General features: G+C 40.4%; 59 protein-coding genes, 1 other RNA gene, 2 pseudogenes and 1 riboswitch (2 of these 63 only partly in view). Of the genes and pseudogenes, 35 read left to right on the forward strand and 27 right to left on the reverse strand.

What is annotated here, in order from left to right; all coding sequences use genetic code 11:
- Positions 1–491 carry the 5' portion of a PA2778 family cysteine peptidase gene (locus SMUL_RS16580; protein WP_025344437.1) on the reverse strand. Its footprint begins 433 nt before the window's first position, so the window shows 491 of its 924 coding nt (coding positions 1–491); its start codon is at positions 489–491; the stop codon falls past the left edge of the window.
- Positions 488–868: a PA2779 family protein gene (locus tag SMUL_RS06455; RefSeq protein ID WP_025344438.1), complete on the reverse strand. Its 381-nt coding sequence runs from the start codon at positions 866–868 to the stop codon at positions 488–490. Before SMUL_RS06455 ends, SMUL_RS16580 begins: the two co-directional genes overlap by 4 nt.
- Before the next feature lie 247 nt (positions 869–1,115).
- Between SMUL_RS06455 and SMUL_RS06460 the strand changes: the two genes are divergently transcribed.
- A complete protein-coding gene (locus SMUL_RS06460) occupies positions 1,116–1,829 on the forward strand; it encodes a response regulator transcription factor (RefSeq protein ID WP_025344439.1) in 714 nt (237 codons plus the stop codon).
- A complete protein-coding gene (locus SMUL_RS06465) occupies positions 1,826–3,859 on the forward strand; it encodes an FIST N-terminal domain-containing protein (RefSeq protein ID WP_025344440.1) in 2,034 nt (677 codons plus the stop codon). Before SMUL_RS06460 ends, SMUL_RS06465 begins: the two co-directional genes overlap by 4 nt.
- 61 nt (positions 3,860–3,920) lie before the next feature.
- Here the strand turns inward: SMUL_RS06465 and SMUL_RS06470 are convergent, their stop codons facing one another.
- From SMUL_RS06470 to SMUL_RS06510, 9 genes are all read right to left on the reverse strand, one after another.
- Positions 3,921–4,217, reverse strand: a complete 297-nt coding sequence (locus tag SMUL_RS06470; RefSeq protein ID WP_025344441.1) for a sll1863 family stress response protein — start codon at positions 4,215–4,217, stop codon at positions 3,921–3,923.
- Between the two features lie 311 nt (positions 4,218–4,528).
- A complete protein-coding gene (locus SMUL_RS06475; protein WP_025344442.1) occupies positions 4,529–5,506 on the reverse strand; it encodes a calcium/sodium antiporter in 978 nt (325 codons plus the stop codon).
- A gap of 57 nt (positions 5,507–5,563) precedes the next feature.
- Positions 5,564–6,988 carry a glutamate synthase subunit beta gene (locus SMUL_RS06480; protein WP_025344443.1) on the reverse strand — a complete coding sequence of 475 codons (1,425 nt, stop codon included), beginning with the start codon at positions 6,986–6,988 and terminating at the stop codon, positions 5,564–5,566.
- Positions 6,985–7,338 (reverse strand): hydrogenase maturation nickel metallochaperone HypA, encoded by a 354-nt coding sequence (gene hypA, locus SMUL_RS06485; RefSeq protein ID WP_025344444.1) that lies wholly within the window; start codon positions 7,336–7,338, stop codon positions 6,985–6,987. Before hypA ends, SMUL_RS06480 begins: the two co-directional genes overlap by 4 nt.
- A gap of 5 nt (positions 7,339–7,343) precedes the next feature.
- A complete protein-coding gene (locus SMUL_RS06490) occupies positions 7,344–7,817 on the reverse strand; it encodes a 4Fe-4S dicluster domain-containing protein (RefSeq protein ID WP_025344445.1) in 474 nt (157 codons plus the stop codon).
- 1 nt (position 7,818) lies between these two features.
- The gene (locus tag SMUL_RS06495; RefSeq protein ID WP_025344446.1) at positions 7,819–8,907 is read right to left on the reverse strand and encodes a hydrogenase large subunit; all 1,089 of its coding nucleotides are present in this window, start codon (positions 8,905–8,907) and stop codon (positions 7,819–7,821) included.
- Entirely contained in the window at positions 8,900–9,394 is a 495-nt protein-coding gene (locus SMUL_RS06500; protein ID WP_025344447.1) for an NADH-quinone oxidoreductase subunit C, read from the reverse strand. The genes SMUL_RS06495 and SMUL_RS06500 overlap by 8 nt, the downstream gene beginning before the upstream one ends.
- Positions 9,395–9,820, reverse strand: a complete 426-nt coding sequence (locus tag SMUL_RS06505; RefSeq protein ID WP_025344448.1) for a 4Fe-4S binding protein — start codon at positions 9,818–9,820, stop codon at positions 9,395–9,397.
- Entirely contained in the window at positions 9,817–10,233 is a 417-nt protein-coding gene (locus SMUL_RS06510; RefSeq protein WP_025344449.1) for an NADH-quinone oxidoreductase subunit B family protein, read from the reverse strand. The genes SMUL_RS06505 and SMUL_RS06510 overlap by 4 nt, the downstream gene beginning before the upstream one ends.
- A gap of 162 nt (positions 10,234–10,395) precedes the next feature.
- Between SMUL_RS06510 and SMUL_RS06515 the strand changes: the two genes are divergently transcribed.
- On the forward strand, positions 10,396–10,959 hold the full coding sequence (locus tag SMUL_RS06515) for an HDIG domain-containing metalloprotein (protein ID WP_038533129.1): 564 nt from the start codon (positions 10,396–10,398) through the stop codon (positions 10,957–10,959).
- Here the strand turns inward: SMUL_RS06515 and SMUL_RS06520 are convergent.
- The 3 genes from SMUL_RS06520 to SMUL_RS06530 are packed head-to-tail and all read right to left on the reverse strand — an operon-like array spanning position 10,956 to position 16,111.
- Positions 10,956–11,735: an NYN domain-containing protein gene (locus SMUL_RS06520; RefSeq protein ID WP_025344451.1), complete on the reverse strand. Its 780-nt coding sequence runs from the start codon at positions 11,733–11,735 to the stop codon at positions 10,956–10,958. The genes SMUL_RS06515 and SMUL_RS06520 overlap by 4 nt on opposite strands.
- Before the next feature lie 45 nt (positions 11,736–11,780).
- Entirely contained in the window at positions 11,781–13,004 is a 1,224-nt protein-coding gene (locus SMUL_RS06525; protein WP_025344452.1) for an MFS transporter, read from the reverse strand.
- Entirely contained in the window at positions 13,001–16,111 is a 3,111-nt protein-coding gene (locus SMUL_RS06530; RefSeq protein ID WP_025344453.1) for an NACHT domain-containing protein, read from the reverse strand. Before SMUL_RS06530 ends, SMUL_RS06525 begins: the two co-directional genes overlap by 4 nt.
- 203 nt (positions 16,112–16,314) lie before the next feature.
- Here SMUL_RS06530 and SMUL_RS06535 point away from each other — a divergent pair, with 203 nt between their 5' ends.
- The 4 genes from SMUL_RS06535 (at position 16,315) to ldhH (ending at position 19,717) form a co-directional block, all read left to right on the forward strand.
- Complete coding sequence (locus tag SMUL_RS06535) at positions 16,315–16,590, forward strand: BrnT family toxin (protein ID WP_025344454.1); 276 nt, start codon at positions 16,315–16,317, stop codon at positions 16,588–16,590.
- A complete protein-coding gene (locus SMUL_RS06540) occupies positions 16,587–16,796 on the forward strand; it encodes a hypothetical protein (protein WP_025344455.1) in 210 nt (69 codons plus the stop codon). The genes SMUL_RS06535 and SMUL_RS06540 overlap by 4 nt, the downstream gene beginning before the upstream one ends.
- Positions 16,797–17,030: 234 nt before the next feature.
- A complete protein-coding gene (locus SMUL_RS06545; protein WP_025344456.1) occupies positions 17,031–17,594 on the forward strand; it encodes a LutC/YkgG family protein in 564 nt (187 codons plus the stop codon).
- Positions 17,591–19,717, forward strand: coding sequence for an L-lactate dehydrogenase (quinone) large subunit LdhH (ldhH, locus tag SMUL_RS06550; RefSeq protein ID WP_025344457.1), 2,127 nt, complete (start codon positions 17,591–17,593; stop codon positions 19,715–19,717). Before SMUL_RS06545 ends, ldhH begins: the two co-directional genes overlap by 4 nt.
- Positions 19,718–19,736: 19 nt before the next feature.
- On the opposite strand, the gene SMUL_RS06555 is transcribed toward ldhH, so the two are convergent.
- Positions 19,737–20,861, reverse strand: a complete 1,125-nt coding sequence (locus SMUL_RS06555; RefSeq protein WP_025344458.1) for an aminotransferase class I/II-fold pyridoxal phosphate-dependent enzyme — start codon at positions 20,859–20,861, stop codon at positions 19,737–19,739.
- 14 nt (positions 20,862–20,875) lie between these two features.
- Between SMUL_RS06555 and SMUL_RS06560 the strand changes: the two genes are divergently transcribed.
- The 6 genes from SMUL_RS06560 (at position 20,876) to SMUL_RS06585 (ending at position 25,784) form a co-directional block, all read left to right on the forward strand.
- The gene (locus SMUL_RS06560; RefSeq protein WP_148295274.1) at positions 20,876–21,913 is read left to right on the forward strand and encodes an HlyD family secretion protein; all 1,038 of its coding nucleotides are present in this window, start codon (positions 20,876–20,878) and stop codon (positions 21,911–21,913) included.
- Positions 21,910–22,848: an ABC transporter ATP-binding protein gene (locus SMUL_RS06565; RefSeq protein ID WP_025344460.1), complete on the forward strand. Its 939-nt coding sequence runs from the start codon at positions 21,910–21,912 to the stop codon at positions 22,846–22,848. Before SMUL_RS06560 ends, SMUL_RS06565 begins: the two co-directional genes overlap by 4 nt.
- The gene (locus SMUL_RS06570; protein WP_025344461.1) at positions 22,845–23,948 is read left to right on the forward strand and encodes an ABC transporter permease; all 1,104 of its coding nucleotides are present in this window, start codon (positions 22,845–22,847) and stop codon (positions 23,946–23,948) included. Before SMUL_RS06565 ends, SMUL_RS06570 begins: the two co-directional genes overlap by 4 nt.
- 64 nt (positions 23,949–24,012) lie before the next feature.
- On the forward strand, positions 24,013–24,252 hold the full coding sequence (locus SMUL_RS06575) for an antitoxin (protein ID WP_025344462.1): 240 nt from the start codon (positions 24,013–24,015) through the stop codon (positions 24,250–24,252).
- Positions 24,253–24,257: 5 nt separating this feature from the next.
- Positions 24,258–24,650 (forward strand): type II toxin-antitoxin system tRNA(fMet)-specific endonuclease VapC, encoded by a 393-nt coding sequence (gene vapC, locus SMUL_RS06580; RefSeq protein ID WP_038533910.1) that lies wholly within the window; start codon positions 24,258–24,260, stop codon positions 24,648–24,650.
- Between the two features lie 102 nt (positions 24,651–24,752).
- Positions 24,753–25,784: a hypothetical protein gene (locus SMUL_RS06585; RefSeq protein ID WP_025344464.1), complete on the forward strand. Its 1,032-nt coding sequence runs from the start codon at positions 24,753–24,755 to the stop codon at positions 25,782–25,784.
- An 8-nt stretch (positions 25,785–25,792) separates the two neighbouring features.
- Here SMUL_RS06585 and SMUL_RS06590 read toward each other — a convergent pair whose 3' ends face one another.
- From SMUL_RS06590 to SMUL_RS06595, 3 genes are all read right to left on the reverse strand, one after another.
- Positions 25,793–26,515, reverse strand: coding sequence for a tRNA(His) guanylyltransferase Thg1 family protein (locus SMUL_RS06590; RefSeq protein WP_158506022.1), 723 nt, complete (start codon positions 26,513–26,515; stop codon positions 25,793–25,795).
- Positions 26,516–26,523: 8 nt separating this feature from the next.
- On the reverse strand, positions 26,524–26,670 hold the full coding sequence (locus SMUL_RS17230; RefSeq protein WP_169730520.1) for a hypothetical protein: 147 nt from the start codon (positions 26,668–26,670) through the stop codon (positions 26,524–26,526).
- Between the two features lie 164 nt (positions 26,671–26,834).
- A complete protein-coding gene (locus SMUL_RS06595) occupies positions 26,835–27,095 on the reverse strand; it encodes a helix-turn-helix domain-containing protein (protein WP_025344466.1) in 261 nt (86 codons plus the stop codon).
- 146 nt (positions 27,096–27,241) lie between these two features.
- Here SMUL_RS06595 and SMUL_RS06600 point away from each other — a divergent pair, with 146 nt between their 5' ends.
- The 5 genes from SMUL_RS06600 (at position 27,242) to SMUL_RS06620 (ending at position 32,526) form a co-directional block, all read left to right on the forward strand.
- The gene (locus SMUL_RS06600; protein ID WP_025344467.1) at positions 27,242–28,375 is read left to right on the forward strand and encodes an aldo/keto reductase; all 1,134 of its coding nucleotides are present in this window, start codon (positions 27,242–27,244) and stop codon (positions 28,373–28,375) included.
- Positions 28,372–30,009 (forward strand): L-aspartate oxidase, encoded by a 1,638-nt coding sequence (locus tag SMUL_RS06605; RefSeq protein ID WP_025344468.1) that lies wholly within the window; start codon positions 28,372–28,374, stop codon positions 30,007–30,009. The genes SMUL_RS06600 and SMUL_RS06605 overlap by 4 nt, the downstream gene beginning before the upstream one ends.
- A gap of 10 nt (positions 30,010–30,019) precedes the next feature.
- Positions 30,020–30,229 (forward strand): putative nitrogen fixation protein NifT, encoded by a 210-nt coding sequence (gene nifT / locus SMUL_RS06610; RefSeq protein WP_025344469.1) that lies wholly within the window; start codon positions 30,020–30,022, stop codon positions 30,227–30,229.
- An 82-nt stretch (positions 30,230–30,311) separates the two neighbouring features.
- A complete protein-coding gene (locus SMUL_RS06615; RefSeq protein WP_025344470.1) occupies positions 30,312–31,709 on the forward strand; it encodes a sigma 54-interacting transcriptional regulator in 1,398 nt (465 codons plus the stop codon).
- Positions 31,696–32,526, forward strand: a complete 831-nt coding sequence (locus SMUL_RS06620) for an SIR2 family protein (protein WP_025344471.1) — start codon at positions 31,696–31,698, stop codon at positions 32,524–32,526. The genes SMUL_RS06615 and SMUL_RS06620 overlap by 14 nt, the downstream gene beginning before the upstream one ends.
- Before the next feature lie 57 nt (positions 32,527–32,583).
- On the opposite strand, the gene SMUL_RS06625 is transcribed toward SMUL_RS06620, so the two are convergent.
- From SMUL_RS06625 to SMUL_RS06635, 3 genes are all read right to left on the reverse strand, one after another.
- Positions 32,584–32,976 carry a class II SORL domain-containing protein gene (locus tag SMUL_RS06625; RefSeq protein WP_025344472.1) on the reverse strand — a complete coding sequence of 131 codons (393 nt, stop codon included), beginning with the start codon at positions 32,974–32,976 and terminating at the stop codon, positions 32,584–32,586.
- Between the two features lie 137 nt (positions 32,977–33,113).
- Positions 33,114–33,959, reverse strand: coding sequence for an HdrB C-terminal domain-containing protein (locus tag SMUL_RS06630; RefSeq protein WP_025344473.1), 846 nt, complete (start codon positions 33,957–33,959; stop codon positions 33,114–33,116).
- 9 nt (positions 33,960–33,968) lie between these two features.
- Positions 33,969–34,646: a DUF5644 domain-containing protein gene (locus SMUL_RS06635; RefSeq protein ID WP_025344474.1), complete on the reverse strand. Its 678-nt coding sequence runs from the start codon at positions 34,644–34,646 to the stop codon at positions 33,969–33,971.
- Between the two features lie 156 nt (positions 34,647–34,802).
- Here SMUL_RS06635 and SMUL_RS06640 point away from each other — a divergent pair, with 156 nt between their 5' ends.
- The 6 genes and pseudogenes from SMUL_RS06640 (at position 34,803) to SMUL_RS17795 (ending at position 41,248) form a co-directional block, all read left to right on the forward strand.
- A complete protein-coding gene (locus SMUL_RS06640) occupies positions 34,803–35,627 on the forward strand; it encodes a thiamine-phosphate kinase (RefSeq protein WP_025344475.1) in 825 nt (274 codons plus the stop codon).
- A 17-nt stretch (positions 35,628–35,644) separates the two neighbouring features.
- Positions 35,645–36,730, forward strand: a complete 1,086-nt coding sequence (truD, locus tag SMUL_RS06645) for a tRNA pseudouridine(13) synthase TruD (protein WP_025344476.1) — start codon at positions 35,645–35,647, stop codon at positions 36,728–36,730.
- A 12-nt stretch (positions 36,731–36,742) separates the two neighbouring features.
- Positions 36,743–37,079, forward strand: an RNA gene (rnpB, locus tag SMUL_RS16895) — RNase P RNA component class A.
- 22 nt (positions 37,080–37,101) lie between these two features.
- On the forward strand, positions 37,102–38,280 hold the full coding sequence (locus SMUL_RS06650) for a cation:proton antiporter (protein WP_025344477.1): 1,179 nt from the start codon (positions 37,102–37,104) through the stop codon (positions 38,278–38,280).
- A gap of 184 nt (positions 38,281–38,464) precedes the next feature.
- Positions 38,465–39,877, forward strand: a pseudogene (locus tag SMUL_RS17395) (cache domain-containing protein); the annotation flags it as partial.
- A complete protein-coding gene (locus tag SMUL_RS17795; protein ID WP_342587551.1) occupies positions 39,878–41,248 on the forward strand; it encodes a putative bifunctional diguanylate cyclase/phosphodiesterase in 1,371 nt (456 codons plus the stop codon).
- Here SMUL_RS17795 and SMUL_RS06665 read toward each other — a convergent pair.
- Entirely contained in the window at positions 41,245–41,523 is a 279-nt protein-coding gene (locus tag SMUL_RS06665) for a helix-turn-helix domain-containing protein (protein ID WP_025344480.1), read from the reverse strand. The two genes, SMUL_RS17795 and SMUL_RS06665, sit on opposite strands and share 4 nt — an antisense overlap.
- A gap of 103 nt (positions 41,524–41,626) precedes the next feature.
- Here SMUL_RS06665 and SMUL_RS06670 point away from each other — a divergent pair, with 103 nt between their 5' ends.
- From SMUL_RS06670 to zupT, 6 genes are all read left to right on the forward strand, one after another.
- Positions 41,627–42,232 (forward strand): GGDEF domain-containing protein, encoded by a 606-nt coding sequence (locus SMUL_RS06670; RefSeq protein ID WP_025344481.1) that lies wholly within the window; start codon positions 41,627–41,629, stop codon positions 42,230–42,232.
- Positions 42,233–42,267: 35 nt separating this feature from the next.
- Positions 42,268–42,377, forward strand: a riboswitch (TPP riboswitch).
- Positions 42,378–42,475: 98 nt separating this feature from the next.
- Positions 42,476–43,279, forward strand: a complete 804-nt coding sequence (gene thiD / locus SMUL_RS06675; RefSeq protein WP_025344482.1) for a bifunctional hydroxymethylpyrimidine kinase/phosphomethylpyrimidine kinase — start codon at positions 42,476–42,478, stop codon at positions 43,277–43,279.
- Entirely contained in the window at positions 43,276–44,487 is a 1,212-nt protein-coding gene (gene cytX, locus SMUL_RS06680; RefSeq protein ID WP_025344483.1) for a putative hydroxymethylpyrimidine transporter CytX, read from the forward strand. Before thiD ends, cytX begins: the two co-directional genes overlap by 4 nt.
- Positions 44,466–45,269, forward strand: a complete 804-nt coding sequence (gene thiM / locus SMUL_RS06685; protein WP_025344484.1) for a hydroxyethylthiazole kinase — start codon at positions 44,466–44,468, stop codon at positions 45,267–45,269. Before cytX ends, thiM begins: the two co-directional genes overlap by 22 nt.
- 74 nt (positions 45,270–45,343) lie before the next feature.
- Positions 45,344–45,859: a ferritin-like domain-containing protein gene (locus SMUL_RS06690; protein ID WP_025344485.1), complete on the forward strand. Its 516-nt coding sequence runs from the start codon at positions 45,344–45,346 to the stop codon at positions 45,857–45,859.
- 16 nt (positions 45,860–45,875) lie between these two features.
- Positions 45,876–46,718, forward strand: a complete 843-nt coding sequence (gene zupT / locus SMUL_RS06695; RefSeq protein WP_025344486.1) for a zinc transporter ZupT — start codon at positions 45,876–45,878, stop codon at positions 46,716–46,718.
- Between the two features lie 133 nt (positions 46,719–46,851).
- On the opposite strand, the gene SMUL_RS06700 is transcribed toward zupT, so the two are convergent.
- Positions 46,852–47,124, reverse strand: coding sequence for a helix-turn-helix domain-containing protein (locus SMUL_RS06700; RefSeq protein ID WP_025344487.1), 273 nt, complete (start codon positions 47,122–47,124; stop codon positions 46,852–46,854).
- A 237-nt stretch (positions 47,125–47,361) separates the two neighbouring features.
- Here SMUL_RS06700 and SMUL_RS06705 point away from each other — a divergent pair, with 237 nt between their 5' ends.
- From SMUL_RS06705 to SMUL_RS06720, 4 genes and pseudogenes are all read left to right on the forward strand, one after another.
- Positions 47,362–48,432, forward strand: a complete 1,071-nt coding sequence (locus SMUL_RS06705) for a bifunctional diguanylate cyclase/phosphohydrolase (protein WP_025344488.1) — start codon at positions 47,362–47,364, stop codon at positions 48,430–48,432.
- A 47-nt stretch (positions 48,433–48,479) separates the two neighbouring features.
- Positions 48,480–50,087, forward strand: coding sequence for a methyl-accepting chemotaxis protein (locus SMUL_RS06710; protein WP_025344489.1), 1,608 nt, complete (start codon positions 48,480–48,482; stop codon positions 50,085–50,087).
- A gap of 480 nt (positions 50,088–50,567) precedes the next feature.
- Positions 50,568–51,269, forward strand: a pseudogene (locus SMUL_RS17800) (methyl-accepting chemotaxis protein); the annotation flags it as partial.
- Positions 51,270–51,277: 8 nt separating this feature from the next.
- Positions 51,278–52,018, forward strand: a complete 741-nt coding sequence (locus SMUL_RS06720; RefSeq protein WP_025344491.1) for an MBL fold metallo-hydrolase — start codon at positions 51,278–51,280, stop codon at positions 52,016–52,018.
- Positions 52,019–52,021: 3 nt separating this feature from the next.
- On the opposite strand, the gene SMUL_RS06725 is transcribed toward SMUL_RS06720, so the two are convergent.
- From SMUL_RS06725 to motA, 4 genes are all read right to left on the reverse strand, one after another.
- Positions 52,022–52,327 (reverse strand): hypothetical protein, encoded by a 306-nt coding sequence (locus SMUL_RS06725; RefSeq protein ID WP_025344492.1) that lies wholly within the window; start codon positions 52,325–52,327, stop codon positions 52,022–52,024.
- A gap of 34 nt (positions 52,328–52,361) precedes the next feature.
- On the reverse strand, positions 52,362–54,194 hold the full coding sequence (locus SMUL_RS06730) for an ABC-F family ATP-binding cassette domain-containing protein (protein WP_025344493.1): 1,833 nt from the start codon (positions 54,192–54,194) through the stop codon (positions 52,362–52,364).
- A 118-nt stretch (positions 54,195–54,312) separates the two neighbouring features.
- Positions 54,313–55,113 carry a flagellar motor protein MotB gene (gene motB, locus SMUL_RS06735; protein WP_025344494.1) on the reverse strand — a complete coding sequence of 267 codons (801 nt, stop codon included), beginning with the start codon at positions 55,111–55,113 and terminating at the stop codon, positions 54,313–54,315.
- 11 nt (positions 55,114–55,124) lie between these two features.
- The gene (motA, locus tag SMUL_RS06740) at positions 55,125–55,901 is read right to left on the reverse strand and encodes a flagellar motor stator protein MotA (RefSeq protein WP_025344495.1); all 777 of its coding nucleotides are present in this window, start codon (positions 55,899–55,901) and stop codon (positions 55,125–55,127) included.
- Between the two features lie 187 nt (positions 55,902–56,088).
- On the opposite strand from motA, the gene SMUL_RS06745 reads away from it, so the two are divergent.
- Positions 56,089–56,596, forward strand: partial view of a TetR/AcrR family transcriptional regulator gene (locus SMUL_RS06745; protein ID WP_025344496.1) — the 5' portion only. Its footprint extends 146 nt past the window's final position; 508 of the gene's 654 nt are visible here — the first part of the coding sequence; the start codon lies at positions 56,089–56,091; the stop codon falls past the right edge of the window.

Consider the following 56,596-nt stretch of genomic DNA (forward strand, 5'->3'; position numbering starts at 1 on the left):
TCAAAGTCATCAAAACTCATCCATGTTTGATCTCCCTTAGGTGCGGAGAGAAATACTTTTTTGTCTGCTTTATCAAAACCTGTGACCACCGCGTAGTGCCATGCAGGAAGCGGCGTAAGTCCAAGATTGAACAGAACCAGTATGGGTGTATTGTTAGAAACTTCACTTAAAACGGGTGCGAGCCCAGGATTGAGTGTATAAGGAATGAGTCCGTAGCGTCTAGCAGTCGCTTTCATCTCCATTTGTAAGGAGCCTAAAAGCTCTGGCGTAAAGGTCGTTCCGACAACATCGCCATAGACAAACTCAACATTTTGATGCGTTAGCAGGGTTGCTAAAGACGCAGGACCACAAAAGTAAGCCTCTTGCGGGTAGATGGTTAATGAAAGCTTTTTAGACTCGACAATCGATTTATCCGCAGATAAATAGTCATAATTCTTAGAGACACACCCCGTAAAAAGCAAAAGGGTTGCGCAGAGAAGTAAGCGTTTCATTGCACACTTTTCGTAAAGTTAAACACTTTGGTAAAGCCTAAAATATCGGTAATTAAAAGAACGATAAAGATGAAAACCAAAACACCCAAGATGGCTCCACCTGCACTACCACCCGCAGGCATTGATTCTATTTGTTCGTTGATTTGCGCGATTTCTTCATCGGTGAGTGTCGCGATTCTTGCTTGGACATTTTCAGCACTGACACCAAACTCTAAGAGTTTAGATTGTACCTCTTGTTTCGCAAGAAAATTATCGATGGTAACACTTGAATGAGACTCATGCAATACATCTTTTGTACTGATGACACCCGCGAACATCGTACTACTAAAAAGGCTCAGAGATACGATAAAGGCTATGACGAATTTTGCAATGTTCATAATGAACTCCTTACATGTAAAGGGATCGATAAGCTTGTATTAAGCACAGAAGTTGGGGTTTAGGATTTAAGATTTGAGCCTTAAACCCTTTTCTTCACACACAAATCATTGTAATTCCTCTGGGTTATTTTTCAGTTATTTTTAGTTTGAGGTGTCTGCGTAGGGCTTGGGCGTACCCATGCGAGAAAAGAATCAATACTTTGCTATAGTAAAGTAAATCCAAATTCACCATTGTAAAGGATACACGATGTTAGATCTAGGTGTCATGTCCTGCTGCAACCGATACACGGTTTTATGTGTCGATGATGAAGAAGAGTTTTTGGAGTATCTGACTTCCATTCTAAAACAATACTTTTTAAAGGTTTATTCCGTCGCTTCCGTGAAAGAAGCGTATGCCATCATTGAAGACAATCCCATTGATATTATTATCACCGATTTGTACATGCCAAAGACCAATGGCATTGAGTTTATTAAAAAAATTCGAAGTGAACGCTCTTCGATCTCGGCTATCTTCTTAACCGCGTGTTTTGAAAAAGATTTTTTACATGCGGCGGTTCCTTTGGGTTTGGATGCGTATCTCATCAAACCTGTCTCGTTGGAAGAGCTTTTTGAAACCTTGCAACGCACGGTTGAGCTTATCGAAAAGCGCTCAGTTAAAACCTATACGATCAAAGGCGGTACTTCGTTTGATCTGTGCGATGAGGTGCTGTATGAAACGGCGAGTCGCAAAATCATCAATGTGACCCAAAAAGAGCTTGCACTGCTCTGTTTGCTGATTAAAAACCAGCATACGATTTTAAGTAAAAGCGTCATTGAGAGCTATTTGTGGGAGTTTGAATCCATTGCAAATAGCGCTGTTAAGACGTTGATCAACAGAGTCCGAAATAAAATTGGTAGTGATGCTATCGTCACACACAGCACGACGGGATATTCTATTGTGCTCGAGGAATTAACTCCATGAAAATATACACCTATCGTTTTATATCGCACGAAGATTTTGCCCTATTTATTGAACTCAAAGAGCTAAGTTCCGCTCCCAATATTTTTGTCATGTGTTACTCAGGTATTGATGATCAAGCGATCAATAAAGAGATTCTTACCAGCATCAAAACGCTCCTGCCCCAAGCCTCCATTATGGGTTCTACCACCGATGGAGAGATCTTTGAAACCGAGGTAATGATACACTCGTTTGTGCTCTCCCTTACAACGTTTGAGAGCACAAACTTGCACATCGAGCTTTTCCCGTGCGACCAAGACTCCTTCAAATCAGGACAAATGATCGCGCATGAAGGGATAAAACTGGGTGCTAAAGTGGCGATTATCGTTGCGGATGGCATTGTCACCAATGGCGATCATTTGATGGATGGCGTGAACTCTATTGCACCCGATTTAGTTGTGGCAGGTGGACTTGCGGGAGATAATGGACGGTATGAAGAGAGTTTTGTCTTTTGTGACACAGAGGTTCATTCCCACTCCATCGTGGTGGGCTATCTCATCAGTGACACACTCGAAGTGTACCACACCAAAAGCTTTAACTGGGCGCCGATGGGCCCTAAGTTCACCGTTACCCGTGCCGATAAAAACTGCATCTACACGGTCGATAACATCTCTGTACTGGAACTTTACCGTAAGTATTTAGGTTCCGCCCTTGCCCAAAAACTTCCCCTTGGTGGCATCGAATTTCCTTTTGTGTATTACAAAGAGGGACATTTAATTGGTCGCGCACCGATTCGTCTCAATAGCGATGGCTCGGTGGTTTTCGCGGGCAATATTGCCGAGGGTGAGATCGTCCAGTTTGGATTTGGTGACATTGATGCCATTTTGGCGGATGCGAGGGAAATTATCTCTAATTTAGCAGAGTTTGCTCCTGAAAAAGTGATGATTTTCTCCTGCATGACGCGCAAAAACTTCCTAGGTGAAGATGCCCGCAATGATTTTGAAGGGCTTGCTTCCATCGCACCTTCGACAGGATTTTTTACCTATGGCGAGTTTTTTCACGATTCAGATCATAAATGCAACTTTTTGCTCAACGAAACGATGACAATTTTTGGGCTCAAAGAAGGGAAGACAACCCCAAAAGAGAACATAAAACAGATTCAAATCATTCCATCCAAAGTGCCGCAACGGCATCATCGCTACTCGGAGACGTTTGATGCACTTTTACACATTGGCAAGCAAACCGCTTTGGAATTAGGCGCACTCAATTCAACGCTTAACACCAAAGTGGAAGAAGCGGTCAAGCGCTATCAAGCCTCAGAGGAGCTCATCATCATCCAAGCGCGTTCTGCCATCATCGGTGAGATGCTCAGCATGATAGCCCACCAATGGCGCCAACCGCTCTCGATCATCGGCATGGTTGTGAACAAAGTTCGCCTCTCAGCTCTCAATGCTGTCTCGAGGGATGAAGAGCTTTTAACCGACATCAGCGTTGTGGATCGCAATGTGAGTTATCTCTCCAACACCATCGAAGATTTTAAGAATTTTTTCAAACCAGAGGTTAAAAAAGAGTGGCACACCGCTTCAACGATCTGTGAGCAATTGCGCTCTTTAGCCGATCCGATTTTAAAGATGTACAAAATTGAACTGGACATCATACTGGGTGATGAGAAGAAGTTTTTCATCTATGGAAGTGAGCTGGTTCAAGTGCTGCTCTCCATCGTTTCAAACTCGAAAGATGCGATTTTCGAGCAACAAAAAGAGGATGGAAAGATCACCATTTTGTGTGAATACAGACCGCTTAAATCCATCTACCGTTTCACGGTTTCGGACAATGGCGGAAGCATCTCCGATGACATCATCAAAGTGATGTTTGAGCCTTACATCTCCAGCAAAGGCATCACTGGAACAGGGCTTGGACTTTATATGGCAAAGACGATTATTGAGAAGCATTTTAAAGGAACGATTTGCGGTAAAAATATCGAAGGTGGTGCTCGTATCACGATAGATTTTCCGATTGGCACCCAAGAGAGTATGGCTCTTACAACGCTTTAATCCATGCAAAAATTTTTACATGTAAAGCGTTAAGAAGAGAGCGTTACTCTCTTCTTTTTGTTTAAGAAAGTGATTTAAATTTGGTCGCAGTGTCCGCAAACGCAATGATGATGCTATCCCACATAATTTCAAAATTTTTCTTGGCAGATTCAAAACTGCTGCCGGTCATTTTGACCAATTCCGCCAGTCTGATTTTTCCCTCTTCCAGTTTGCCTTCAAGTAATTTAACGTGTTTGTTTAATTCGAGTTGCAGATGCGTACGTGCCGCAAACGCTTGGGTACGAAACTGAATCATCCCCGTTTTCCACTCATTGAGTTGGGTCTGTTTTTTTTGTTGATAAAGTTCTTTGTCGTTCATGGGCTTTCCTTTTGGGTCTATCGTTGGTTGAGTAGATACATGTGAAGTGACACGCAGAGATTAAAATGCACAAAATAAAAAATGCTACTTATCACGTTCACTATACTCTTATTTGGACGATTGTGGTGTCTTTTGGAGGGCAAATGGGAAGATCGCTTCATTCGTTACGAAAGTACCCATATAAAAGATTTTACTGCCAACATGCGATCAATTTTTCGCCAAATTTCCTAAAATAAGGGTGCACGTCACACATGCAGTTCCTAGTACCTCTTTATGCAATATTTTGCATTAAATATCGTTACATGTAACTGTTAAAGAGCAATAGCGCCCATGGCTAAATAGATTGTGTAAGCACCATAACCTAAGAGTAAAATAGCGCCTTTTTCAATGCCAATTCTGTTATTTTCACGTTTGCCACCGTATGCCATAAGAAAAAGTGCTAATGTCATGGCAAACATGACACTCCAATCTCGGTAAAAAATCTCAGGTTCAAGCGCACCATTAGGAGCAATAACACTCGCAACTCCCATCACGGCTAAAATATTAAAAATATTGGAACCCACAACGTTTCCAATAGCAATATCAGATTCACCTTTTTTAACGGCTGCAATGGATGTAGCAAGTTCTGGCAAGGAGGTGCCAAGCGCAACGATGGTGAGCCCAATAATCAAATCGCTCACACCCAGTATCGTGGCAATGCCTACTGCTCCCCACACAAGCAGTTGAGAACTTCCCACAAGGAGGAATAATCCAAGGACAAGCAAAAGAATACTCATCGTCAGGCTCATGGTTTTGTGACTTATTTCATCTTCCATCTCATTGATTAGACTATCTTTGCGTGTTTTAAGCCCACCTCTAATGGTCCAGCCAATAAAACTAAATAAGGCAACTAAAAGCACTACGCCTTCACTAAAGCTTAGGGATGCATTAAAAAGCATATAACCTGCAAGTAGGCTAATAAACAAAGAGAGTAAAATATTTTTTTTCATCACATTGGAATGTAAAGAAATAGGGGCAATCAACGCACTGATTCCTAAAATAAGACCAATATTCGCCGTATTGGAACCTAGGGCATTTCCCATAGCAAGGGCAGGTGTATCATTCAGTGCGGCAATAGAAGAGACGGCAATTTCAGGAGCACTGGTTCCAAATCCAACAATTAAGATACCAATAAGTAAGGTTGGCATTCCAAGATGCATGGCAAGTGAGGTTGCACCATCGACAAATTTATCGGCACTCCATACCAGTAAAACAAGGCCTAAAATCAGGCCTAAGGAAAAAAGAAGCATCCACCAATCCTCTGAGCTAAAATGAGGAATATTGTACCTTTTTTTAGTAAATGTGCTTTACATGTAAAGCTTCTGATCCTCAACAACGCCCAATTTTCGAGCAATCGCCACAGCAGCCGTTCTGCCATCTAACGCGGCATTGACAACCAAGTTGGCACCTCTGACCACATCGCCACCTGCGAAGATGAAGGGATGGCTTGTCTCTTTATTTTCATCGACGATAAGCGTATTTGAGCGACCCACGGCGAGATTTAACTCATCGTAAAAGCTAAAATGTTTGGCTTCAAAACCAAGCGCTAGGATGATGCTATCGGCTGGCAGGGTTTGAACACTGTGTGGTTTGGTTTGCAGGCGCTTGTTCTCATCGGTATAGGTTTCCATGATCTCAAGCCCAATGACACGATGTTCATCGTCCACCAACGCTTTTTTGGGCAGGGCATTAAAGATAAACTGTACCCCTTCTTCTTTGGCATTAATGACCTCGCCGCGACTTCCAGGCATGCTCTCTTCGCCCCTGCGGTAGACACACGTCACACTTTTGGCTTTATGACGAATGGCGGTACGAAGTGCGTCCATCGCGGAGTCTCCACCGCCAATGACAACAACGTGTTTGTTGCGTAACACTGATTTTTGGAGTGCATGATCGAAAAGGTTTTTTTGTGTTTGAGTCAGCAGTGTCATGACTTGATGCACGCCGTTCGCATCTTCGTTTTCCATGTCGGCACTACGACCTTTGGGCACACCTAGACCTAAAAAGACAGCATCAAATTTCTCTTGAAGCTCGCTGAGGCTCACATCTTTTCCCACTTCAGTGCTCAGGTGCACTTTCATGCCCGCTTCTTTCATCCACTCAAAACGTCGTAAGATGACACTTTTGGGCAGTTTGAAGTTCGGAATGCCGTACATCAAAAGTCCGCCGACACGGTTTTCTCTCTCATACAGCTCGACTTCGATGTTGGAGCGAAGCAAAAATGTCGCACAGCTCAGACTCGCAGGGCCACTGCCCACAACGGCGACTTTGAACTTTCGACCTTCCGCTTGACCGTAATCGGGAATGGCGCCTTGTTCGTACGCTTTTTCATTTAAAAAGACTTCGACATTGCCGATGGAAACGGCATGGTACTCTGTTTTCTCTAGCGTACACGAACTCTCGCAAAGCCCTTTTTTAGGGCAGACGCGACCCAGAATTTCAGGAAAAGGTGAGCGTGCATTGGAGAGTTCAAACGCGCTTAAATAGTCATGCTCATAGGTTTTTTTAAGCCACCTAGGAATGTTGTTATTGAGCGGACAGCCTGTGCGACAAAACGTAAACTCACTCTCAAGTCCACGCAAAAGATCGATGGGGCATTGCAAACAACGACTCGCTTGCGCCTTGGCTTCGCTCTCTTCAAAGTTATGATAAATCGGGTAATAATCCTCAACACGTTCCTCTGCAGGGCGTTTTTTCGGGTACGCTTTTTCGATCGTCTTGTAACTTCTCATCTTACATCCTCAATGATCTCTATACTTTTTACATGTAACTCTTGCCCACCTATCATGGAGACGTCCTCGCTGTGACATTTGGGACAGATAAAATGGTTCTCACTCACGACACTTTGTTCATGACACGAGGTACACAACAGCACCACTTCGCACAGCTCAACAACGAGCGTTGCATCGTGACAAATGGTCTCTTCTTTAAAGGTATCAAAACACTGTTCCAAAAAATGAATTTCAATGCCACTGAGTCTTCCCACACGAATTTCAAGGCGTTTAATCGCCTTGGCATCGTGTTTTTTCGCCTCTTTTTCACACAAATCAATGAGTGAAGCGACGATGGAATACTCGTGCATAACCCTTAGCCTTTGGCTGCCATAAGCGTTTCAAACGTATCGTAATCGACCAGACGAATCGCATCGGTGGTGCAGACGCGCACGCACGAAGGCCCTTCGGGATGGCTAAAGCAGAGATTGCATTTCACCGCAACGCGTCGATCTTCTTTTTGAATCATGCTAATCGCGCCATAAGGACAGACGAGTGAGCAGCATCCGCACCCGACACAGGCTTCTTCATGCAGTTTGATAAACCCATCCATCCGCTCAATGACGCCATGCGGACAAATAATCGCACACGGGGCATCTTCGCAGTGCATACACTGAAGTGGCGCCGTTTTGGTTTCCACTTTGACAACACGATTCCGTGAAATCAGCGGCACTTTGGTCGTATAGGCTTCCTCAAAGGCAATGCCTTGGTAACTAGCAGCACACGCCAACTCACAACTCAAACACCCCACACATTTGGTGCTATCGGCTAAAATAAATCGATGTCTCATCTTAACGCTCGGTACAGGAGATACAAGGATCGATGCTGTTAAAAATGAGGGCAACATCGTCAATGCTATTGTTGGGCATCATCACTTTGAGCGCTTCCCAGTTCATATAGGTCGGCACGCGCCACTTCATCCGCTCAGGCTTTTGACTGCCATTGGTTTTGAGGTAATAGACAAGCTCACCACGCGGCGCTTCGGTGCGAGAGATGGCTTCGCCTTCTGGAATGAGCGTGCGTGTGGGAAGCACAATATCGCCTTTGGGCAGGGCATCCAGTGCTTGATGAAGCAGTTTCATGGACTCTAAAATTTCATACAGTCTTACTTTGGCGCGGGAGAGCACATCGCCATCTTTTTGAAGTACGACATCAAAAGAAAGTTTGTCATACGCAGCATACGGGGAGCGTTTTCGCACATCATTGTTCACACCACTTGCGCGTGCCACAGGGCCTACAACGCCCAGTCTCAGAGCATCTTCATAGCTCAAAACGCCCACACCAGAAAGTCTGGAAATAAGCGTGTTATCCGTTTCAAACAGAGCGATAAACGATTCGATCTTGCTTCTATTTTTATCCAGTGTCGTTTTGATGGAAGCGATCAGTTTAGCATCCAGATCAAATTTTACGCCACCAATCGTGTTGGCGCTTAAGTCCATGCGATTGCCCCAAATCAGCTCTTTCAGGTCTTGAAAATCCTCACGTGTCTCTAAAAACTGGGTCATCAACGCTTTATTGTGAATGAGATGGCTGAGCATGCCAAGATTAAAAAGATGGCTTGCAATGCGCTTGATCTCATCAGCAACGACGCGAAGGTAAAGAGCGCGCTCAGGCAGGCTCAGTCCTGCGATTTTCTCCACTGCCATGCAGTAAGTAAACGGGTGGTTGTTGGAGCAGAGCGCACACACTTTTTCGGTGATGATAAGATTTTGCAAAAAATTTCGTTGAAGCACGATAGACTCGATGCCACGGTGAACAAATCCATTGATCATATCAACCGTTTTGATCGTTTTGCCATCACGATTGGGTTCGATTTTAAAATAGATGGGTTCTTCAAGTGCCACATCAAACGGTCCTAAAATGACTTTGGTGTTATCCATGAAGGACTCCTTCTTCTGCTTTGACGCGGTTCCACAGTGCTTGGCTGACTTTGCCATTCATCGCTGAGGAGAGCGAATAATACTCTTTAAGAACATCCTCTTTAATCGCTTCATCAAGAAAAAGGCGTTTGGGATTGGGGTGATTGAGGATAGCAATACCGTAGATTTCAGAAAGTTCCCTCTCCGTCCAGTCCGCACTTTTAAACAGTGGCGTGATGGAGGGCACACTCTTGTCCGTGATGTGCAGTTTGACATTGATCATAATGCCATCAAGGTCGAAGTGATAGACCAGTTCATGTGCCTCAACTTTCTGGTACGCAGTGATCATACAGACCCGAGCATTCATGGTTTGAAGGATTTCTGCAAGGCTTAAAAGCAGGGCTTTATCGTCTATTTCGCACCAAAGGCTATCACCCTGAGCGTCAAAATGGCACCCCAATTTTAAGGCACCAAGAACGTCATTGAGTTTTACATGTAAAGATTTCATTTAGAGGACTCTTTGTTTGAAAGTATGCTCACGCCTGCATTTTGGGCAGAGTTTAAACAGAGCGGTAATAGGTTGACTCACGTTTTTAAACCCACGTTTAAGCATCGTTAGAGGAACGTTTATCATCGGTTCATGGCAGTGGGGGCACTGCGTATATTCGACCATATTGGCGGTGATGGAGGTGTATTTTTCACTTTGCGGTGTCGCTTCAGCCAGCGTGTTGCTGAGCGTGATCGCACCCGTTGGGCAGAAGTAGGTACAGTTACCACACACGGTACAGGTGTTATGCCAGATGATGAAGTCGTAGCTTTTGTGTGGCTCAACACACGAGATGTTGATCGCACCAGCTGGGCAGACAAACGCACAGGTTTGGCACAGAACGCATTGCTCTTTATCAAACGTGATTTTTCCTTTGTAGGCATTCATGCGCTCACCTTCTCTTTCCAAAGCGCACAGGCTTTAATGAGTCCATCGACAATAGTTTGAGGCGAGGGTGGACATCCAGCAATGTTGACATCGACATTCACAAAGCGATCCAGTGGTCCCTCTATAGAGTAACTATCGCGAAATACGCCCCCCGTGATCGGGCATATTCCCATGGCTACGACCACTTTTTCATCGGGCAGCCGTTTGAGCGTGGCTTCTAAGAAAGGTTTGGATCGCGTGGTGATGGAACCCGTGACGATGACAATATTTGCCTCTTCAGGAGTGTTGGTGTAGGTGCAATGAAGCGTGTCAAAGCCAAATTTTGGAACAAGGATGCTCGCCAAAAGCTCGACATCACAGCCATTACAGGAACCTGCATTGATACGATAAACGTTAATATTATTATCTATCATAAAGAGTCTCTTTAGTTTATAGATTCTTATTAATATTAATTCAATCAGTAAAGATTGTTTTAAAGTTGGTATTGTAACACAATATTCTCTGTATTACGGGCTTTATTTTGAATCTTTACATGTAAAACGGTAAAATGGTTTATTTACATGTAAAGGATAGAAATGCCAACACGAGAAGAGGCGTTTGCCTTGTTGAAAGCCTATAATGGCGCGGCACTCACAACCCATGGATTAGCCGTTGAGGGAACGATGCGTTATTTTGCACGAAAAGCGGGCGAAGATGAGGAAAAATGGGGAATTGTCGGGCTTTTGCACGATCTGGACTATGAAAAATACCCTGAGCTTCACTGTACAAAAACCGCAGAAATTATGCGTGAAAAAGGCTATAGCGAGGAGATTATACGCGCTATTGTCTCTCATGGGTGGGGTATCTGCTCGGATGTAGAGCCGCTCAGTGCGATGGAGAAAACCCTTTATGCTGTGGATGAACTCACAGGGCTTATCACCGCGTGTGGGCTGGTTAGGCCAAGCAAATCGGTCATGGATTTGGAGCTCTCATCGGCGAAAAAGAAGTTTAAAGACAAAGCTTTTGCCGCAGGTGCAAGCAGAGAAGTCATTCAAAAAGGGGCGGATATGCTGGGCGTGAGTTTGGATGAGCTGATCACCGATGTGATTGCCGCAATGAGAGCGATTGCGCCCTCATTGGGACTGGAGAGCAAAAACTAGCGACGTCTTTTAGTCGTTGTGGCAGCTTTTTTCGCAACAGGACGGTAATCGACAATGGTCGTGGTTCCTTTGCCTGGGTAGCGTTTCATCTCAAAGTGTTCGCCAAGCTTCGCAAGAAGTGAGGTGATCTTACTGGAGCCATATGTGCGTGGGTCAAAGTCAGGAGACTGACGTTTGATGTACGCACCTGCGGCTGAAACGCTCGCCCAACCTTCATCATCTTGGGTCTTTTCCCATCCTACATGTAAAATTTTTGCAAGCTCTTTTAGGAGGTCATCGTTGGAGACTTTGGAAGGTTTTTGCTCCGGTGTTCCTTCAAGTGTCTCGGTGTTGACGCTGAGGTTTTCGGTAAAAATAAAGTCATCGCAGGCATTACGAAATGAAATCGGCGTTTTATGCTCGCCAAATCCAAAGACGTAAATCTCCGACTCTTTCAGGCGCGAAGCCAGTTTGGTGAAGTCACTGTCACTTGAGACAAGTGCAAAGGCGTCGAATTTTTGCGTATAAAGTAGATCCATTGCATCGATAATCATCGAAGCATCGGTTGAATTTTTCCCTGTGGTGTAGGCAAACTGTTGGATAGGCTGAACCGCAAGCTCGTTGAGGCTCTCTTTCCAGTTTTTAAGGTAACTGCTCGACCAGTCACCGTAAGCGCGCTTAACAATGATATGTCCGTGTGTTGAGAGTTCGGCTAAAATAAGTTCAAGTTTGCTTTGTTGCGCATTGTCGGCATCTATTAAGACAACGATTCGTTTCTCTTCATCAATATTTTTCATGCTTATGCCTTTGTAAAGTGGTCTCATGAGAGCATTATAGCCTAGTTATGATGGCTTGACGCCTTGCGCTGTTTTCCATAAGTAGCGTGAAAAAAGTGCAATGATGAAAAGGGCAACACATCCCTCAAACAGCAGGGTCTCCGCCGCTCCAAAATAGTGCGAAATCGTACCAATTAAGAGCGCGCCAATGGGTTGCGTGCCAAAAAAAGCCATCGCAAAATAGCTGATGACACGTCCTCTCATTTCGCTTGAAGAGGTGGTTTGAAGAAGCGTATTGATGATAGTCGTTTGAAGCATCATCCCAAACCCTGCAACCGTGCAAAAGAAAAACGCAAACGCCAAAGTGTGTGAAAGGGCAAAACAGACCAGCCCAAGACCGAGAAGCAGGCTTGCAAGAATCAGTAATTTTCTAAGGTTACTACTGGTTTTGAGCGAAGCAAGCAAAAGCGCGCCACTGAGTGCGCCAATCCCCACAAAACTGTTCAAATACCCATAAATCGTCGCGTCCCCCGCCAATGTCTCTTTGGCGATGATTGGAAACAGCGTTGTGTAAGGAAGTACGAGCAAGCTCATCAAAGCGAGCAGTAAAACCAACACGCCAAGCGTCGGGGTGGATTTGAGGTAGTTCAGACCATCTTTGAGATCGCTCAAGACTTTTTGCGTGTGCGCTTGAGGGATATACGCGGGCAATTTTAACAGAAGCAACGAGGCAATAACAGCAACAAAACTGAACGCATTGATCATAAAACAGATGCCCGCGCCAAAACTTTCAAGGATAAGTCCCGCAACAGCAGGACCAATGAGGCGTGCGAGATTGACCATGGAAGAGTTCAGTGCAATCGCATTGCCCACATCCTCTTTTTGGCTCACCATCACGTGCATCAAAGACTGACGTGCAGGCACATCAAACGCGTTGATGATGCCTAGTATGACGCTTAGAACGATCAGCTCCACGACCGAATAATCGGTAAAAAAAACGATCAATGTCATTACAACGGCTTGAATCATCGAAGCAATCTGCGTGAAAAGAAGCACCTTAAAACGATTGTACCGATCAGCGATAGCACCACCTAAAAGGGAGAATAAAAAAGAGGGAAACTGGCTTGCAAACACACTGAGCCCCAAGATAAAAGCAGAGTTCGTCTGCACATAAATCACCCAATAAACAGCCGTTCGTTGCATCCATGTACCCATAAGCGAAACAGACTGCCCTGCAAAAAAGAGTCGATAATTTTGGCTTCGAAAAGCTCTGAAGGTGTTGATGTTCATTTATTTAATGTATCAATCAGCGCTTCAAATTTTTCTTTATCCTCTTTTTTTTCGTATTTAAACCAACTTTTAATTTCATCGATTGTAAAGTAATTTTTCTTAAGGCCAAATTCTAATAAACCGCTTAAGGTATTAAAAATTTCATTTATTATCTTAAAAGTACGAATTTTAGAATTTAAAAATATTGTTAAACTTCCACAATGAATATAAGAGGAATACCGCGTTGTATTTTCCTCATATCGACTCATATTTAGTAAGCAATTTGCTAAAGTATTAGGTATGAAAATACCATATCCAATTTGTGCAAAGCCAATTTGAAATCGTTCACCAAGAATACTTATATTATCAAATTTTGCATTTATAAGGTTACTAGAAGTTAATGTGATATTTTCAAATTCACAATGATTAAATTTGACATTTTCTACAAAAGCATTGGATATATCTAGCTTTTGTAAGTGGGAATGCGAAAAATTGATATTAGAAAAATTCAAAAATTGTAAATCAATTTGATTCGTATTTTTCATTTGCATACCATTAAAATATTCATGTGCCCAAAATGGAGCAGACCATTTTTTAGAATAGTTCCAATTTCTTATCATCTCAAAAAGATTTTCAGGGCTAGACAGCCTTGAATTAAAAAATTGCTTTTTGACTATATCTGTTTCTAAAATATTTCCAAGCACAAGGGAAAGCCATTTATCGATGTCTGTTGGTATATCACTTAATGATTTATTGTGAAAAACGGTTAGTTCATTATTGAAAAGAGCATTTGCAGGTAAAGATTTAGCACTGAGAATCGTTGTTTTTGCATCAAGAATTTCTTTTGCTAAAACGATAATTTTTTCAAGTGCATCTTCATCGATAGCCCAGTTTTCAAGAATCTGTTTGGGGTAGATTCTTGAAGATTTTATGTCATTGTTTGCAATGGGCTCAAACCATTTATAATAGAGTTTATCGCTAAACAAAACGTTATGTTTTTCATGTGCCAAAGATGCCATTAGCGGAAAAAGTAGTTTTCTTTTTTCAATAACCATCGGTGTGATTTCTGTTGAAACCGTCTCTTTAAGTAAGCGAATTAACTCTTTAAAAAAAGAAACAGTTTGATCCGTTGGCTCTCCGAGCATCAGTTTACTACGTGCTTCGTCAATATCGGGTGTTTTATCTAGCGCGTATTTGATAAAAACTTTGAGGTAGTATTCTGCTAAAAGGATTTCCGCGAAAGATTGATGTTGAAAGTGAAGGCAATCTTTTTGTTCACCAAAATAAGAGTGCGATAAAAATTGTATCTCCGTTACTCCTTCCTTTTTATAACGCTCAAGAATCTCTCTATCGGATTCGTTTGAAGTTTTTCCATCTAAAACCCTGCAAATATCGCTTTTTCTAAGGACACCTTGTTGGCTTTGCTCTTTTTGGTACATCCATAGTGAAGCAATGGCATGCAGTATATTTCTATAGATGATTTCATCTTCTAAGTTAGTTTCATAATGCTTGTCATTGATATGTTTTGCTTCTTTCGTAAGTAGGTTTAAAAAAGAGAGATAGATACCAATTTTTCCGATATGAGAAAAATCAACATTGTTAATGATAAGCTGGAAAATCATATAGGAAAATATAGGTCTTTTCAACTCTTCTACAGATAGTGTTTTATCTTTAAATAGTTTTTGATGAATATCTATCGTATTTTTTTTCTGTTGAATACTTTTAATAAGTTCTTCTGCAAAACCTGTTGTTGTGAGTTCTTGAAATTTGGGATAATTTTTTAATGATGTTAGTAGCCAATGGTTAAATTGTTCTGCTTTGAATCCATAAATCGAGATATACTGTGGAATTTCAGTACCTTCTTTGTTCTTAATTTGGTATGGCTTATGTGCCCTGAGATGATACTCCAAACCATCAGAAAATGGACGTGATGTAATAATAATACGATTATATCGACATTTTTCTTTGTCAAGATTTTGGATACATTTGATAGATTCAATTACTTTCTCAATAGCAGGTTTTGTTAACTCTCCACTTTCATCTAATGAATCGATGAGAAAAATATATTTTTTATATTTGAAAGAGTCCTCTTCAATTTTAATGCCATAATCCGTTGCTAAATAATCAGCTATGATACCTAGCGTAGCACTACTCGAATAGCTGCCGTAATTTCTCAGATTAAAATAAATTGGGAAATATCCTTCTCCTGTTTCAACATACTGTTTTGCAAGTTTTGAAGCGTATTGCCTTAAAAATATTGTTTTACCTTTCCCAAAATCTGCAATGGCAAAAAGAATATTTAAAAGGGTATTGTCAGTAGTGATACTTTCAAAATAAGAATCTACGAGGCTTTCTGCTAATGTAAGTGCTTTTTCTTTTTGTAAAAATTTTTCATACTCATTACTATATCTAAAGGAATCGTCACTGGCGTTTACTTTTTCTATAGGCTTCCACTCTGCAAATGTCTCTTCATAGCTCAGTTGTTCATCGTCTTTGAAACCAATATGACACAGTTTGTATATATCACTAAGGAGTTTTGCTTCATTTTCATTCAATATATATTTTTGTGTGTCTTTTATATGTTTTGCGTAATCATCTTCTCCAAAGGACTCTTTGATAGTGCTTGCAATGTTTTCATTGTAGTGTCTTTGAAATGCCTTTATGACATTATCTTGAAAATTTAGCTCTTTTAATAATGAGATGAATTTTTCTTTAACAATTTGGATGATAGGGTGATATTGTGGTGTAAAAATAGTTAAGATATGCTCTGTTGAAAAACTTTTTTTTGTTAATTTAAATGTATCGTCAAAGAGAGCAACAATGGACTTGGCATCTATCATTTGTTGGGTGTTATCAGTTATGATTTCAAGTGATTTTTGAATCTGGCAAAAAGAGGCTTTAAGATACATATCTGAGCCATAATTGGCTAGTTTGTCTTTTGTCATGTTTTCAAAGTATTTATCGACGTAGCTTTGTGCAAAGAGTTTGATTAAAATGCCAATAGTACCTGTAGCATTATCAAGTGTATCTTGTCCAGATTTATCAAAGTTGTTTTTTAAATAACTGGCAATATTTTTGAGACTATCAGGCAAAACTTCGACTATTTTTTTAGCAACGTCTTTACGCATGGTTGTCCTTAAAAAGAATATATGTAAAACTCTTTGATATTGTACTTCATTTCGATACGTATTAAAGTGTTGTAAACGCGTAAATATCTCATTCATTGTCTTTTCTGAATTTAAAAAATTATAACATACTTCTTGTATCAAAATGCCTTCATAGCGCACTGTGATTTGTGCTATAATTTTCTAATACGAATCAAAGGAGAGCTATGAAATTTGAGTGGGACAATCAAAAAGCATTGTCAAACATCAAAAAACATGGAATTTCTTTTGAAGAGGCGAGTACGGCATTTGGGGATTTTTTATCTATTGTTATTGAAGACCCAATGCATTCAAAAAACGAGAATAGATTTATCTTAATAGGACGATCTATTGAAGCCAATACGTTAGTTGTTGTGCATATTGAAAAAAGCGATGTGATTCGTATTATTTCTGCACGAAAAGCAACTAAAAATGAGCAAAAAGCTTATGAGGAGCAAAAATGAAATCAAAAACTGAGATGTTGCCTGAATATGATTTTAGCAAGGGAGTACGTGGAAAATACGCAGAAGCGTATCATAAAAGTGTCAATGTCATTAAGCTTGATGATGATGTCTCTAGTGTATTTCCCGATGCAAAAGCTGTAAATGAGGCATTGCGTACGATGATAAAGCTTGTTACTCAAAATAAACCAAACCTAGGAATGAATTAAATCGGTTTAATCGTTCCTAGGTTTTTTCCTCTATCTTATATGTTCTTCTTCTCCCATGTAACAGAAAGTAAACCCCTCATTCTCTCCTTCTCATAATCTTCTAAATCTCATACATTCGTCATTCGTCCAAGCTAGAATAGTTCTATATTTGTATTAAGTATAATAATTTATACTTGATTAAGTTTTATCTTTACATGTAAAGAAAATTAGCTCATATAAAAAGGAGACGCACTTATGTTTGAAAATTTTAAAGCGAGGGCTGAAACATCGGGCAATACCGAAGTGAAGCGTTTTGCGACCACAGCTTTGGCGCTTGGTTTTATTGAAGAGTTCCTCGAAAAAGAAGAGGTTAAAGATGCGTCAGGCTCTTATGCTGTTTGGGCAAAAAGTCCCATCTTAGAGCAATTTGACAATGAAGCGATGGCGCAGAAATTTCCAGGTCTTAGCTTTAATGTCACTCGTGAATTGGCAAAAGGTGCCAAAGTAGGAATTACTCAATTAAAATGGGGTTTGGCAGAGACGGGCAGTATGGCGCAAGATTCTACCGATGTGGAACAACGCCTTGCTTCAGCACTTGCGTGGATTCATGTGGCGATCCTTCCGACTAGTAAAATTATTGCGGATATTCCTGCATTGATGACCAAAATGCACCCAAAAGATGACAAATACATCACGCTTATCACAGGGGCGAGTAAAACAGCAGATATTGAACGCGTGCTTGCCATTGGTGTGCATGGCCCTGAGCGCTTGGTGATTGTGTGTGTCGATGATTTAGAGTTAGAAGGAGTACAACAATGAAAGCAGATATGTCAGCATCCATCCACAAAGCCCTTGAAAATCAAAATCTTGCAGGTATTTTAGATAGATGGAATTACCCCGCAACGAGAGCGAAAGCATTTGAAGGTGTCGATTTTGAAGCACTGCGTTCTAAAATCGCAGGCATTAAAGGTGACGCGGCAGGTCGTCTTGATGAACTTGCCAATACTTTTAAGAAAAATGCAGAAGCCAATGGCATTAAAGTGTTTCGTGCTAGCAGTGCTGAAGCAGCAAGGCAATACATTGCCAATCTGTGCAAAGAAAAAGGTGTCAAAAAAATCGTAAAATCAAAGTCTATGGCAACTGAAGAGATCCATCTTAACCATTTTCTTGATGAATTTGGTATTCAATCGGATGAAACTGATTTGGGTGAGTGGATCTGCCAACTCGCACACCAAACGCCTTCGCACATGGTTATGCCAGCACTTCACTTAACGAAAGAAGAGATTTCAGACCTTTTTGCTGAAGAGACCAAACAACCGCTTGATAATGACATCCAAAAACTGGTTAAAGTGGCAAGAGCGGCGATAAGAGAGAAATTTTTTGAAGCCGATATGGGCATTTCAGGTGCGAACATCGCCATCGCAGAGACTGGCTCCATCGTCATCTGTACCAATGAAGGTAATGCCCGTTTGGTGACGACACTTCCAAAAGTACATGTTGCCTTAGTGGGTCTTGAAAAACTCGTTCCTAACTACACTGACGCGGCACCTATCTTAGCCGCCCTTCCTAGAAATGCAACCAGTCAACTTTTAACCAGTTATGTATCCTTTATCTCTGCACCTACTCAAAACGATGATGGCTCGATGAAAGAGGTGCATATCGTTTTAATGGACAACAACCGTATAAAGATGGCAGAAGATCCAAAATTTAAAGAAGCGCTTCAGTGCATTCGCTGTGCCGCCTGTTTGAATGTGTGTCCTGTGTATCGTCTGGTAACGGGACATGTTTTTGGTGACATCTATACTGGTGGTATCGGTACGATTTTAACGGCATGGTTTAATGAACTCAAATCCGCTGAAGACATTCAAGCCTTGTGCATCGGATGTGATAAATGTAAAGAGATATGCCCTGGTAAAATTGATATTCCAGGCCTCATCTTAGAGATTCGTCGTCGTGCCGCTACAAAAGAGGGTTTGCCATTTATCTATAAAAGTGCGCTTCAAGTTATTAACAACCGCAAAGTTTTCCACACGATGCTTCGCACGGCTTCTGTGTTGCAAAAGCCTTTCGTGAAAGAAGGATTTATCAGGCATTTACCTATGTTCCTCTCAGGTTTGTCTGAGTATCGAAGTTTACCTTCTGTGGCAGCTGTGCCATTTCGTGATATTTTTAAAACCATCAAGCAACCAAAATGTACTGAAAAGGCGGCATTTTATGCTGGCTGTGCGCTTGATTTTGTTTACCCCGATGCAGGCGTGGCGATTGTTAAGATTTTAAACAAAGCGGGCATTGAAGTGCTTTTTCCTGAGGAGCAGTCATGTTGTGGTATTCCTCATTGGGGAAGTGGTTCGTTTGACATGGCAGCAGACGCCGCGGAACGCAATATCTTACCTCTTTTAGAGGGCAATCCTGAGTATGTTGTGGTCAGTTGTGCGAGTTGTACGACCGCTTTGAAAAAAGAGTGGGCGAAGATACTCAAAGAACAAAATAGAGAAGCATTAATCCCTGCTGCGAATAAAGTCGCGGCTAAAACCTATATGTTCACCGAGTTGGTCGATAAACTTATTAAAGAAAAACGTCTGACACCTAAAGAGGGCATAGAGCTTCATACTTTGACTTACCATGATTCGTGTCATGCTAAACGCCATGTGGGCATTTCTAAAGAGCCAAGAGATGCGCTTAGTGCCGCTGGATATGAAATCAAAGAGATGAATGAGTGCGATACTTGTTGTGGCATGGGTGGTTCTTATACCATTAAACAACCTGAGATTTCGATGCAAATGCTTAAGCGAAAGCTTGAAAACATTGAAGCAACGGGTGCAGAATTTGTCTCCGCTGAGTGTCCAGGCTGTTTGATTCAATTACGAGGCGGTTTGGATAAGTCAGGCTCAAAAGTCAAGGCGATTCATCCTGCAGAATTGATGGTCGATAAGTTCAAATAAAATCTCACACAAGGAAGAGCTAAAGGCTCTTCCTTGTGTATAAATAATTCCTAAGTCTCTCAACTCCCTCACGCATATGCTCTATACTCCTCGTATATGCAAATCTCAAATAGTGTTCTGTTCCATTGCTTCCAAAGTCAATGCCTGGAGTGGTGGCTACATGTAAAGTGTCTAAAAGCTCTTTGGCAAAGGCAAAACTGTCGTTGCTGTATTTTGAGATATTTGCCCAAAGGTAAAATGCGCCATCTGGTTTGGCATCTATGTCAAAAAGTGTGGAGAGTTCAGCATACAAAAAGTCTCGTCTGGCTTTGAACTCTTGTTTGATGGTGGCTAGATACGCATCATCAAAAGCTTCTAATGCGCCATATTGGCTGAGTGTCGGGGCAGAGATGAAGAGGTTTTGGGCGACGATTTCGGCGTGGCGGATTTGCTCCTTGGGAACGATGACCCAACCTAGTCGTTGACCTGGCATACAGTAGTATTTTGAAAAGCCATTGATGACGAAGACATTTTTGCCATATTGTAAAGCGGTGTCGGCTTTGTCTTCGTAGGTGAGTCCGTGGTAGAGTTCATCAGAGATAAAAGCGATTTTTTCTTTTTCACAATACTCGATTAAGGCTTTAAAATTCTCACTTTTATAGATATTGCCCGTGGGATTGGCAGGCGATGAAATCTGCAAAGCGTCTAGTTTATGAGGCTCCAAATGCTTTACATGTAACTCAAAATCATCCTCTTTTCCAATAGGCATAAACAAAGGCTCGATGTCCATAAGGTAAGCAAAGTTTTTATAACATGGATAGGAAGGGTCGCTTAGTCCCAAGGTTGAACCGTGTTTGAGTGTGAGAGCATAGGCTATCATAAATGCGCCACTGGTTCCAGGCGTGAGGAAAATCTGGTCGATGTCTATAGATACGCCATAAGTCGTTTGATAATGCTGGGCGATTTTTTCTCGCAGTTCCACCAACCCATGACTTTGGGTGTAGGAAAATTTGTTGTTATCAATGCTTACATGTAAGGCTTGTTTAACTTTAGGCGAGGGCGGAAGGTCAGGTTGACCTATCTCAAAATGGATACAATCTTCAAATTTCTCAGCCTCTTTTACGATGTCCATGACGATAAAAGAGCTCATTTTTTCACAACGCATTCAAGTCCTATTTTTTGGAAAAATTATATCGAAGTTATCTTAGAACTTTGGTTCAAAAAAGTGATACAATTTTAAAGAGACCTTTGAGAGGAAATCCGATGAAATTCAAAACCTTTGTTGTTCTTATCGTGTTGGGGTTAGCCTTTTCTGGCTTTACTTTTTTTGATAAACAAGAAAAACCTATATTTAGTGGGCAAATTGAGACAAAAGATAGTTATCTTGGCTCAAAAACTGGAGGAAGAGTAGAAAAGATTTTAAAACAAGAGGGTGATGTTGTAAAGCTTGGAGAAGAAATTATCGCTTTTGATAGCAAAGAGCAGCATTTAAAAGTTGAACTTTACAAGGCAAAATTAGAACAAGCAAAAGTCAATGTTTTAAAGATGAAAACAGGCTATCAAAAAGAAGATATTGCCATAGCCAAAGCAGATGTCAATACCAAAAATGCTGCTTTGGAAAATGCCCGCAAAAATTATGAAAGATATGAAAAACTCCTTAAAGACAAAGCCACTACGCCTCAAGAATATGAAGAGCGAAAAAATATTTTTCTACAAGCCAAAGCACAATTTGAAGCAAGTCAAAAGAAATTTGAGTTGTACACCAATGGTTATAGGGTGGAAGATATCAGTATGGCTAATGAAGTTTTGAATGAGGCGCAAGCCAATTATGCGTTGGCTCTTTTGGAATTGGATGAAGCAAAAATAGTGGCTACAAGTACGGGTAAAATTGAAAAAATTTCTGTACGGATGGGAGATTTGGTTTCCAAAAATCAACCCATTATCCAAGTGAGTGAAGAGAGTCAGAAATATGCAAAATTTTACATACCTGAAACTAAGTTGCACATGGTGTCGGTTGGGCAAAAGGTTGAGATAAAGATAGATGGGAGTGATAAAAAATATGGTGGAGAAGTCTATTTTATCGCCCAAAATGCTGAATTTACACCTAAAAATATCTCTACAAAAGATGAACGACAAAATTTACTTTTTGCGATTAAAGCAAAGGTCAATGATGAAGTTTTAAAAAGTGGTCTTTTTGTGGAAGTTACTCTGCCATGAGCGTTATCGAAACCCACGATTTAACGAAAACTTTTGATACATTTAAGGCAGTTGATGGTCTAACGATTGAGGTTAAAGAAGGCGAGATTTATGGATTTTTAGGGCCTAATGGCTCAGGTAAAACAACGGTTATCAAGATGTTATGTGGGCTATTGATTCCAAGCGGAGGCAAGGCTAGCGTTTTGGGGTTTGATACGGTCAAAGATGGTGAAGCGATACGGCAAAATGTGGGTTATATGTCGCAAAAATTTAGCCTTTATGAAGATTTGACGGTTTTTGAAAATATGCATTTTTATGGCTCTATTTATGGGTTAATTCCAGATGTTTTGGAAAAAAGAATAGATTTTTTACTCGAAAAATTAAACCTTGTTTTGTATAAAGAGCGCTTAGCTGGCAATTTAAGTGGTGGGTGGAAACAGAGATTAGCATTTGCGTGCGCCATTATCCATGAGCCAAAAGTACTTTTTTTGGATGAACCAACAGCAGGCATTGACCCTGTGGCAAGGCGAGAGTTATGGGATATATTTTTTGAATATGCCGCAAATGGCATTACTTTTTTTGTGACGACGCATTACATGGATGAAGCAGAGCGATGTGGGAGTTTGGGGTATATTTACCGAGGAAAACTTATCGCCAATGGAACGCTTTTAGAACTAAGAAACCATCCGAGTGTTAAGGTTGATGGCTATATCCGAATGGAGATTAATGCCACTCCCATTGCCAAAGCACTTGAGATATTGAAAAAATGTGACTTTATGCAAGAGGCGACCATTTTTGGGCGAGGGGTACATGTTTTGTGTCAACGCGAAGTCAAAAAAGAGCAGATTGTTGCACTCCTTGAGAAAAGTGGTGTCGTTTGTGAAGAGATAAGAGAGATAGAGTCCTCCCTTGAAGATGTTTTTGTGGCTTTGACCAAAAAGGAAAATGAACAATGATACGAGGTTTTAAAGCCATTTTTTATAAAGAGAGTAAGCAGATAAGCCGTGATAGAGGAACGCTTATCTTTATTTTTTTGATTCCTATTATGCAACTTTTGATTTTTGGTTATGCGATTAACACCACTGTCAGTGACATCAAAACAGCAACACTCAATCTGGATAGAAGTCAAAAAAGTAGTGAACTTTTATGGGCTTTTGATAACAGTGGTTATTTTAAAGTTGTCAAAGAGGTGAGTAGCAAAGAAGAGTTGGTTCGTGACATCGTTAAGGGTGACATCAAAGTGGGGATTGTTATTCCTGAGAATTATTCGAGAGAAATTTTTGCAGGAAGAAGCGGAAGTTTACTCGTCATGATAGATGGAAGTGATTCTAGTGTCGCTTCACAAGCACAACAAGCGGCTTCTTTGATAGGATTCAATCTCAATCTTAACATGCAAAATATAGAAGTGCCACCAAAAAGCATTGATGTGCGAACACAAATGCTTTTTAATCCAGACTCTAAAACGGCTAATTTTATGGTTCCAGGACTCATCGCAGTTATCCTCAATATTACCACCGTTATTTTAACTTCACTTTCCATCGTCAAAGAAAAAGAGAGAGGCACACTTGAGCAGATATTTGTGACTCCCGTTGAGCCATTAGGGTTGATACTGGGAAAAATTGCTCCTTTTAATATCATCGCTTTTGTTCAAGTCATCGTCGTACTTTTACTCATGCGATTTTTATTTGGAGTGCCAATATCTGGGAGCATTATTTTACTTTTGGCGATGAGCTTAGTGTATATCTTTTGTATGTTAGGTCTTGGCATGTTGATTTCTACGAAAGCAGAAAATCAGATGCAAGCGATTCAATACGCTTTTTTAACGATGCTTCCTGCTATTTTACTTTCTGGTTTTATGTTTCCACGAGAAGGTATGCCCTTTATTATTTATCTGGTGAGTTACATTGTTCCTGCAACCTATTTTATCGACATCATGCGCGGCATTGTTTTGCGAGGGGCTGATTTTTTTGATGTTATTGAGAATTTTCTAGCCCTTTTGGGGCTAGGTATCCTTTTTATAACGATTGCCGTCAAACGGTTTAAAAAGAGCCTTTAAAACGAATAATTTGACTTTCCGAGAGTTTAAGTATATACTTTTAAATATATACTAAGGAGCTACAATGACTTCTACAGCAAAACTATTTCAAAATGGTCAAAGTCAAGCTATACGCCTTCCCAAGGAGTATCGGTTTGAACATCAACAAGAGGTTATCATCAAAAAAATAGATGGTGCCATTTTGATATTCCCTAAAAACGATAAAAGTGTTTGGGAAAAAATGTTCGATACTCTGGGTAACTTTTCAGATGACTTTCTAGCGCAAAGAAGACAACCAACACAAGAGCGAGAGGAGCTGTTTTGAAAAAAATGCTCGATACCAACATCTGTATCTATATCATTAAAAACAAACCTCAAAGTGTCTTAGACGAGCTCAAAAAATGCAATGTAGGCGACATCATCCTCTCTTCTATCACGGTTTCTGAGTTGATTTATGGAGCGCATAAAAGTCAATTTGTCGAAAAAAACCTCAAAGCCATTGAACATTTCCTCATCCCTTTTGATGTCGCTGAGTATGATTATAAAGCAGCTTTGGAGTATGGAAAACTAAGGGCAAGTTTAGAAAAAAAAGGACAACCCATCGGTTCTTTAGATATGCTCATCGCCGCCCATGCAAAATCACTTGATATGGTGCTCGTGACCAATAATATGAAAGAGTTTGAGAGGGTTGAGGGGTTGAATGTTGAGAATTGGGTGCGTTGAAAGAAGTAAGATAAAAGGCATTTGTTCATTTTTAAAGTTTTATAGATAAAATAAACTATAAATGAGATTAATAAATCCTAAAATCAAAAGCTAGGAGTGAACTTGAGCCACTTATTTTTAATTAGCCCTGAGATTTTAATGCAATTGGTTGGCATTAGAGATAACGCAAAATTTATTTATGAACTTGTAGAAAATCAAACTGAATTTAACAAGGAAATATCTTTAAGAACATTTAAAAACTTCATGAAAGGGAAGGGAAATCCTTCTCAAAAAACTATTGATGTATTGCAAAAAGATTTTAAAATAGATTTTGAGAGTGATATTTTTAAAGGTCTTTATAATTCACAGTGGCATGAAATACTACAAAAAATACAAACTACCTTTTCTAAGGATTTTTTCCCTTATGCTATGTTGGTTTTGCAAGAAATAGCTAAGCAAGAAGATGAGTTGATTCAAAGAATAAAAGAATGTGACACAGAATTGGAGAGAATTCAAGCACTTGCTTTTCATCCTTTCGTCTTAAAAATTTTAAATGAACAAGAAAATTTGGTGCTACAAAATGCAAAAAGTCACAAAGAAATCAAAATGATTGTTGCATTATTGGTAACAAAAATCTTATTCTATATTGTAGCTGCTTTTGATGTTGAGTATGGCTTGTATCATCAAAAAATACACAAAGAAGAGCAGTACTCATTTATTAAAAAAATACTTCCAGTATATAATGACAAAAAAGAATTTTTACATCCTATTGGTAGGTTTTTCATGAATATTAAAGTAAAAAATAAAAAAACATTTAAACAAATGGCAGAATGTATAAATGTTGAAGGTTATGAGGGTATTAAGTCTGAATCCCAAATAAGAAAATTTAAATATTGGAGAAAAGGAACAAAAATCCCACATGTGGATGAAGTCATTAATATGATTAAAGCATTGTTTCCTCAAATTAGTACAGATGAATTGGAACATGGTAAAGTTATGTTTTATTGTGTTGTTGGTGTTTTAACACTTTTCAAAGAGCTTTTAAGTGCAATTTTTAAAAATGAGTCCGAACTTATTGGTTGGCTGCATAAGCATTACAATCAATATCATCAAGCACACTATAGTGCTTGTTTGACAAAGCATCAAACAAGCTGAGATTCTGTTTAAAGTAGCTTTTTATAGGTGTTAATATTAAAAACACTTGTGTGAATTTTTCTTTTATCGTCTATGTATTTTGGATAATGAAAAATTAAATTTTGCTCAAAGATATTGAAATCACTTTTTAACTTCTTTTGAATGACAAGGTTTTTGGCATTGTCGAGATTACATTTTATGTCATCATGATTTACATCAATATCTGGAAAAGAATTGTTTTTTAATCTAAGTACTTTCCAATAGCCATATCGAATGTTTAGTAAGTAGCGATATTTTAAATAAGTATGTACTTCATCAATATTTTCTAATAAAAGTGGTCTAGCATCAAAAAAAACCTTTTCTTTTTTTACACCAATAGGCTTAAAATTTATGGACAATACAGAACTTAAAAGAGTACAAATTTTAAATAATCTTCTTTCCGCTTTTTCTTCAAGTGATGCGTTTATAATAATGCTAACTTCATCATTAGCAGAAAATGCACAGATAAAATTTTTAGGTAGCCTTGATTCTAGAAAAGTGTTCAATCCTCCTGTTGTAAAATTAATCGCATTAGAAAAATTACCTCTAAATTCTTTATTTTCAAGTGAATCTTTAATATACTTTTTTGTGGCATGAAAACCATCGAGTCTGACCACTAAAAAGTAATTTTCAGGAATTGATAGCATTGTTTGTGACTTTTCTTCGATAGCTTTAAATTTTTTATCTAACGAAGTGAGTATATCATTCTCCAAGTACATGCTTAATTTTCATCATCGTAATAGTCATCGTCTTCATAATCAGGTTTATCTTCACCTCTCGAATTCCAATACTCATCATTATTTGGATTTAATTGGTTAGCATGATTGTCTAAATCTTCTTGTTTTGAGCAACTGTAAGTTTCTATCATTGTGAACTCCTTTTTTAATTGAAGTTATTTTAATGAAATATCGGAGTAAATAAAAGAGGAACTTTTTTGGAAAACATTCAAAAATAGGGAGCATTAAACTTTTAATTTTCAAATTTATTTCAAAAATTTCCACCAAACTACTCAAAAAAATCTTTACATGTAAGTTATTTTTGTAGCTCACGCGCTCTTTCCTCTTTTAACTCCTCAAAAGTAGGGAAGGGCGATTTTTCTTTACATGTAAGCTCATACCCCAAGTAGTCAAGGATGTTGAGTACGGTTTTTATGCCGATATTAGAGTTAATTCCATTTTCAAGAGAGCTGATGGTAGCGCGTGAGATATTAAGGTCGTGAGCAAGTTGAGCCTGCGATATTTTTTTCTCTTTACGAAGTTGTGCTATGTGAGTGCCAAATTCTTTTAAGTCCATAACAATTCCTTGACTAATATTTTAGACATTTTATAACTTTAGTATACAAATGTAAAATATATTGTTCAAAATATGAAAAAATAACTTTTAGCGCATAAATCCATTGGAATACTTCTTGCAATGTCTCTTCTAAAAAAGGAGAGCACATGCACCATTCTTATGCCACTCCTGAGGCTACTTACCGTTTTGCGAAGCAATTTTCACATTATAAAGATTTTTATGCAAGGCATGATGGGTTGATATTTTCCAAGTTGGGTTTTGGAACTTTTAAGAAAGAGCCTTATAAAGAAGAAAATTATATTTTTGATTATAAAGATGCGTTACGAACTGCTATCAAAAGTGGTATCAACCTCATCGATACAGCCATCAACTATCGCTACCAAGAGAGTGAAAAAGAGATAGGCGAAGTCTTAGCGGAGTTGATAGAAAAAGATGAAGTGAAACGCGAAGAGCTGATAGTGTGTTCCAAGGGCGGATTTATCCCTTTGTGTTTTCCTTTTCCTCCCAATCCTTACCTATGGATAGATGAGCATATCGTTCAAAAAGGGTTGGCGACTTTGGAAGACATTGAGCTTGACCAACACTGTATGACAACCGATTTTTTAAGGTATTCGCTTCAACAATCTTTGAAAAATTTACAACTTGAATGTTTAGATATATACTTTTTGCACAATCCCGAAACGCAACTGACCAAGATAGGGAAAAGTGCATTTTTTGAAAAACTTGAAGCGGTTTTTACGCTTTTTGAAACATTGGTGAGCGAAAATAAAATCAAGTCTTATGGTGTAGCGGTTTGGAACGCATTGACTTACGAAGAAGACAATGCTGAGCATATCAACCTTGAAGCTCTTTTTGATGTGGCGCGAAAAGTGGGTGGGCAAAATCACCACTTTAAGTACATCCAACTCCCTTTTAATATCGCTAAAACCAATGCGTACAGCGTGGCTAATCAAAAAATGTCTGATGGAAATTACTACACCCCACTGCAAGTAGCCCATAAATTAGGGCTTGGTGTCATTGGAAGTTCTTCATTATTGCAAATGCACCTTTTCCAAAAACCTTTTAAGCCTGAAGTGGGGTATCTTTTGGATAGCAAGATGGAGCTTCAAAGCGATGTTCAACTTGCCCTTCAGTTTGTGCGCTCATCTAGGGGATTTATTAGCTCTTTATTTAGTTCAACCAAGAGTGAACATGTGATAGAAAATGGTAAAATTGCGTCCATAAATGCGGTCAGTAGTGCAAAATACAATCTTCTTTTTAAGGTGGAAAAATCAACATGACTTATGACATCATCATCATTGGTTCAGGCATCGCAGGATTGATGGCTGCCATTGAAGCCAAAAATGAAACCAACAGCGTTGCGATTATTACCAAAAGCAATATCTTTAAATCCAATAGTTCGGTTGCGAGTGGTGGTATCAATGCTGTTTTAGATGAAAAAGATGAGGTCGAGATTCAAAAACACATTGATGATACGATGAAAAGCTCCAAAGATTTAGGCGATAAAAAAGCGATCAGCTATCTGTGCCATCAAGCGCCTTTGATTATGAAAAAATTGGTCGAATACGGTGTCGCATTTGATCGCGATGAAAATGGGAAGATATTGCAACGCAGTTTTGGGGGCGGAAGCTCCAAGCGCACCTGTTTTGTGGGCGATAGCACGGGCTCTGCGATCACACAAGCGCTGATTAAAAAAGCAAAACTGATGGGAGTAGATTTTTTAGTCAACCACTTTGTGATGGACATTACTAAGATAGAAGAGTACATCAGTGGCGTGGTTACCCTTAAAAAACTGGACTCTACGGTCGTTGTTTATCCCACTAAAGCGGTTGTCTTTGCAGGAGGTGGGTATGCGGGCATTTACAGAGGTTTTAGTACCAATGCCCAAGACTGTACGGGGGATCTTTTAAGTGTTGCCCTTCGTGCTGGCATGAGCCTTCAAGATATGGAGTTTGTGCAGTTTCACCCCACGGGATTTGCTAAGACCAGTTATTTGGTCTCAGAAGCGGCACGAGGTGAGGGTGGGTACCTTGTCAACGCGGATGGAGAGCGTTTTGTCAACGAGCTTGGCACGCGCGATGTCTTAGCCCGCGCCATTTTTGAACAGATGCGATCCGGTAAAAAAGTCTACCTTGATATGCGTCATATCTCCAAAGAGATTTTAGAAACACGCGTTCCTTCTTTGTATAAAAATGCGTACAATCAAGTCGGTATTGACCTCTCCACTGAGCTTTTAGAGATCAAACCTGTTGCACACTACAGCATGGGAGGTATCGCTTCTTTGATGGCTTCAAGTGAAGTCAAAGGTCTGTTTGTGTGTGGCGAAAGTGCCGCTCTTGGGGTGCATGGAGCAAACCGATTGGGTGGAAATTCACTCTTAGAAGGGGCTGTTTTTGGTGAACTTGCGGGTAAAAAAGCCAAAGAGTATGCGTTCAATAAAGAGTTTTTACCAATTGATTACAATGTGGTCATTAAAAATATGGATTTGGTGCAACGCATTTTTGATGGAGATTGCTCCAAAAACTTCAACGCGATGCGTATTTCCGTGGGGAAAATCATGTTTGATAAAGCAGGAATTTTTCGCAATGAAAGCTCCCTCCAAGAAGCGTTTGACTATATGAAATACCTCCGCTTGGAGTCCAATACACTTCACTGCATTGATAAAAGTAAGCACAATAACGTTGAGCTGATTTCGATTTTAGAACTGCGCAATGCGTTGGAATTGAGTGAAGCGATTATCCTCTCTGCGATGCAACGCTCAGAGAGTAGGGGGGCGCATTTTAGGGAGGATTTTGCCTTTACATGTAAAGAGGGAAATCGCCATGTTCTCATTAAAGAGCTCCAAAAAGGGTTCTTTAAAGTGCACTACGAAGAGGGTGGATTGACCAAATGGCTCAAAAAAATTTTAACATAAGGAATGTGTAATGGCTAAAGTAATGCTCAGAGAAGAAAATAACGAGATCTGCTTTTATATCGCGAAAAAAGATATGGAAGAGACGATCACCAAAATAGAATTTGAAACCGAAGAGATGTGGGGTGGTGAAGTTACGCTTAGTAACGGTGAAACATGGTGGATACAACCAGGTCCCAAGAAGCTTCCAAAAGAGGAAGTCTGTAAGAAATTGTCAGACTGATTTGGTTAAAATATAAACATAAAATATGAGCATTAACTGCTCATTTTCAACTATAATATTTTAAACAGATAAAGGAGTGCAAATGGTTGCATTTGATGCTAAGTGTGGGGATTGCCTCACCACCAGAGAACTAATGACACTCTATGAGACAGCAATGGTTGTCTCTAACTCACTTGATTTAGTTGCCTCGCTTGAAAAAGCGTTAATGATTTTAAAAAATAGATTGCATCTTGAAAAATGCGTCATTCATACGCTGGGTGAAGAAAATATTTTAACAATTTACGCCTGTATCGATTTTAGTAAGCACCAAAAAGAGCTTGCCACGTATAAATTGGGTGAGGGCGCGACAGGTTTTGCTGCTGAGAGTAAAGAGCCTGTTGTGATTGAAAATTTACACAACGATATGCTCTTTCTCAATAAATCAGGCAATCGTGACCAAAATGCGATCTCGTATATCGCCGTTCCGATGCTCGTTGATCAAGAAGTGATCGGTGTTTTAGGGGCGAATATTACCAAAACAACGGCGATTGACTTTGAAAGTACGATTCGTGTTTTGACCATTTTAAGCTCTATATTTGCACAGTCCATCCGCTCACACGACATCAATCTCAAAGAAAAAGAGCGTTTAAAAGAGCTTAAACTCTACTACAAAATGGAGTGGGACTCCAAGGTGCACAATTTTGGAGACATCATTGGTGAGAGTCCAAAGATGAAGATGGTCTACAACGTCGTGGAGCGCATTGCGGAGAGCAATGTCACCGTTTTGGTACGAGGTGAGACGGGGACGGGAAAAGAGCTCGTCGCTGCTGCGATTCACAAACGCTCCAAACGTCGTGAAGAACCTTTTGTGAAGCTCAACTGCGCCGCCATCACCGATACGCTCATTGAGAGTGAACTCTTTGGGCATGAAAAAGGGGCGTTTACCGATGCGAAAGAGGCACGCAAAGGTCGTTTTGAACTGGCTGATGGTGGAACACTCTTTTTGGATGAAATCGGCGATATTTCAGCCTCCGCACAAGTCAAGTTACTGCGTGTGTTGCAAGAGCGCGAGTTTGAACGCGTTGGTGGCTCTAAAACCGTTAAAGTCAATGTTCGCCTCGTTGCGGCAACGAACCGAAACCTTGAAGAGATGGTCAAAAATGGTACCTTTAGGGAAGATCTTTACTATCGTTTGAATGTCATACCCATTGATCTGCCGCCGCTTCGTGAGAGAGGGGATGATATTGCGCTTTTGGTCAATTTCTTTTTGCAAAAATCGATGAGCAACCATAAAAAACGTATTGTCATTACCGATGAAGCGATGGAGATACTCTGCCAATACACCTGGCCTGGAAATGTGAGAGAGCTTGAAAATACGGTTGAACGTATTGTGTTAATGGGCAGTGAAGACGGCATTAGTGCCGATGAAATGCTGCTTATGCTTCCCGCTTTTAATCAAAAATTGATGTGCCAGAGAAGGATCATGAGTGAAGAAGAGTGATTTTGAAAAAGAGATTAAAGAGGGTCGTTTAGTTCCATTCCTCGGAATGGGTGTTTTTAAAGAGACGAAAACTGAAGAGGGTGGACAGATCCCCTATGATAGTGACTCTATGATCTTAGCACTCAACGGTGGGCGCGCTATGTCGCCTCGTTTGATGTATGAGTATTCCAGAGCTGCCATGAGTTTGGAACAGCGCAAAGGGCGACCCTTTATTGAGCAGATGACGAACCATATTTTTACGGCAAAGCCTTACCCATTGCCAGCAGTCTATACATGGCTTAAAACGTTAATGCCTCGTTATGTGGTCGATCTCAATTTGGATGATTCGTTGTTGAAACTTTACGCGGATCAGGATCATTTTCTCATCACGGGCGTGAGCCGTATTATGGCGGGATATGATCGTTTTTTGGTTTACATGTACACCGTTTCGACGGGTGAATATCAGCGTGTGGAAAAAGAGATCTTAAGCCCGATGCTACCTATTCTCTTCAAGCCTCTAGGATGCACGGTGCCTGAAAAAAGCTTTATTATCAGCGATGCCGATTTTGTCGATTGGCTGACCGAAGCGATGGGTGGGTATGCACTTCCTCCGTTTTTGAAAACCTTTAAAAATGACAAAAGTTATCTCTTCTTAGGGATTGATTTTGATCGCGATACCTACCGAATGGTGGCAAATGAAGTGACCTTAGGATTAAAAGATGGCTACTTGGTCAACGATAAAGAGAAGATCAGCAAAAAAGAGGAGAAGTTTTTGAGTGGTCATAAGATCGAAAAACTTGAAATGTCACTTGCAGATTTTTTAAAGGCTACGGAATAGATTTACCAAAAATAGATGAAGCTTTCCAATCAAATATTGGAAAGCTTCGCTAAAAACCTACTCTTCAACACTCACTTCAACAGGATCACTTTCCCAAACACCGTGTTTTGTACAGTAACTTTGCGCCACAAGGCTCAGTTTTTTACCCGTTGGGACGATGGTAAAGGTAACTTCTGCTTGTCCTTTTTTGTCTTGTCCACCAAGGGTTCCAGAGACAAAATCAGCACGTGCTAACAGTGCATCACCCGTATAAAGCTGGATATTAGCGATATAGTGGTCGAAATCATCAGGATGTGTATACGCATTACCCACTTTTACAGTGACTTTAAACGGCGCATTTTGTTTTGCCGTAGCAGCACAGGTAATAAACGGAGAGTGCCTATCGATATAATCTTTCTTAGCTTCTCTCTCAACGGTGTCAATATCAACATAACGATTGATTTTTGGCATTTTAGAACTCCTTTTTCATATTTTGTGGTGAAATGATATTAAATTTCCACGCAAATATCTCTTAAGAAAGGGATAAAATAAGTCTGATTTAGATTGATTTAAGGAGCAAGCAGTGTTGCTCCTTCATTATGAGGTCGTTAGATAAGTGTAATAGCGACTTTGTGTTGGTCAAGCCCCATGCTTTTTTTATTCGTCTCACCAAAAGCTAAGAGAAGCAGTTCTGCAAGGCTTAAGACACTTAGCCCAATGTCGCGACCTGCGGTTTTCTCCAGCTCTTTTTGGTAAAAATCAAACAGGATAAAACTTCGTGCATCACTGATAAGTACAAAATCAGCGGCATTATCGAACATATCAAGCATCGCTTTGGAGGCGAGTTTTTTGGCAAGAAGGGGTGAGGCGCTGTAGACTTCAAAACCATCGCTCTCATAGGTACTTTCGTGTTTGACCCTTTTAAGTTTGATGAGATCCAGCAGTTGTAACAGTAGCGCTTCTTTGCGGTATTTTTTAGCGCGACATGCGTTTGAGCCTAGGAAGAGGGCTGTTTGGAAGTTTGTAAAGGGATTTTTCACCAAAGTTGCTAGTTTTTCCACGCCGACTTCTTCAAGCAGCAGTTGTTCTAAAGAGAGAACATTCACTTCTAAATTGAGTGATACATTGTGTTTTTCCAAACGCTGTGCAATCTCAAATTTCAGATTAGCATCGTTTAAAAGTAGCTCTTTGGTGTGCGCATGACAAATAAAAGAGCTCTGCTCAATGCAGACAATATCGCGTTTTTCCGTAGCGGCAAGGGTAAGATTGTACGCATAATGCTCTAAAAATTTAAGACGATCCAGTCCCATAAATTCGCTTCCAAGATCATTTTTTGCCCCTTTGAATGAGGGTGCATCGATGCCTAAGAGTTCGATCAGTTTTCGAGCAGCCGTGATCATTGGGGCTGTTTTTTCACGCTCGATGAGGGATTCAAAAAGAAAATAGTTTTTCATGGTTTCTCCTTACAAAAGATCGAGGTGGTGTGAAAATTTTTCCACAAGAGGGTTCAAAAAGGGTCGGTGTTTCATCACGTCATTTTTAAGCTCCGTGATCTTCTTCTCGACATCCGCGCCACAAGGGTAAATTTTCGTGCACAATCTTACATGTAAAAAGATTCCCGTTTGATCGTTTGCAATCACTTCTAAAATCTCTTTTTTGCGCTCTGGGTGTTTTTGGATCATATCGTACGCAAAGGCAAAAAGGGCATCGCCTTGGTAATTTTCAAGTAAATCCAGCACGCTTGAAGCGTAGTGGTAGATAATGTAATGCTCGTAAAGGGGTCTGTCTTTTCCATCGACAAACGCATCTAAAAGATCAAAACGTTGGTAAAAATCGTCCGTATTAATAATCATATCTTTGATGACACGCTTGGTTGAAAGAGGCTCTAGGGTGAGTGATTTTCCAAAGGAGTTGATGAGTCCATCCAAAGAGACGTTACTAAAAAGTGCTTTTCCGTTAATTTTTAAAGCAGCTAAGTCACCTTTTGGGTAGTCAAAACTGACATCTTCGGCTTTGATCTGTGCTAGAAGATCATTAAGCGTTAGACTTCGATCGATGGTTATAAAATGTTTTTTATAATAAGGCAAAAAATCCGTTTTAGCGTCAAATCGAAAGACGCTCAACTCAAGCTTACACTCCATAATTGAGGACTCCTTTTTAGGTATGAGAATCTATTTTAGCGCATCTTTACTTAAGCGTAACTCTCAATTATAAAGTGATTTAGCCCGCATTTAGCGCCCTAATGGCTTCTTAATGGACAACATCTTACAATAGGAGAGTTTAATAAAAGAGGCATCATGTCAAAAGAGGCATTTTTTATCTCAGAATTTTCCAGTAAACATATTGGCGATGACGGTGCGGTGATGGGGGATTTTGTCTATTCAAAAGATCTGTTTTGCGAAGATATTCACTTTAAGCGTTCGTGGATGAGTTTAACGCAGATCGCGCAAAAAAGCATGCTGGTCAACATCTCCGATGCGATTGCGATGAATGCCAAGCCCACGTTAGCCCTGATTGGGGTTGTGATACCCAAATCGTTTTCGTACGAGCAACTACGTGAATTGGGTGCGGGGTTTCAAAAAGTAGCACAAAGCTACGGTGTCGAGGTCATCGGTGGAGACACCACTGCGGGCGAAAAGTTGATGATCTCCATCACCATCATCGCCAAACGCCCTTCTAAAGTGCTCTACCGAAGTGGCGCAAAGTTAGGCGATTTTGTAGCGTATACAGGAACACTTGGAAAGTCGCATAAAGAGCTGACACGGCTGATGCGTGGTGGAACTGTCGGTCACAATGCACGCTTTATGAAGCCAGCATTAAAAGCGGCGTTTGTCTCTAAATCAGCCAAACATTTACATGCGGGTATGGACATCTCAGACGGGCTTTCCAAAGACCTTTCAAGATTGCTTAAAGCCAGTGGCAATTTGGGTTTACATGTAAAGCGTAAAATGCCCAAGAAAACGCTCTGCAGTGGCGAAGAGTACGAGATGCTATTCACCTTTGATTCCCGTAAAAAAAAGGCGATAGAGCGCATTGCTAAGCAGACACGCACGAAAATGACTATTATTGGCAAAGTAGCGCGTAAACGTTATGTTTGTCGTTGTAAAGAACACCATTTTTAACCATTTTAAGGATAGATATGATTCGACAATTTTTTCTCACCCATTCGCCCATTAATGCGATGTTTACCAAAAATAGCAGTGACTTTGTGGTCAGTGAAATACCTCTGTATCCTTTCAGTGGTGAGGGCGAGCATCTCGTTTTACATGTAAGAAAAAAAGACATGACAACATGGGATATGTTGCAATACTTAAGCGAAGTCACAGGCTGCAAAGTACGTGATTTTGGGTATGCAGGCCTTAAAGACAAAGATGGCATGACGACACAGTACATTTCACTGCATAAAAATTTCGAGCCAAAACTTGCCAATTTTACGCACGATAAGATCAAAATACTCGATACGACCTACCATAACAACAAAATCCGCACAGGGCATCTTAAGGGCAATCGCTTTTTTGTCCGTCTTAAAAAAGTAAACCCAATTGATGCACGAAAACTTCAAGACGGGCTGAAAAAGATCAGCAAAGAGGGTTTCCCCAACTTCTTTGGGTACCAACGTTTTGGCATCGATGGCGATAACTATGTTAAAGGTAAGGCAATTTTAGAGGGGAAGCGCAAAGAGCACAATCATAAAATGAAAGAGTTTTTCATCAATGCCTACCAAAGTTATCTTTTTAACAACTGGCTCTCCAAGCGCATCGAAATCAGCCGTTTGATAGAAGAGTTTAACTTAGCGGATGCAACACGTGCAACGAATTTACCTAAAGAGATGGTCGATAGCCTTAAAAAACAGCCACAATTCTTCAAACTCCTTCACGGAGATGTTTTACATCATTACCCTGCGGGAAAAGCATTTGTGTGCGAAAATGTGGAAGAAGAGTTACCGCGCTTTTTAGAGCATGGCATTACCATTGCGGGCTGGTTGCTGGGTGGTAAAAACATTCGAGCGGAGTACGAAGCAGGTGTGATTGAACAACAGATTTTTGAAGAGTGCGAACCTTTTTTAGACAAACTCAATGGAAGTAGACGTTTTGCGTGGAGCTTTGCTGAAGAGGTTGAGGGTGTGTATAAAGAGGAAGAAGCATGGTTTGAAATGCACTTTTCATTGCCTAAAGGCTCGTATGCGACGGTTATTATAGAAGAGCTAATAAAAGTTTCGCTATAATCGATCCTTCAAAAGGTACAGTAGGTGATTGCTTGAGAGTTTCTCTTAAGAGGAAAGTCCGGGCTGCATGTGAGACATGGTTCCGTCTAACGGACGGCTAGGGTAACCTAAGGGATTAGTGCAACAGAGAGTAAACTACCTAGAATTTTTCTAGGAAAAGGTGAAACGGTGGGGTAAGAGCCCACCAGTGCTTTAAGTAATTAAGGCAGCTAGGTAAACCCAACCTGCAGCAAGAAGGGATGGTTTTGGTCTCACACACGATAAACCCTTCGCTAGAGGTCTATCGTAAGATAGATCGTAGATAAATAATCACCCACGACAGAACCCGGCTTATCGCTGTACCTTTTGTCAACAAAGCCTAAAGGATCTTTTTGGAAAATCTTATCTTTTTAGCGCATGTTGTGCTTTTGATGGTACTTTCTCCCATTCTTTCACGTCTTTTTCGTATTCCCACTCCCGTTGTTGAGATTTTATTAGGCTCGCTTGCGGTTTGGCTTGGCTTTTTACATGTAGACAATGACGTCTTTCGAAATCTCGCAAAAATTGGCTTTTTCTACCTCATGTTTTTAGCAGGAATGGAGATTGATATACCGCGATTTTTACACTATAAAGAGCGTTATTTAAAAAAAACCCTTTTATATTTTTTCTGTTTGTATAGTCTTTCCCTCATCATTTTTTTAGTGTTTAATCTCTCGTATGTTTATATTGTTGCGATTCCGATCATCTCCTTGGGCATGGTGATGGCATTGATCAACCAATATGGCAAAGAGGTGCAATGGCTGGAGTTTTCTCTCCTCATTGGCGTGGTTGGCGAGCTTTTAAGTATTGGCGCACTGGTCGTTTTTGATGGCGCTATGACCCATGGTTTGGGCTGGGATTTTGCAAAAAGTATTCTCATCTTGATCAGCGTTTTTTTCTCATCGTATATCTTGTTTCGCTTGCTAAAAATTATTTTTTGGTGGTATCCTGGGCTTAAATCTTTGATTATGCCTCATGATGATACAATGCAACAAAGTATGCGAGTGAGTATAGGGCTCTTTTTTGTATTGATTGCCACGATGCAATGGCTTGATATTGATATGGTTTTGGGCGCATTTATAGCAGGCATCTTTATTTCGAACTTTTTTGCCCATAAAACAGAGCTTCCGCATCAACTCTCCACATTTGGATTTGGCTTTTTAGTACCGCTCTTTTTCATCTTTGTTGGAACGACTCTCAATTTAGAGACGGTTTTTACAAAAACAATTTTTACCCATGCATTATGGATTGTATTGGCAATGGTGGGTATCCGTATGATTAGCTCATTTGTTGCTTACTACAGCTCGTTAAAATTTTGGGATACGGTCTTTTTTAGCCTAAGTACTTCCATGCCACTGACTTTTTTGGTTGCCATTGCAACGATTGCCATGAAAAATGGTGCGATTGGAGAAGAAGAGTATGCTTCGTTTATTGTGGCTTCTTTGATAGAAGGCATTGTTATTATGATTTTGATTCAGTTTTTGATGTTTCTGTTTCAACGTGCCGACCGGAAGAGTGAAGAAAAAATATAATTAAGGAGCAACGATGGACTTACATAAAAAGTTAAGCCTTTTCCATTATTTTCACATCATAGCCTTAATTCTTTTCTTAACCTTTGCAAGTATTTTCTTTGCATTAAACTTCTACAACGCCAAAATAAAATTTGAAACAGAGTCACATCGACTTCAAAAAGAGTATAGCGACGCCAAAAAAAAGATGCTGATCATGGAAGTGGATCGGTTTGTTGCACATATCGAAGAAAAGCGCCAAGAAGCCTATGCGCAGGCACAAGAGTTGGTGAAAGCACGCGTTTACGAAGCCTATGAAATCGCCACTAAAATCTACCAAGCCTACCATAAAACACACAGTGATGCTCAAATTGCGGCGATGATCGTTGATACATTGAGACTATTACGCTATGAAAACAATTAAGGTTACTACTTTATCACGCACCTTGATGGCACCGAGATTCTTTTTGCAGATCGCCCTGAACTGGAAGGGCAAAATATGCTTAAAATGGCGAACAGTGAAGGACAGTATGTTGTTAAGGGAATGCTTGATGTGATCCAATCGATCAAAGAGGGATTCTATGATTACACATGGAGCAAACCACTTGAAAGCAAAGATACCTTTAAAAAAGTCGCGTATGTTAAACGCTTTGAACCTTTGGACTGGATGATTGGTACGGGATTTTACCTTGATGATATGGAAAGCAAAGTTCAAGAGAAGATTTTAAACGCTGAGAAGCATCTTTTGGCTGAGAAGCAGAGTGGTAATTATCTTTTCATTGGAACGTGGGATGGCATTTCACTCACCTATCCTGCTAAAAATAAAAACATGTACGCTTTGCAAGATAGCAATGGTAAATTTATTGTTCAAGAGTTGATTGAGAAGGCAAAAAAGGGTGGCGGTTTTGTGGAGTATATGATGCCTCCATTTAAGGGGCAGAAATCACTTTCAAAGATGAGCTATGTGGAATCGATTGATGATTGGAAATGGTATGTGGGTGCGGGAATTTACGTTGATGATCTCAACCATGAGCTCTACGAATTAAAAATGACCATTGACGAAGAGTTAAAGCGAACGCTCTATTCGATTCTTTTTTGGATGCTTATTTTTAGCGTTATTGTGGGCGGGTTTTATCTTATTATTAGCCGTAAGATTCGGAAAGATTTTGATCTTTTTATCACTTTTTTTGACTCCTTGGTCAATAAAGACCAACTCATCGACACGTCAAAAGTCAAATTTAAAGAGTTTGAAGAGCTTGCCAACCATGCCAATATCATGCTGAAAGCCAAAATTTTTAGCAACAAACATTTAGAGCAGTATAAAAAAATCGTCTCAAGTTCGGATGATTTTTTAGCCTTGATCGACCGCAACTACACCTATTTGGCGATCAGTGAAGCGTATCAAAAGTTTTTCAATAAACGTAAAGAGGAGATTCTTGGGCACAGTATGCCTGAGCTTTATGGGGCGCAGTATTTTGTTGAAAATTTAAAACATCTCAGCGATCGTGTGCTCTCAGGTGAGACGTTTGAGCATGAATTTTGGGCACTTGCTTCCTTTGGTAAGCGCTTTTTACATACCAAATACTTTCCGTATTATGAAAACGAAGATGACGCGCTCCCGATGGCGTATGTGGTGTCAGCACGCGACAATACCGAGAAGAAGGCGAATGAAGAGCGTTTGCTGGCATCCGAAAAAGAGCTGGAATTTTTAGCCCACAATGATGCTCTCACAGGACTTCCCAATCGTTTGCTTTTAACGGATCGTATCGCGCATGCGATTGAGAACAGTAAGCGTCAAGGAGGAATGATCGCTGTCTGTTTCCTTGATCTGGATAATTTTAAAAAAATTAATGACAGCTACGGTCACTCCTATGGCGATGAGATTCTCAAACAGCTCGCTCTGAGACTCCAAGGAAGAATTCGCCATTGTGACACACTCTCTCGCATTGGCGGCGATGAGTTCATTTTACTGGTGGAAAACATCAAAGAGAAACATGAGATTGAAATTATCATTTCGAAAATCCAAGCCATTTTTGAAGAGCCGTTTATCAATAAAGCGCAAAAATTCTTTCTCTCTGCCAGCATTGGAGTGAGTGTCTATCCCGATCACGGTACCGATGGAGAACTGCTGATTAAAAATGCAGATACGGCGATGTATAAGGCCAAAGAGGCAGGTAAAAACACCTATACATTTTACACACTCGATATGACAATAGCCTCGTATGAGCGCATCGGTATGGAAAATGCCCTCAGAGAGGCGATTAAAGAGAAGCAATTTGTGGTCTATTATCAGCCTCAAGTCGATCTTAAAACAGGAAAACTCATAGGTCTTGAGGCCCTTTTGAGATGGAACCATCCTCTTGAGGGCATCTTGCCTCCTGGCAGGTTTATCGCATTTTCAGAAGAGACGCATTTGATCGTTGAAATCGGCGCATGGATACTCAAACAGACCTGCATTGATCTGGTTTCATTGCATCATGAAGGACTCTTTAGTGGTACGATTTCGGTCAACATCTCAGGTGTTCAGATCGAATTTAGTGACTTTCTAACCACCCTCAAAGAGACGATTGCGGAGACCAAAGTAGATCCTTCGATGCTGGAGATTGAAGTGACTGAATCGTTCATCATGCACGATCCTGAGCGCTGGATTGTCCTTTTAAAAGAGATGCAACATTTAGGCATGAGCATTGCCATCGATGATTTTGGTACCGGTTACTCCTCGCTCAGTTATTTGCGCAAACTGCCGATTAACAAACTGAAAATCGATATGTCCTTTGTCAAAGACATCCCCAAACTTGAAGACGCATGTGCCATTGTCAATTCCATTATTAACTTAGCTCAAAATATGAAAATCACCACGTTGGCAGAAGGAATTGAGCACAAAGACCAAGAAGAGTACCTTGCAGAACACGGATGTGAACAAGGTCAGGGGTATTTATACGCAAAGCCGATGAGTCTAAAAAACCTTAAAACATGGATGCAAAAAAATTAATGCTGATCGTTATTCTGTGGGCTACAGGGCTTAAAAAACTCACAAATATCTACTTCTAAAACCGTTGCAATTTTATAAAGATGCTCAATGTTGTAATGCTTTCTTTCCAATCCTGCTTCAATTTTTGCAATGGTACTTACCGATTTGTGTCCAATTGTGAGCGCTAAATCCAGTTGTGTGATTTTTTTTAGCTTTCGTATACGCTGGACATTGTATGCTATACGTCGGTAAAAAGCTTCAATTTCTGATTTAGAAAACTCTTTGTACAGTAACATATATTTCCCTATAGTGAAGTATGGTTTAAGTTTATACTGGTTAGAATCATTTTAAAATTCCCTATAGTGAACATTCTAAAAATAAAACTCCTGGCAAAATGTAATGATGGATCAAGAGACACTTTATAAGCTTGTTATTGTAGTATTGATTATTGGCATACTTCTATTACTTTATTACTATCAAAAACGTTTATGTGAATTAAAGTTACATAACGGTCAGCTAGAGTTGCTAAGTCAGTATGATGATTTGACGCAAATCTATAACAGACGTTATTTCCTCGAAATAGTGCAGTATCATTTTACAAAAATGTATCATCAAAAACCTTCTGCCATTATGATGATTGATATTGACCATTTTAAACAGATTAATGATACACATGGTCATATTTTAGGCGATGATGTTTTGCAATACGTTGTTAAATTAATCAGTGAACACTTGCGTGAAAGCGATATTTTTGCACGTTATGGTGGCGACGAGTTTATCGTATTTTTTCCTGCTATTTCACAAAAAGATATTTACAATATTGCACTCAGAATTCAATCAAAACTTTTTGAAGATTCCTCGTATGCATCTCCAGTAACGCTAAGCATAGGAATATGCCTTTTTAGCACCTCTTTAGCACTTCAAAATGTTATTGAATATGCGGATAATGCTCTTTATTCAGCCAAGAGTAAAGGACGCAACCGAATCGAATTTTATCCATCTTGAAAAAACCTGTAAATCAGAGTACAATTGTCCTTAATAGTTCGTGCTAGGAGGGCTGGTAAACCAGCTGAGATAAAGAATGGTGATTCTTTGATCCTTGTGACCTGATCTGGGTAATGCCAGCGTAGGAAAGCTCAATCAAACCAACACACATCCTCCTTTTTAAGCCCTCCCACGACCTTCATTATCTTTACATGTAAAGCTTACATGTAAACGCAATTCAACTCAATTTTACGAGGAAAACGTATGAAACATTGTTTAACCATAGCAGGATCTGATAGCTGTGGCGGAGCGGGCATCCAAGCTGATCTAAAAGCCTTTAGTGCTAATGGAACCTATGGCATGAGCGTTATTACCGCGATTACAGCGCAAAATACCCAAGGCGTTTTTGACGTACAAGACATTAATCCTTCCGTGATACAACATCAAATCGAAGCGATTTTTGATGACATTCGCGTGGACGCTATTAAAATCGGTATGGTTTCGCGTCCTGAGACGATTGAAATCATCGCTGCAACGCTTAAAAAATACCCTTTACCACCTCTTGTCATCGACCCTGTGATGATCTCCAAAAGTGGGTATGACCTGTTGCAACCCGAAGCCAAAAAGGCACTCATCGAAATGCTTTTACCGATGGCAACGCTCATTACGCCCAATCTTCCGGAAGCTGAAGTGATCGTAGGCTATAAAATTGATACGATTGAATTGATGCAAAAAGCAGCGCTTGATCTGCATAAACTGGGGTGCAAATACGTACTGGTTAAAGGCGGGCATCTGGAAAATGATGCGACCGATGTGCTGTACGATGGCGCACAGTTTCACCTTTTGCACTCCAAACGACTAGAGACGATAAACACGCATGGAACGGGCTGTACGCTCTCTTCCGCCATTGCTGCCAACCTTGCTAAAGGGTTACATGTAAAGGCGGCAGTTGAGGAAGCCAAAGCGTATATCACCGAAGCGATTACACATGGATTTAAATTGGGGCATGGCGTGGGGCCTGTGCACCATTTTTACGCACTTTACACCAAAGCAGGAATGGAATCATGATGGGAGAAAAAACGAGTTTAAGTGGTTTTGGATTGTTTGCACTTTGGTTTGGTGCGGCAGTCTCGATGGCAGAGATTTTTACTGGCGGGCTTTTAGCGCCGCTTGGGTTTAGCGAAGGCTTAAAAGCGATTCTTTTAGGGCATCTGATCGGTGGGATTATTCTTATTTTGGGTGGCTACATTGGAGCGCACAGCAAGCTTCCTGCCATCATGTCGACACGCATCTCTTTTGGGCGTTATGGATCGTATCTTTTTTCACTCTTAAATGTACTTCAACTCATTGGTTGGACAGCGGTGATGATCATATCTGGAGGGCGCGCCGCGAATGAGCTTGGCATCAATCTTTTTGAGTTTGATAGCATCAACACGTGGGCGATTGCTATTGGTCTATTGATAGCGCTGTGGATTTGGCTTGGAAAAGCGGGCTTTCAAAAGCTCAATCTCATCGCTGTAATCCTCCTTTTTATGCTTACCTTGGTATTGTGTGGCGTTGTGTTTCAAGAGGGAAGCATTTTACATGTAAAGCCTACAGGGGAGATGAGTTTTGGATCAGCTTTAGAGCTTAGCATCATCATGCCGCTTTCGTGGTTGCCGTTGATTTCGGATTATACCCGTTTTGCGAAGAGTAAAAAAGGCGGGCTCATCGGCAGTTTTACGGGCTATTTTATCGGTAGTTCGCTCATGTATGCCATTGGTCTTGCCATCGCACTTTATGCCAAAGATGCGAGTTTGGGAACGATGATGATGGCACTGCATTTGGGCTTTGTCGCCCTTGGCATTGTGCTACTTTCCACTATCACAACGACTTTTTTAGATGCGTACTCCGCAGGTGTAACCTTTACCAATATTTTTCCGCACATCAATGAGCGACAGATCGCGTTTGTGATGGCTGTTGTGGGTCTTCTTGTGGCACTCTTTACGCCCATCGAGGAGTACGAAACCTTTTTATACGCGATCGGCTCGGTCTTTGGGCCACTTTTCGCGATTGTGCTGAGTGATTATTTCATCTTTAAAAAAGAGCAGATTGAACCCACTTTGGCTTTACATGTAGGCTCACTTATTGTCTGGGCAATTGGTGTTGCGCTTTATTATCAGTTCATTACGCTCGATCTTCCTTTGGGCTCAACGCTTCCGACGATGCTTGCAACAAGCATCCTTTTTATCATTTCAAAAAAGGCAATTTCATCATGGACATTCAAGAGCAACTAAACGACGTATTTGAAGCTCTGCAAAACAAGCGCGCTTTAATTCATCACATCACCAATTATGTCACGGTCAATGACTGCGCCAATGTGGTTTTAGCCATGGGTGCCTCGCCGATTATGGCAGATGAACTCAGTGAAGTAGAGGAGATGGTCGGCATTTGCGATGCGCTGGTTTTAAACATAGGCACAGCTAACGAGCGCATCATCGGTTCCATGATCAAAGCGGGTAAAGCAGCAAACGCCAAAGGCATCCCCGTGGTGCTTGATCCTGTCGGCGTGGGTGCAACACCGTTTCGTCGCGAGAGTGTTGCAAAGCTCATGGACACGATCTCTTTTAGTGTGATTCGTGGCAATATGGCGGAAATCAAAACCATTGCAGGGCTTGAAGCCAAAAGCACAGGCGTTGACTCGTTGGAAGAGGAGAGTGATGGCGCTAAAATCGCTTTAAATCTCGCAAAAAAGCTGGGTTGTGTGATTGCGATTACGGGCAAAATTGACATTGTGTCAGATGGCTCGAGTACGTATGCACTTGATAATGGCGATAGTGCTTTGACCAAACTAACAGGAACAGGGTGTATGAGCACCTCACTCATTGGCAGTTTTTTAGGCGCATCCAACAAGGCACTTGCAAGTGCAATAGCTGGTATTTTAACCATGTCTATTGCAGGCGAAGTAGCGGGTAAAAGCCAAGGAATGGGAACTTTTCACACATCACTCATCGATGCAATAAGCCAAATGGATGCACAAAGTATGACCAAGAGAGCCAAGATAGACTTCATTAAATAATAAAAATTATTATTTAAGATTGGCTTTAGTTTTGATGGAGTAAGATTACTCCATCACCATACAAGGAGTAAATCATGGCAAGAGTTGGAAATTCTATTATTAAAGGTATCGAAGTTCAAGAAATTATTACTACACTCAATCGTGCATATGCTGATGAGTGGTTAGCGTACTATCAATATTTTATTGAAGCAAAAGTGGTTAAAGGGTTGATGAAAGATGCTGCCATTGCGGAGCTGGTACAACATGCCGCGGATGAATTGCGCCATGCAACCATGGTTGCTGATCGTATTATTCAGCTTGGAGGTGCCCCTTTGTTGCACCCAGCGGATTGGCTTAAACAAACCAACTGTGGTTACGACGCACCCAATGATTTTGATGTGGTTGCGGTCTTAAACGATGCGATTAAAGGCGAACAGTGTGCGATTGCGACGTATTCAAGCATTGTTGATCTCACACGCAATAAAGATATTGTGACCTATGACATGGTCTCTCAAATCTTAGCCGATGAAGTTATGCACGAAGAGGACCTTCAAAACTTACACGATGACATTACTGAATTTATCAGTGATCTTAAAAAATCAATGAAGTAACAAGGCTGTAGGTATGATCGATGTCACGTTAGAGCAGTTCATACCTGCTTTTCTTCTCACCCTGTTTGCAGGGCTTAGCACAGGATTTGGCGCACTCATCGCCTTTTTTTCCAAAAATAAAAGTCATACTTTTTTATCCATTGGGTTAGGATTTTCAGCAGGTGTGATGGTTTATGTCTCCTTTGTTGAGATTCTTTATAAGTCCAAAATGGCGTTTACTACGATCTATGACAGCCCCATTATTGGGGAGTCTTTGGCGTTAGTCTGTTTCTTTGGAGGCATTGGCATGAGTGCCATCATTGATCGGTTGATTCCTGATGATGTCAACCCGCATGAACCAAAATCCAACAAAGAACTCAGTGTCCTTAAAGAGGGCAACCAACACTCGGTGCTGAAAGATTCAGCGCTCAAACGTACTGGTATTTTTACGGCTCTTGCAATTGGGATTCACAATTTTCCAGAAGGCTTTGCTACCTTTATTGCCGCACTTGAAAATATTCATGTTGGCGTTACCATAGCACTTGCTATCGCGATTCACAATATTCCAGAAGGAATGGCTGTCTCTTTGCCTATCTACCACGCAACAGGAAATCGTAAAAGTGCCTTTTGGTATGCGTTTATCTCAGGTTTGGCAGAACCCGTTGGTGCTCTGGTGGGGTTTTTTCTTCTGCTTCCCATTATGGGAGAACTTACAATGGGGATTACCTTTGGCATGGTAGCAGGCATTATGGTGTACATCTCGTTTGACGAGCTTTTACCATCAGCTAGGGTGTATGGGAATGCCCATACGACGATTTTAGGCATCGTACTTGGTATGATGGTGATGGCGGTGAGTTTGGTTGCTTTTAAATTGATCTAATTTAAATTCTTGACACATTTTTCAAGCAAAGCTTTAAAAACTACGTTAACACTGTGTTCTCTTTGGCGCAGAGCCCACGCACCCTTGGTGCTTTTATGTGTTGTAACGTTGGTTTTAAAAAATTCTATTCAAATTAGTCAAAAAACTCTTTAACCTCTACTTGCAATACTTTGGCAATTTTATAGAGGTGCTCTAACGAAAAGCGGATATTGCTGTACCCAGCTTCTGCACCTGCTACGAGCGATGTTGATTTGAAGCCTATGAGGTAGGAGAGTTCCAGTTGGCTCAACCCTCTTTTTTTTCGGATTTGCTGAACCTTTCGGGCGATCTTTTGATAGAAGAGTTTGGTCTCTTCAACGCTACACTCGACTGCTGAAATATTAATATCATTAAATTTTTTTCTCATGGTGCTTACTCTATTATGATAGATTTTTAAGAACGATGAAGTCTAGTATTCTTGAAACTTCATTACAATCTATTACCGTAGAGTAGATGTTTTTAAAACGTTTTATCGTATTTATGATAAAGATGTTACATCTTAAACGCTCTATTATAATAGATTATCTTTTTTTAATAGTTAATTATGTATTATTCATTTGACACCGTTATTACGTCTGCTTAAAAAATAAAAAAAGAGTCTGATGTGAATACTTTTTCGATCATTGAGCAAGAAATTGTGGAGATGTTCACAACCATTATTGAGGAAAAAGATGCCTATACTGCGGGCCATTCCAAACGGGTAGCCATGTATAGCACCAAAATTGCTGAAGCGATGGGTTGCAGTGACGATGAACAGAATAGGGTCTATCAAGCAGGATTGTTACATGATATTGGAAAACTTCTAACGCCTGAATCCATTTTACTTAAACCTCGAAAATTCAATCGTACTGAGTATGCTATCATTAAAAACCATTCAACCGATGGTGAAAAAATGCTCAGTTTTATCTCTGCTTTTAAACCGTATATGCCTCTTGTGCGCCACCATCATGAGTATTTTGACGGAACAGGGTATCCAGATGGGCTTAAAGGCGATTGTATACCGTTTCTCTCACGGATTATAGCAATTGCTGATGCTTTTGATGCAATGACAACGAACCGTATTTATAAACCACGCAAAAGTATCGCTAGTGCTATTAAAGAGCTGCAAAAGTGCAGTGGAACACAATTTGATCCTTTGATTGTGGGCATTGCGACAAAAGTTTTTAGTACCTATCAAGAGCTTGTATTTATACATCAATTACCCGAATCTGGTGTTCAAGAAGAGCGATTTGCTTATTTTTATAAAGACACATTGACCTCTGCTTACAGCGGAGAGTATCTTAGCTATTTTTTACATAACAATCATACAAGTAAACGCTTTTTGTGTTGCTATTTTATTCAACTGCATCATGTTCACACCTACAACCAAAATTTTGGCTGGAAACTAGGCGATAAACTGCTTAGCGAAGTTGCGCTGCGCTTAAAGATCCTCTTTCATACGCCGTTTATATTTCGAATTTTTGGCGATGACTTTGTAGTGCTCAATGCTTTACATGTAGAGATTGATGAAGCGCAAGTTAAGGAGAAAATTAGTGTTGGCTTTAATGGTATAGATGTCAGCATTAAGCATTTTGCTTTAAAAGATTTTAGCTTAGATGCCTGGGAAAATTTTGAAAACTTTCTAACGCACTCCCAACCATGTTCTATTGAAGATCATCATAGTAAGCATAATTAAAAATATTTATAGATATACAAAAATCAAATGGGCAAAAGGAGTTAAATATGAGTTTATCCAAACAGTTAATGACGATGCTTGCCATTGCCATTTTAGGAATTATCGCCGTTTTTAGTATTGGTTTGAGTAAAATGGATCATGTCTATCAAAAGACCAATACCTGCAATGTCAACTCACTGCCAAGTATTTTATTGCTTGGGACGTTACAACAAGCCATGTATAATATGAGAATAGTTGCCTTACAACATTTAGGTTCTGATGACTTAAAGGTAAAAAAAGATTTAGAAGAAAAATTCAAGGAGCATAGAAAAGATTTTGAAAACGCGAATGCGCGTTATGAGAGTTTTCTCTCCGATGAAAAAGACAAAGAGCTTTACGAAAAAGAACAAGAGTATTTTAAAAAATATATCGGCGTTGTTGAAAAACTCTTTGTCTTTTCCAATGAAGGCAAAAAAGATGAAATTAAAAAGCTTATGGCAGAAACAGCCGATATTCCTAAAACATTAATGAAAACAACCGATGAGCATATGGATTACAATCAGCATCTTGCTGACATAGATGCTAAAGATGCCATAGCTGAGAAGAATAGTGCTAGTACAATGATGATAGGTCTTTCAATCTTAATAGCTATCTCTGTGATTATCATTGGTATTATGATCCGCAACAACATTATGCAAGGCGTCTCACTTATCCGTGATAGTATCTCAGGCTTTGTGCATCATAAAGAGCTCAAGTTTAGAATCCAATACGGTAAAAACAATGAGATTCAAGAGATCGTTAATAGCTTTAATAGCTTGGTAGATACGTTAGAGGTGATTATTGATGATGTGAAACGCTCTTCCAATGAAAATGCTTCCGTTTCTCACGAACTCAGTACGACAAGTATGCAAATTGGGCGCAATGCAGAGAACAGTACGGTCATCGTTAATAACACGATTGAAGAGATCGTTTCCATTAAAAAGTTTGTTCAAGAAACTGCTATTCTCTCCGAAGAGATGAAAAAAAGTATTGCTTTAGCAGGCGATAAACTGGAATCGGCTAAAAAAGAGGTCATCATGCTAAAAGATGAAGTTGAACTGGCGAGTGAAGAAGAGACAGCACTTGCAGGACAATTAGAGCAGATGAGCAGAGATGCAGAGCAAGTCAAACAAATTCTAACGGTGATTTCCGATATTGCCGATCAAACCAATTTACTCGCACTTAATGCTGCGATTGAAGCGGCGCGTGCAGGAGATCATGGACGTGGCTTTGCTGTGGTCGCCGATGAAGTACGCAAGCTTGCAGAACGCACTCAAACCTCACTGACAGAGATTAATGCAACGATTAATATTATTGTCCAATCCATTGTCAACTCTTCGGATAAGATGACAAAGAATGCTCAAAATGTAAGACGACTCGCAAGCGTGTCAACGAATGTGGAAGAGAGCATTATCAGTACGACATCTATCATGGAAGAGAGTGTAAAATCTGTTACAATTAGTGCCAATAATTCCAATAAGATCGCAAAAGATACCGATAAGATTGTGGACCTTGTGACCAACATTAATTCGATTACGAGTGAGAATGCGAGAAGTGTGGAAGAGATCGCAAGTGCGGCCGATCATCTTTCGAAGTTGGCGGAAAATCTCAATATTAAACTTGGGCAATTTCAGTAAAAAGTAACCTTTACATGTAAGTATTCTTAGGGATGGCTTACTGTAGAATTTAACCCTATTTATACAAAAAGGAATCGTATGTTTGGACAAAATAAAGCCTTACTTCATGAAGAAAATGTAGGTTTACGCGCTGAAAATGAACGCTTAAAACACGAAGCAACGGCTTTACAGCTTCAGCTAGAAAAGCTCCAGCAATCCGATGCAAATACCCAAAGAACGCTCAGCGAAAACCGCCTGAAAACCGAGCTTATCAACAGTATGTTGGGTGGTTGTGGTAGCAGTGTGAAAGAGATTCAACATGACATCGAACAAAATCTTGAAGCTTCTAAAGAGATCGTGCAGATTAGTGTTTCAACCGTAGAGAGCATCACAAATCTTAATACGATCTCTAACAACCTTTTAGGTTCACTGTCAAATATCTCACACTCCGCGGTTGAATCACGTCATATGGCGGAAAATCTTCACCATAGTGTCGATGAAATCGCTAGTGTGATCAATCTGATCAAAGATATTTCCGATCAAACGAACCTGCTGGCACTCAATGCCGCGATCGAAGCAGCACGTGCAGGGGAGCATGGGCGCGGTTTTGCTGTCGTAGCAGATGAAGTGCGCAAATTGGCGGAGCGAACGCAAAAAGCGACGGCAGAGGTGGAGATGAATATCAACGTGCTCAAACAAAATGCCAATTTAATGTTTAAACAAAACGAAGAGGTGGAAAGTGTTGCGGTGGAGTCTAACCAACACATTGAAAATTTTAAAGTTGAATTTGATGCGTTGCAACACAGTGCGACCACGATTAAAGATGACTCTCAAAATATCAGTTTTGAAGTCTTTACGGCTCTGGCTAAACTCGATCACGTTCTTTTTAAAGTTTCGGGATATGGCTCTGTATTTGATAAAGAGCATAAAGAGCTGAGTGATCATACCAATTGCCGTTTGGGCAAATGGTACGCAGGGGTTGGCAAAGAGAATTTTAGCGCGACATCTGCGTTTAAGGCGTTGGAAGAGCCGCATAAAATTGTCCATGGTGAGATCAATCAAGCGATCAAATGCGTCAAAGAGGGAACCTGTTTGAACGATATTAATGTCGTCATTAACCATTTTGTTAAAGCCGAAGAGGCATCAAAAACGCTTTTTGGTTTGCTTAACCAAATGTTAAACGAAAAACAAAAAAACGCGTAGGAAAGTCTTTGAAATTTGAATTTTTAGGAACCGCCGATACGGGTGGCATTCCCCTGCATCAGTGTCATTGTGCCATTTGTGAAGAAGCGCGTGTGAAAGGGGTGAGCAATCGCTCGACGAGTGCTTATTTAACGCTAGACGATGGTAGTGTCATCCTCTTTGACGCGGGGTATGACCTTTTGTGTGAAATGTTCAATACGACGAAGATTCGCGCAGTTTTTCTGACCCATTTTCATGCCGATCACTGCTTGGGATTGCTTCGTTTACGAAAATCAGTGGATTCGATTACGTGCTATATTCCTAGCGACGAACACGGGTTTGGCGATCTTTTTCTGCATAAAGACTCCATTGATTACCTTATGCTTGAACCCTTTTCGTCCATTGAGATTGAGGGTGTTAAAATCGTTGCGGTACCGCTCTTTCACTCAAAACAAACGCATGGTTACGTGATCTTTACATGTAAAGGTGTTGTGGCATATTTGACCGATTGTGAGAGTATTCCTGAGGCATCGCTTGCGTATTTGAAAGCACAAAACATTGATCATCTCTTTATAGACGCGGCGTATACGCCGTGGTTTGAGTCGAAAAAGCATCTGAACTGGGAGAGTGCTGAGGCGTATATTGACGAGGTTTCCCCACAGAAGGGGTATCTGATTCATGCGAGTTGTAAAACCTTACTTCCTTTACATGTAAAAAAAATAAAGCTGAAATACCCTTACATTGAAAAGGGATTTTGCCTCGAGGTGTGAAGATTACTCTTCATCCTCGTCATCTTCAAAAGCCTCTTCACCGTCTTCATCTTCAAAGTAGATGTTGTCTTCATTGCCATCGTAATTGTAGTCACTTTGATAAATCGGATCGTCTTCCTCTTCATCAAAATCTTCATCGTCTTCGTCTTCTAGCTCTTCTTCATAGTCCTCTTCGTTCATTAAAATATCTTCAACTTTGTCAAGAAACGCATCGACATCTCCGGTAAAGAGATGCTCAAAACGCATCGCCTCGAGGATAAATTCGCTGGAGCAACCGCTCTCTAAAAGAAGTTCTTTCAAGTCACGCATACTATTTCACCTTTGCTTTTTCTGCAATTCTACACTAATTTTGAATGTTTTTCAATTGCGTTTCATACGCTTCAAAAAGCGCGTCATGGTTTACATGTAACGTTTCAAACTGCTCGTAAAGTTTTTCAAGCGATGCTTCATCGCTCTTGAGCTCTTTGGAGAGGCGTTGCAATTCATCGATCTCATTACCCGATGAACACGCGATGAGTGCTTCATTTTTGGTTTTCATTCCCTCTTCAAGCTTCATGATGGTTGCTTCACACTGCTCGATCTGTTTTTTAAGCGGTGAGAGTTTGGAGCTTCGTTCTTGAATGAGTTTGGCTCGAAGCTTTTTACTTTCATTGTAATCATTGGAAACCACTTTTTTAGGTGTCACATCGCTCTCTTCTTCCCAACCGATTTTCTCTAAAAATTCATCGTAATTACCATCAAAAAACTCGGCTTTGTCATGATGAAAGATGATAAGCGCATCGGCTAATTCTCGAAGCATCATCTCTGAGTGCGTGACTAAAATGGTCGAGCCTTCAAAGCCTTTGATCGCGTCACACAAGGAGTCTATGGAGTACATATCGAGGTGGTTGGTTGGTTCATCCAAAAAGAGGAGGTTCGCAGGTGTAGCGATGATCTTGCCCAGCATGACGCGACTGCGTTCCCCTCCTGAGAGAATGTTGATCTCTTTTTCTGCCATCTTGCCACTGAACATCATACCGCCACAAATGGCACGCACTTTGGTGATGCCTAGCAGTGGGTCAACCTCGTAAATTTCATCCATAACGTTATTTTTAAGATTGAGTCGTTGAATGTTCGTTTGTCCAAAGTGCGCAAAGGCAGTCTCAGGATGATAGTTCAAGCTTCCGTGTTGCAGGGGCAATTCGCCTGCTAAAACGTTGAGAAGGGTTGATTTTCCTTTGCCGTTTTTACCGATGATCGCAAGGCATTTGCCTTTTTCAAGTTTAAAGGAGAGGTTTTGAAACAGAGGCTTTTGGGGGTCATACCCAAAGCGGACATCGTGCGCATCGAGGAGGATTTTGGCAGGTGTTTTTTTGTAGTTAAACGAAAAAGAGAGGTTGCTCTCCTCTTCAAGATCATCCATTTCACCCATTTTTTCAAGCTGTTTGGCTTTGCTTTGCGCCATCACCGCTTTGGAAGCACGCGCTTTTTGGCGCGTCACAAAATCTTCGAGTTCCGCACGCTTTTTATCCAAATTGGCTTTGGTTTTAAGGTAACGCTCATCATCCTCTTCGAGTTTGGCGTAGTACTTGTGACTGTTGCCCTCAATCATCATCAAACTTTTACGACGAAGTCCCATCGTGTGCGTGGTAACGGCGTCCATAAAGTCACGATCGTGGGTGATGAGAATGATCTCACCTTTAAACTCTCTCAAAAAGGTTTGAAGCCAGCGCATTGAGACGATGTCAAGGTAGTTGGTCGGCTCGTCGAGAAGAAGCAAGGAAGGGTTGGTCGCTAGCAGTTTGACAAGATTGAGACGAATCTGATAGCCTCCCGAAAAACTCATCGGATCTTTGTCTAAATCATCTTGCAAAAAGCCCAAACCAAAAAGCATCTTTTCAATCTTATAGACATCAAAGACTTCATCGCCTTGCAACGCAGAAGCACACTCAGCGCGTACGGTTTTATGGGTAAACTCGATATGCTGACGAAGAGCGCCTATGGTGTAATTTTTAGGGATGAGAATATCTCCAGAATCGGCTTCCTCTTCGCCTAAAAGGATTTTGAAAAGGGTGGATTTGCCAGAGCCATTGCGTCCGACAAAGCCTATTTTATTGCCTTTCGTGAGCATAAAGCTGATAGGTTCAAAAAGGGTTTGTGCCCCAAAGTGTTTGGAAAGATTAGTGACTTGAATCATCGTGAAAGCTCATTACATGTAAAGATTTTTGCCTTTAAAGAGGCGAGTGGTATTATAAAAAAAGTTTTGCAAGAACTTGATTAAACAAGATAAATAGTTTACCTCAAAGGAGGTAAAACTACTCTATTTTTTTATTGATCGTATTGAGTGTGTCTAAGATAGACTCTTTTTTAGCCGAACCATCCGGTCCTGAGATGCGCATGGTAAATTCAACGCGTCCATTTTTTTCACGACCTTCTGCGGTGTCATTGCTCGCAAGCGGTTTGGTGTCACCATATCCTGCGGAGCTTAAGCGATCTTTGGCAATGCCATTGCGAACAAGCACGCGAATGACTGCGTTTGCACGAGCCGTTGAAAGTTCTAGATTGTCTTGAAATTTAGAACCACTGGGAAGAGGCGTTGTGTCGGTGTAGCCTTTGACGATCACTTCAACATTTTTAGGAAGCATCGCGATAATGTCGGAAACACGTTTTAAGAAAAGCATGGAATCGCTGTTGATAATGTCAGCCGAACCTTGTGCAAAAAGCATTTTGGTTGGAAGTTTGATGATGGCACCATCGATTTTTTGCTCCAAAGAGCCTTCGCCGATGTTCATCTTCTCAATCATTTGAGCCATTCGTGCAATCTCTTCAAGTTGAGCAGAACTTCCCCCCGCATTGCCTTTGTCTTTATCTTGATCTTTGGAAGCTTCTCCTGATTTAACCGCCATATTCATAACAGGGGTTGCCTCTTCAGGTTTGGCGCTGTAGTCGTAGATTTTGACGAACTCTTCTTTGAGGGCTTTCATTTTTTCGGTATTGGTTGAGGCAATGGCGAAGAGGGCAATGAAAAGTGCAAGTAAAAGGCTAAAAAAGTCAGCAAAGGGTACTGCCCATTTTTCACCAGCTTCACAGACTACTTTTTTACATTTTTTACCCACGGTGTCGTTCCTTATGATTTATCAAATTGGCTTTTTTTCTCTTCAAGTGGAGAGAGATAATTGAGGAGTTTCATCTCAAGTGTACGAGGATTGTCACCATGTGAAATGCCTAAAATTCCTGCTAAAATGACATGTTTTTCTTTAATAATATCTTTGGATTTTCCTTTGAGCTTATGCCCCCAAGGCCCTAGAAAGATGTAGGAACCTGCAATACCAAAAACCGTTGCTGTAAACGCACCACCAATACCCATCGCCATTTCAGCAGGGTTGTCTAGTTTTTGAAGTGCCAAAATAAGACCCAAAACCGCACCAATGAGTCCCATAACAGGACACGTCTCACCGGCGTGAATCCAATAATGCGCTGATCCATGGTAATACTCTTCGGTTTGTTCAATGAGAATTTCAAGTGTCTCTTCGATCTCATGGGCTTCGACACCATCTACCGCCATACTCAGTCCTTTTTTAAAGAACTCATCTTCCATGATGTTGGCATGTGATTCAAGTGCTAAAATGCCATCGCGTCTTGCGATAATGGCAAAATCAATAATTTGTTTGATACGTGCATGAAAATCAACAGGGGATTTTTTCATAATAACTTTAAACTCTTTGAAAGCACCCTTGACATACTCTTGAGGCGTTGCTGTCATGGCGGCTGCCATCGCAGTTGGAATAACAATAATAAAGGAAGTGATATGCAAAATATGAAGAGGATTTCCACCTTCCATAATATCGCCCACGGAAATGGTGGTAATGGCAATTACCATGCCCAAAATGACGGTTAAGTCCATAAAGTCAGCTCCAAAAATAGTATTCAAACACTTTCAAGCATTATCGGTTAAAACCCGAAAAACTTTACATGTAAACCAATGATATAACATTATTCCTTAGACAAGATGGTACTATTAGTTCTCTTTAAGCACAAAAATAGATTTAGTGTATAATTGCAAAAAATGATGGAAAAGGAGGAAAAACGTAATGAATGATCAAAAATGTTGCATCAGTACTTTATTTGAACGATTAAGCGGAAAAGCAGAATCACGGTGTCAGAAAATTGTTGATGTTGCGTTTCGTCTTTTTTTGGATAATGGGTATGAGAAAGTCAGTATGAATGATATTGTCAAAGAAGCTGGTGGTTCACTAGCAACCTTGTACAAACATTTTGGAAACAAAGAACAGCTGTTGATTTATATCCTTGAGGAAAAGTCAGAAGAGCTATTTGGCGAATGGGGACGACGTAGCCACTGCTATGAAGGACGACTTGAAGAGTTTTTAACAGAGATTGGAAAGCTCTTTTTTGATGTGATTCGTACGGAAGATGCGGTACTGTTTCACCGTTTAATTATCTCTATTGGGTATATTGATGAAACGAAGTTGCAGAAGGAGACGATTTTAAATCTTATGATGCGCCCTGTATTTATTATTGCAGAGTATTTGGAAAATGAGAAAAAAAGTGGACGTATTGATGTTGAGAATACAACCTTAT

Origin of the sequence: Sulfurospirillum multivorans DSM 12446, from assembly GCF_000568815.1 — a bacterium.
GTDB classification, from domain to species: domain Bacteria; phylum Campylobacterota; class Campylobacteria; order Campylobacterales; family Sulfurospirillaceae; genus Sulfurospirillum; species Sulfurospirillum multivorans.

Bases quoted from the DNA above. Each gene is read 5' to 3' on its own strand.
- SMUL_RS06635 (WP_025344474.1), bottom strand. From the start codon at position 34,646: ATGGAGTGTAAGCTTGAGTTGAGCGTCTTTCGATTTGACGCTAAAACG.
- motA (WP_025344495.1), bottom strand. From the start codon at position 55,901: ATGGACTTAACCGTCATTTTGGGCATGGTAATTGCCATTACCACCATT.
- SMUL_RS06725 (WP_025344492.1), bottom strand. From the start codon at position 52,327: ATGCGTGACTTGAAAGAACTTCTTTTAGAGAGCGGTTGCTCCAGCGAA.
- SMUL_RS06595 (WP_025344466.1), bottom strand. From the start codon at position 27,095: ATGGACTTAAAAGAATTTGGCACTCACATAGCACAACTTCGTAAAGAG.
- SMUL_RS06630 (WP_025344473.1), bottom strand. From the start codon at position 33,959: ATGAAAAACTATTTTCTTTTTGAATCCCTCATCGAGCGTGAAAAAACA.
- SMUL_RS06615 (WP_025344470.1), top strand. From the start codon at position 30,312: ATGGTTGCATTTGATGCTAAGTGTGGGGATTGCCTCACCACCAGAGAA.
- ldhH (WP_025344457.1), top strand. From the start codon at position 17,591: ATGAAAGCAGATATGTCAGCATCCATCCACAAAGCCCTTGAAAATCAA.
- nifT (WP_025344469.1), top strand. From the start codon at position 30,020: ATGGCTAAAGTAATGCTCAGAGAAGAAAATAACGAGATCTGCTTTTAT.
- SMUL_RS06515 (WP_038533129.1), top strand. From the start codon at position 10,396: ATGCCAACACGAGAAGAGGCGTTTGCCTTGTTGAAAGCCTATAATGGC.
- SMUL_RS06670 (WP_025344481.1), top strand. From the start codon at position 41,627: ATGATGGATCAAGAGACACTTTATAAGCTTGTTATTGTAGTATTGATT.
- SMUL_RS06490 (WP_025344445.1), bottom strand. From the start codon at position 7,817: ATGAGACATCGATTTATTTTAGCCGATAGCACCAAATGTGTGGGGTGT.
- SMUL_RS06570 (WP_025344461.1), top strand. From the start codon at position 22,845: ATGATACGAGGTTTTAAAGCCATTTTTTATAAAGAGAGTAAGCAGATA.
- cytX (WP_025344483.1), top strand. From the start codon at position 43,276: ATGATGGGAGAAAAAACGAGTTTAAGTGGTTTTGGATTGTTTGCACTT.
- SMUL_RS06665 (WP_025344480.1), bottom strand. From the start codon at position 41,523: ATGTTACTGTACAAAGAGTTTTCTAAATCAGAAATTGAAGCTTTTTAC.
- SMUL_RS17230 (WP_169730520.1), bottom strand. From the start codon at position 26,670: ATGATAGAAACTTACAGTTGCTCAAAACAAGAAGATTTAGACAATCAT.
- SMUL_RS06465 (WP_025344440.1), top strand. From the start codon at position 1,826: ATGAAAATATACACCTATCGTTTTATATCGCACGAAGATTTTGCCCTA.
- SMUL_RS06540 (WP_025344455.1), top strand. From the start codon at position 16,587: ATGAAATCAAAAACTGAGATGTTGCCTGAATATGATTTTAGCAAGGGA.
- SMUL_RS06505 (WP_025344448.1), bottom strand. From the start codon at position 9,820: ATGAATGCCTACAAAGGAAAAATCACGTTTGATAAAGAGCAATGCGTT.
- SMUL_RS06555 (WP_025344458.1), bottom strand. From the start codon at position 20,861: ATGCGTTGTGAAAAAATGAGCTCTTTTATCGTCATGGACATCGTAAAA.
- thiD (WP_025344482.1), top strand. From the start codon at position 42,476: ATGAAACATTGTTTAACCATAGCAGGATCTGATAGCTGTGGCGGAGCG.
- SMUL_RS06730 (WP_025344493.1), bottom strand. From the start codon at position 54,194: ATGATTCAAGTCACTAATCTTTCCAAACACTTTGGGGCACAAACCCTT.
- hypA (WP_025344444.1), bottom strand. From the start codon at position 7,338: ATGCACGAGTATTCCATCGTCGCTTCACTCATTGATTTGTGTGAAAAA.
- SMUL_RS06495 (WP_025344446.1), bottom strand. From the start codon at position 8,907: ATGGATAACACCAAAGTCATTTTAGGACCGTTTGATGTGGCACTTGAA.
- SMUL_RS06475 (WP_025344442.1), bottom strand. From the start codon at position 5,506: ATGCTTCTTTTTTCCTTAGGCCTGATTTTAGGCCTTGTTTTACTGGTA.
- SMUL_RS06600 (WP_025344467.1), top strand. From the start codon at position 27,242: ATGCACCATTCTTATGCCACTCCTGAGGCTACTTACCGTTTTGCGAAG.
- SMUL_RS06470 (WP_025344441.1), bottom strand. From the start codon at position 4,217: ATGAACGACAAAGAACTTTATCAACAAAAAAAACAGACCCAACTCAAT.
- SMUL_RS06525 (WP_025344452.1), bottom strand. From the start codon at position 13,004: ATGAACATCAACACCTTCAGAGCTTTTCGAAGCCAAAATTATCGACTC.
- SMUL_RS06605 (WP_025344468.1), top strand. From the start codon at position 28,372: ATGACTTATGACATCATCATCATTGGTTCAGGCATCGCAGGATTGATG.
- SMUL_RS06480 (WP_025344443.1), bottom strand. From the start codon at position 6,988: ATGAGAAGTTACAAGACGATCGAAAAAGCGTACCCGAAAAAACGCCCT.
- SMUL_RS06500 (WP_025344447.1), bottom strand. From the start codon at position 9,394: ATGAAATCTTTACATGTAAAACTCAATGACGTTCTTGGTGCCTTAAAA.
- SMUL_RS06625 (WP_025344472.1), bottom strand. From the start codon at position 32,976: ATGCCAAAAATCAATCGTTATGTTGATATTGACACCGTTGAGAGAGAA.
- SMUL_RS06510 (WP_025344449.1), bottom strand. From the start codon at position 10,233: ATGATAGATAATAATATTAACGTTTATCGTATCAATGCAGGTTCCTGT.
- SMUL_RS06710 (WP_025344489.1), top strand. From the start codon at position 48,480: ATGAGTTTATCCAAACAGTTAATGACGATGCTTGCCATTGCCATTTTA.
- SMUL_RS06565 (WP_025344460.1), top strand. From the start codon at position 21,910: ATGAGCGTTATCGAAACCCACGATTTAACGAAAACTTTTGATACATTT.
- SMUL_RS06455 (WP_025344438.1), bottom strand. From the start codon at position 868: ATGAACATTGCAAAATTCGTCATAGCCTTTATCGTATCTCTGAGCCTT.
- SMUL_RS06640 (WP_025344475.1), top strand. From the start codon at position 34,803: ATGTCAAAAGAGGCATTTTTTATCTCAGAATTTTCCAGTAAACATATT.
- SMUL_RS06535 (WP_025344454.1), top strand. From the start codon at position 16,315: ATGAAATTTGAGTGGGACAATCAAAAAGCATTGTCAAACATCAAAAAA.
- SMUL_RS06520 (WP_025344451.1), bottom strand. From the start codon at position 11,735: ATGAAAAATATTGATGAAGAGAAACGAATCGTTGTCTTAATAGATGCC.
- SMUL_RS06700 (WP_025344487.1), bottom strand. From the start codon at position 47,124: ATGAGAAAAAAATTTAATGATATTAATATTTCAGCAGTCGAGTGTAGC.
- SMUL_RS06575 (WP_025344462.1), top strand. From the start codon at position 24,013: ATGACTTCTACAGCAAAACTATTTCAAAATGGTCAAAGTCAAGCTATA.
- SMUL_RS06690 (WP_025344485.1), top strand. From the start codon at position 45,344: ATGGCAAGAGTTGGAAATTCTATTATTAAAGGTATCGAAGTTCAAGAA.
- vapC (WP_038533910.1), top strand. From the start codon at position 24,258: ATGCTCGATACCAACATCTGTATCTATATCATTAAAAACAAACCTCAA.
- SMUL_RS06530 (WP_025344453.1), bottom strand. From the start codon at position 16,111: ATGCGTAAAGACGTTGCTAAAAAAATAGTCGAAGTTTTGCCTGATAGT.
- SMUL_RS06460 (WP_025344439.1), top strand. From the start codon at position 1,116: ATGTTAGATCTAGGTGTCATGTCCTGCTGCAACCGATACACGGTTTTA.
- truD (WP_025344476.1), top strand. From the start codon at position 35,645: ATGATTCGACAATTTTTTCTCACCCATTCGCCCATTAATGCGATGTTT.
- SMUL_RS17795 (WP_342587551.1), top strand. From the start codon at position 39,878: ATGGCGTATGTGGTGTCAGCACGCGACAATACCGAGAAGAAGGCGAAT.
- SMUL_RS06545 (WP_025344456.1), top strand. From the start codon at position 17,031: ATGTTTGAAAATTTTAAAGCGAGGGCTGAAACATCGGGCAATACCGAA.
- thiM (WP_025344484.1), top strand. From the start codon at position 44,466: ATGGACATTCAAGAGCAACTAAACGACGTATTTGAAGCTCTGCAAAAC.